Source organism: Herbaspirillum sp. C9C3, from assembly GCF_013359625.1.
Classification (GTDB): Bacteria; Pseudomonadota; Gammaproteobacteria; order Burkholderiales; family Burkholderiaceae_D; genus Herbaspirillum.
This window is the reverse complement of sequence record NZ_JABFMQ010000003.1, coordinates 237,328-294,998: the sequence shown is the minus strand read 5'-3', so window position 1 is coordinate 294,998 and position 57,671 is coordinate 237,328. Positions and strand designations below refer to the sequence as shown.

General features: G+C 62.9%; 47 protein-coding genes (2 of these 47 only partly in view). 25 read left to right on the top strand and 22 right to left on the bottom strand.

Going from position 1 to position 57,671, the window contains the following annotated elements:
- The 5 genes from HNO82_RS05300 to HNO82_RS05280 form a co-directional block, all read left to right on the top strand.
- Positions 1 to 95 carry the end of a LysR substrate-binding domain-containing protein gene (locus HNO82_RS05300; RefSeq protein WP_008334333.1) on the top strand. It extends 811 nt beyond the left edge of the window, so the window shows 95 of its 906 coding nt (coding positions 812-906); its start codon lies off the left edge, out of view; its stop codon occupies positions 93 to 95.
- A 48-nt stretch (positions 96 to 143) separates the two neighbouring features.
- Entirely contained in the window at positions 144 to 647 is a 504-nt protein-coding gene (gene nudB / locus HNO82_RS05295; RefSeq protein ID WP_175342979.1) for a dihydroneopterin triphosphate diphosphatase, read from the top strand.
- Positions 648 to 700: 53 nt separating this feature from the next.
- Positions 701 to 1,498: an endonuclease/exonuclease/phosphatase family protein gene (locus tag HNO82_RS05290; protein WP_175342978.1), complete on the top strand. Its 798-nt coding sequence runs from the start codon at positions 701 to 703 to the stop codon at positions 1,496 to 1,498.
- A 2-nt stretch (positions 1,499 to 1,500) separates the two neighbouring features.
- Positions 1,501 to 2,664 carry a phospholipase D-like domain-containing protein gene (locus HNO82_RS05285; RefSeq protein ID WP_175342977.1) on the top strand — a complete coding sequence of 388 codons (1,164 nt, stop codon included), beginning with the start codon at positions 1,501 to 1,503 and terminating at the stop codon, positions 2,662 to 2,664.
- Between the two features lie 136 nt (positions 2,665 to 2,800).
- Positions 2,801 to 3,976 carry an acetyl-CoA C-acetyltransferase gene (locus HNO82_RS05280; RefSeq protein ID WP_008334339.1) on the top strand — a complete coding sequence of 392 codons (1,176 nt, stop codon included), beginning with the start codon at positions 2,801 to 2,803 and terminating at the stop codon, positions 3,974 to 3,976.
- Between the two features lie 91 nt (positions 3,977 to 4,067).
- Here HNO82_RS05280 and HNO82_RS05275 read toward each other — a convergent pair whose 3' ends face one another.
- The 3 genes from HNO82_RS05275 to HNO82_RS05265 form a co-directional block, all read right to left on the bottom strand.
- Positions 4,068 to 5,624, bottom strand: coding sequence for an SEL1-like repeat protein (locus tag HNO82_RS05275; RefSeq protein ID WP_249776936.1), 1,557 nt, complete (start codon positions 5,622 to 5,624; stop codon positions 4,068 to 4,070).
- 99 nt (positions 5,625 to 5,723) lie between these two features.
- Positions 5,724 to 7,643 (bottom strand): phospholipase D-like domain-containing protein, encoded by a 1,920-nt coding sequence (locus tag HNO82_RS05270; RefSeq protein ID WP_175342976.1) that lies wholly within the window; start codon positions 7,641 to 7,643, stop codon positions 5,724 to 5,726.
- Positions 7,644 to 7,669: 26 nt separating this feature from the next.
- Positions 7,670 to 10,564 (bottom strand): type VI secretion system Vgr family protein, encoded by a 2,895-nt coding sequence (locus HNO82_RS05265; protein ID WP_175342975.1) that lies wholly within the window; start codon positions 10,562 to 10,564, stop codon positions 7,670 to 7,672.
- A 173-nt stretch (positions 10,565 to 10,737) separates the two neighbouring features.
- Here HNO82_RS05265 and HNO82_RS05260 point away from each other — a divergent pair, with 173 nt between their 5' ends.
- The 7 genes from HNO82_RS05260 to HNO82_RS05230 all read left to right on the top strand — a co-directional run bounded on the left by HNO82_RS05260 (position 10,738) and on the right by HNO82_RS05230 (position 19,129).
- The gene (locus tag HNO82_RS05260; protein ID WP_008334342.1) at positions 10,738 to 11,112 is read left to right on the top strand and encodes an RNA-binding S4 domain-containing protein; all 375 of its coding nucleotides are present in this window, start codon (positions 10,738 to 10,740) and stop codon (positions 11,110 to 11,112) included.
- Positions 11,113 to 11,206: 94 nt separating this feature from the next.
- On the top strand, positions 11,207 to 11,668 hold the full coding sequence (locus tag HNO82_RS05255; RefSeq protein ID WP_034351592.1) for a hypothetical protein: 462 nt from the start codon (positions 11,207 to 11,209) through the stop codon (positions 11,666 to 11,668).
- 216 nt (positions 11,669 to 11,884) lie between these two features.
- Positions 11,885 to 12,592, top strand: a complete 708-nt coding sequence (locus HNO82_RS05250) for a TetR/AcrR family transcriptional regulator (protein ID WP_008334346.1) — start codon at positions 11,885 to 11,887, stop codon at positions 12,590 to 12,592.
- 17 nt (positions 12,593 to 12,609) lie between these two features.
- A complete protein-coding gene (locus HNO82_RS05245) occupies positions 12,610 to 14,400 on the top strand; it encodes an acyl-CoA dehydrogenase C-terminal domain-containing protein (RefSeq protein ID WP_175342974.1) in 1,791 nt (596 codons plus the stop codon).
- Positions 14,401 to 14,625: 225 nt separating this feature from the next.
- Positions 14,626 to 17,013 (top strand): 3-hydroxyacyl-CoA dehydrogenase/enoyl-CoA hydratase family protein, encoded by a 2,388-nt coding sequence (locus tag HNO82_RS05240; protein WP_175342973.1) that lies wholly within the window; start codon positions 14,626 to 14,628, stop codon positions 17,011 to 17,013.
- A 51-nt stretch (positions 17,014 to 17,064) separates the two neighbouring features.
- On the top strand, positions 17,065 to 18,261 hold the full coding sequence (locus tag HNO82_RS05235; RefSeq protein ID WP_008334355.1) for an acetyl-CoA C-acyltransferase: 1,197 nt from the start codon (positions 17,065 to 17,067) through the stop codon (positions 18,259 to 18,261).
- 103 nt (positions 18,262 to 18,364) lie between these two features.
- Entirely contained in the window at positions 18,365 to 19,129 is a 765-nt protein-coding gene (locus HNO82_RS05230; protein ID WP_175342972.1) for an enoyl-CoA hydratase, read from the top strand.
- A gap of 76 nt (positions 19,130 to 19,205) precedes the next feature.
- Here the strand turns inward: HNO82_RS05230 and HNO82_RS05225 are convergent, their stop codons facing one another.
- Both HNO82_RS05225 and HNO82_RS05220 read right to left on the bottom strand, forming a co-directional pair.
- A complete protein-coding gene (locus tag HNO82_RS05225) occupies positions 19,206 to 19,448 on the bottom strand; it encodes a hypothetical protein (RefSeq protein WP_175342971.1) in 243 nt (80 codons plus the stop codon).
- On the bottom strand, positions 19,445 to 20,110 hold the full coding sequence (locus HNO82_RS05220) for a hypothetical protein (RefSeq protein ID WP_175342970.1): 666 nt from the start codon (positions 20,108 to 20,110) through the stop codon (positions 19,445 to 19,447). Before HNO82_RS05220 ends, HNO82_RS05225 begins: the two co-directional genes overlap by 4 nt.
- Positions 20,111 to 20,476: 366 nt before the next feature.
- Between HNO82_RS05220 and HNO82_RS05215 the strand changes: the two genes are divergently transcribed.
- Positions 20,477 to 21,751, top strand: a complete 1,275-nt coding sequence (locus HNO82_RS05215) for an NAD(P)/FAD-dependent oxidoreductase (RefSeq protein WP_008334366.1) — start codon at positions 20,477 to 20,479, stop codon at positions 21,749 to 21,751.
- Here HNO82_RS05215 and HNO82_RS05210 read toward each other — a convergent pair.
- Together HNO82_RS05210 and HNO82_RS05205 are read right to left on the bottom strand one after the other, a co-directional pair.
- Positions 21,732 to 22,898: a GGDEF domain-containing protein gene (locus HNO82_RS05210; RefSeq protein ID WP_175342969.1), complete on the bottom strand. Its 1,167-nt coding sequence runs from the start codon at positions 22,896 to 22,898 to the stop codon at positions 21,732 to 21,734. The two genes, HNO82_RS05215 and HNO82_RS05210, sit on opposite strands and share 20 nt — an antisense overlap.
- Positions 22,899 to 23,004: 106 nt before the next feature.
- Complete coding sequence (locus HNO82_RS05205) at positions 23,005 to 23,196, bottom strand: hypothetical protein (protein ID WP_008334369.1); 192 nt, start codon at positions 23,194 to 23,196, stop codon at positions 23,005 to 23,007.
- Between the two features lie 224 nt (positions 23,197 to 23,420).
- On the opposite strand from HNO82_RS05205, the gene HNO82_RS05200 reads away from it, so the two are divergent.
- From HNO82_RS05200 to HNO82_RS05185, 4 genes are all read left to right on the top strand, one after another.
- Entirely contained in the window at positions 23,421 to 25,433 is a 2,013-nt protein-coding gene (locus HNO82_RS05200) for a putative bifunctional diguanylate cyclase/phosphodiesterase (protein ID WP_008334371.1), read from the top strand.
- Between the two features lie 176 nt (positions 25,434 to 25,609).
- Positions 25,610 to 26,569: a bifunctional enoyl-CoA hydratase/phosphate acetyltransferase gene (locus HNO82_RS05195; RefSeq protein ID WP_008334373.1), complete on the top strand. Its 960-nt coding sequence runs from the start codon at positions 25,610 to 25,612 to the stop codon at positions 26,567 to 26,569.
- Positions 26,566 to 27,747 (top strand): acetate/propionate family kinase, encoded by a 1,182-nt coding sequence (locus HNO82_RS05190; protein ID WP_008334374.1) that lies wholly within the window; start codon positions 26,566 to 26,568, stop codon positions 27,745 to 27,747. Before HNO82_RS05195 ends, HNO82_RS05190 begins: the two co-directional genes overlap by 4 nt.
- An 83-nt stretch (positions 27,748 to 27,830) precedes the next feature.
- On the top strand, positions 27,831 to 28,904 hold the full coding sequence (locus HNO82_RS05185) for an alpha/beta fold hydrolase (RefSeq protein ID WP_217509815.1): 1,074 nt from the start codon (positions 27,831 to 27,833) through the stop codon (positions 28,902 to 28,904).
- 6 nt (positions 28,905 to 28,910) lie between these two features.
- On the opposite strand, the gene HNO82_RS05180 is transcribed toward HNO82_RS05185, so the two are convergent.
- The gene (locus HNO82_RS05180) at positions 28,911 to 29,612 is read right to left on the bottom strand and encodes a TetR/AcrR family transcriptional regulator (protein WP_175342968.1); all 702 of its coding nucleotides are present in this window, start codon (positions 29,610 to 29,612) and stop codon (positions 28,911 to 28,913) included.
- Between the two features lie 227 nt (positions 29,613 to 29,839).
- Here HNO82_RS05180 and HNO82_RS05175 point away from each other — a divergent pair, with 227 nt between their 5' ends.
- From HNO82_RS05175 to HNO82_RS05165, 3 genes are read left to right on the top strand one after another with little or no spacing between them, the layout of a single operon-like run.
- Entirely contained in the window at positions 29,840 to 30,925 is a 1,086-nt protein-coding gene (locus tag HNO82_RS05175) for an efflux RND transporter periplasmic adaptor subunit (protein ID WP_175342967.1), read from the top strand.
- Positions 30,922 to 34,065, top strand: a complete 3,144-nt coding sequence (locus HNO82_RS05170) for an efflux RND transporter permease subunit (protein WP_175342966.1) — start codon at positions 30,922 to 30,924, stop codon at positions 34,063 to 34,065. The genes HNO82_RS05175 and HNO82_RS05170 overlap by 4 nt, the downstream gene beginning before the upstream one ends.
- A complete protein-coding gene (locus HNO82_RS05165; RefSeq protein ID WP_175342965.1) occupies positions 34,065 to 35,549 on the top strand; it encodes an efflux transporter outer membrane subunit in 1,485 nt (494 codons plus the stop codon). The genes HNO82_RS05170 and HNO82_RS05165 overlap by 1 nt, the downstream gene beginning before the upstream one ends.
- Before the next feature lie 15 nt (positions 35,550 to 35,564).
- Here HNO82_RS05165 and HNO82_RS05160 read toward each other — a convergent pair whose 3' ends face one another.
- From HNO82_RS05160 to HNO82_RS05140, 5 genes are all read right to left on the bottom strand, one after another.
- On the bottom strand, positions 35,565 to 36,416 hold the full coding sequence (locus tag HNO82_RS05160; RefSeq protein ID WP_175342964.1) for a carbohydrate ABC transporter permease: 852 nt from the start codon (positions 36,414 to 36,416) through the stop codon (positions 35,565 to 35,567).
- A 47-nt stretch (positions 36,417 to 36,463) separates the two neighbouring features.
- A complete protein-coding gene (locus HNO82_RS05155; protein WP_175342963.1) occupies positions 36,464 to 37,387 on the bottom strand; it encodes a carbohydrate ABC transporter permease in 924 nt (307 codons plus the stop codon).
- A 99-nt stretch (positions 37,388 to 37,486) separates the two neighbouring features.
- Positions 37,487 to 38,734, bottom strand: a complete 1,248-nt coding sequence (locus tag HNO82_RS05150; protein WP_008334388.1) for an ABC transporter substrate-binding protein — start codon at positions 38,732 to 38,734, stop codon at positions 37,487 to 37,489.
- A gap of 215 nt (positions 38,735 to 38,949) precedes the next feature.
- Positions 38,950 to 40,926, bottom strand: coding sequence for a beta-galactosidase (locus HNO82_RS05145; RefSeq protein WP_175342962.1), 1,977 nt, complete (start codon positions 40,924 to 40,926; stop codon positions 38,950 to 38,952).
- A 60-nt stretch (positions 40,927 to 40,986) separates the two neighbouring features.
- The gene (locus tag HNO82_RS05140) at positions 40,987 to 42,132 is read right to left on the bottom strand and encodes an ABC transporter ATP-binding protein (RefSeq protein WP_008334390.1); all 1,146 of its coding nucleotides are present in this window, start codon (positions 42,130 to 42,132) and stop codon (positions 40,987 to 40,989) included.
- Positions 42,133 to 42,548: 416 nt separating this feature from the next.
- Here HNO82_RS05140 and HNO82_RS05135 point away from each other — a divergent pair, with 416 nt between their 5' ends.
- Positions 42,549 to 43,583, top strand: a complete 1,035-nt coding sequence (locus tag HNO82_RS05135) for a LacI family DNA-binding transcriptional regulator (RefSeq protein WP_175342961.1) — start codon at positions 42,549 to 42,551, stop codon at positions 43,581 to 43,583.
- Positions 43,584 to 44,129: 546 nt separating this feature from the next.
- On the opposite strand, the gene HNO82_RS05130 is transcribed toward HNO82_RS05135, so the two are convergent.
- Positions 44,130 to 45,233 (bottom strand): GGDEF domain-containing protein, encoded by a 1,104-nt coding sequence (locus HNO82_RS05130; RefSeq protein ID WP_237713618.1) that lies wholly within the window; start codon positions 45,231 to 45,233, stop codon positions 44,130 to 44,132.
- A 535-nt stretch (positions 45,234 to 45,768) separates the two neighbouring features.
- Here HNO82_RS05130 and HNO82_RS05125 point away from each other — a divergent pair.
- Positions 45,769 to 46,179, top strand: coding sequence for a VOC family protein (locus HNO82_RS05125; protein WP_008334403.1), 411 nt, complete (start codon positions 45,769 to 45,771; stop codon positions 46,177 to 46,179).
- 152 nt (positions 46,180 to 46,331) lie between these two features.
- Here HNO82_RS05125 and HNO82_RS05120 read toward each other — a convergent pair whose 3' ends face one another.
- The 3 genes from HNO82_RS05120 to HNO82_RS05110 all read right to left on the bottom strand — a co-directional run bounded on the left by HNO82_RS05120 (position 46,332) and on the right by HNO82_RS05110 (position 48,517).
- Positions 46,332 to 46,691: a 5-carboxymethyl-2-hydroxymuconate Delta-isomerase gene (locus HNO82_RS05120; protein WP_008334406.1), complete on the bottom strand. Its 360-nt coding sequence runs from the start codon at positions 46,689 to 46,691 to the stop codon at positions 46,332 to 46,334.
- A 111-nt stretch (positions 46,692 to 46,802) separates the two neighbouring features.
- Positions 46,803 to 47,780 (bottom strand): threo-3-hydroxy-L-aspartate ammonia-lyase, encoded by a 978-nt coding sequence (locus HNO82_RS05115; RefSeq protein ID WP_175342960.1) that lies wholly within the window; start codon positions 47,778 to 47,780, stop codon positions 46,803 to 46,805.
- A 74-nt stretch (positions 47,781 to 47,854) separates the two neighbouring features.
- Entirely contained in the window at positions 47,855 to 48,517 is a 663-nt protein-coding gene (locus HNO82_RS05110; protein WP_175342959.1) for a helix-turn-helix transcriptional regulator, read from the bottom strand.
- A 154-nt stretch (positions 48,518 to 48,671) separates the two neighbouring features.
- Between HNO82_RS05110 and gcvA the strand changes: the two genes are divergently transcribed.
- The 3 genes from gcvA (at position 48,672) to HNO82_RS05095 (ending at position 51,333) form a co-directional block, all read left to right on the top strand.
- Complete coding sequence (gcvA, locus tag HNO82_RS05105) at positions 48,672 to 49,574, top strand: transcriptional regulator GcvA (protein WP_034351598.1); 903 nt, start codon at positions 48,672 to 48,674, stop codon at positions 49,572 to 49,574.
- Positions 49,575 to 49,674: 100 nt separating this feature from the next.
- Positions 49,675 to 50,511, top strand: coding sequence for an EamA family transporter (locus HNO82_RS05100; protein ID WP_175342958.1), 837 nt, complete (start codon positions 49,675 to 49,677; stop codon positions 50,509 to 50,511).
- A 60-nt stretch (positions 50,512 to 50,571) separates the two neighbouring features.
- Entirely contained in the window at positions 50,572 to 51,333 is a 762-nt protein-coding gene (locus HNO82_RS05095; RefSeq protein ID WP_008334416.1) for a glucose 1-dehydrogenase, read from the top strand.
- Between the two features lie 97 nt (positions 51,334 to 51,430).
- On the opposite strand, the gene HNO82_RS05090 is transcribed toward HNO82_RS05095, so the two are convergent.
- From HNO82_RS05090 to HNO82_RS05070, 5 genes are all read right to left on the bottom strand, one after another.
- A complete protein-coding gene (locus HNO82_RS05090; RefSeq protein ID WP_175342957.1) occupies positions 51,431 to 52,507 on the bottom strand; it encodes a saccharopine dehydrogenase family protein in 1,077 nt (358 codons plus the stop codon).
- A gap of 165 nt (positions 52,508 to 52,672) precedes the next feature.
- Entirely contained in the window at positions 52,673 to 53,137 is a 465-nt protein-coding gene (locus tag HNO82_RS05085; RefSeq protein WP_008334419.1) for an Lrp/AsnC family transcriptional regulator, read from the bottom strand.
- Positions 53,138 to 53,251: 114 nt separating this feature from the next.
- Entirely contained in the window at positions 53,252 to 54,502 is a 1,251-nt protein-coding gene (locus HNO82_RS05080; protein ID WP_175342956.1) for a phospholipase D-like domain-containing protein, read from the bottom strand.
- 31 nt (positions 54,503 to 54,533) lie between these two features.
- Positions 54,534 to 55,178, bottom strand: coding sequence for a MotA/TolQ/ExbB proton channel family protein (locus HNO82_RS05075; RefSeq protein WP_008334421.1), 645 nt, complete (start codon positions 55,176 to 55,178; stop codon positions 54,534 to 54,536).
- 66 nt (positions 55,179 to 55,244) lie between these two features.
- Positions 55,245 to 57,671 carry the 3' portion of a TonB-dependent receptor gene (locus HNO82_RS05070; protein WP_175342955.1) on the bottom strand. It continues 9 nt past the right edge of the window, so 2,427 of the gene's 2,436 nt are visible here — the last part of the coding sequence; the start codon falls outside the window, past its right edge — the gene reads right to left on this strand; its stop codon occupies positions 55,245 to 55,247.

Here is a 57,671-nt window from a genome sequence, read left to right as displayed (position 1 = left end):
ATTACGCCGTGTGGCCGCGCGACCGTATCGAACACGCGGCTGCACGGGCCTTTCGCAGCTGGCTGGTCGCCCAGAGCGAGGCTTCGCTGCTCTGAAACGGCCGTCCCGATAGAATGGAGCCTTTCCCGCATCACGGACAGGCCATGACGCAAGCCAAGCCCTACAAGATTCCCGAATCGGTGCTGGTGGTGATCCACAGCGCCGACCAGCATGTGCTGCTGATCGAACGCGCTGACCAGCCCGGCTTCTGGCAATCGGTTACCGGTTCCAAGGACAGCCTCGATGAGCCCTTGTCGGAGACCGCCCGACGCGAAGTCGAGGAAGAAACCGGCATCGTGGTCAGCGATGGCGGCGTAGACTCGATGCCGGGTGACGGAAACCGTGTGCCGCGCTCGCACCTGCGCGACTGGCAACTTTCCAACCTCTATGAAATCTATCCCGTCTGGCGGCATCGTTATGCGCCTGGCGTGACCAAGAATACCGAGCACGTCTTTGGCCTCCTGGTGCCGCGCGACATTCCCGTGACGCTGGCCCCGCGCGAGCACACCCGCCATGTGTGGCTGCCGTATCGCGAAGCGGCCGACCGCTGTTTCTCGCCTTCCAATGCCGAGGCGATCCTGCAGTTGCCGCGCTACCTCGCCCCATAGCACGGCCTTGCGCCAGAACGGCGCCGGACAAGAACAAGAGAAAGGCTGCATCGATGAAGCTGCGCGTTGCCACATACAACATCCACAAGGGCGTGACCTCCTTCGCTGGCCGCCCGCGCATCCTGGCGTTGAAGCAGGCGCTGGCACAACTGGATCCGGACATCCTGTTCCTGCAGGAAGTACAGGGCCGCCATGATCTCAACGCCTTGCGCCATGCCTCCAACTGGCCGCAGCAGGGACAGCACGAATACCTGGCTGGCGACACGCATCATGCCGCCTACGGCATGAACGCTGTCTATGACCATGGCCACCACGGCAATGCCCTGATCTCGCGCTTCGAAATCGCTTCCGTACGCAACCAGGATGTATCCGACCATGCCTACGAGTCACGCGGCATCCTGCATTGCGTGGTGCCGGTAGAAGGGGTGGAGGTGCATTGCTACGTGATCCACCTGGGCTTGTTCGCCGGGGGCAGGCGGCGCCAGATTGATGCGCTGATCCAGGCGGTGAGCACTTCCTCACCGCCCGATGCGCCCCTGCTGATTGCGGGAGATTTCAATGACTGGACCAACCAGTTGAGCCGGACCTTGTACCACAACCTGGGCGTGACCGAGGTATTCGATCAGCCGCAAGCGAAGTCACGCGGTGTCATGCAGGGCTTGCGCCGGCTCGGTGGCCTGTCGGCCACGATTCGTCCGGCGCGCACCTTTCCGGCCATGATGCCGTGGCTGCGACTGGACCGCATCTACGTGCGTGGTTTCCGGGTGGAGACGGCAGAGGTCTTGAAGGATGGCCCCTGGGCGCGCCTGTCGGATCATGCACCCATCGTCACCGAACTTCACCTGGCCTGATCTTGCGTCATCTCGCCTTCACCGACGGCAACCAGATTGCGCTGCTGCATAGTGGCGCGGGTTTCTATCCGGCCTTGATCAGCGCCATCGACGCTGCATGCGTCGAGATCTACCTGGAAACTTATATTTTTTCTCTTGACGATACCGGCGTACTGGTCTGCGATGCCCTGAAAAGGGCCGCCGGACGTGGTGTTGTGGTCTATGTCATCAACGATTGGCTAGGTACAGGACGGGAAAATACTAACAAATTGCGATTGGCGCTGACCTCCGCAGGGGTGCAGCATCGCTCCTTCAACCCGTGGTTCCGGCGTGGCGTAGCGCGCAGCCATCGCAAGTTGTGCGTGGTTGATCGGCAGGTGGCCTTCGTGGGTGGCCTCAACATCAATGACGACATGGTCTCTGACCGTGACCATGCCCGGCCCCTGCCGGCACCGCGCTGGGATTTTGCCGTGAGCGTGCTCGGCCCGCTGGTACAGGACATCTATCATGAAGTGCAGGCGCAATGGTTGCGTGTGGGGCGCATGAAGCTCAAGGCGCGCTGGCGCAACTTCAGGCGTCTGCGCCATGGTCATCCCGGGCCGGTGCATGACCAGACCCAGGCCGCGCTGGTGGTGCGCGACAACTTCCGCAACCGGCGCACCATCCAGCGTGCCTATCTGCAGGCTCTGGGTCGTGCACGCGAGACGGCGTTCCTGGCCAATCCTTATTTCGCCCCGGGACGCAAGATGCGTCGTGCGCTGGAAGAGGCCGCCATGCGCGGGGTGAAGGTGACCTTGCTGCTGGGTGTGGGACAGTTCGTGATGCAGGATGCGGTGGCGCATTCCTTCTATCCCAAGCTCTTGCGCGCGGGGGTGCGCATCGTCGAATACACCCATACCGAACTGCATGCCAAGGTTGCGGTGGTTGATGACCGGTGGGCCACGGTGGGCTCCAGCAACTATGATGGTCTGTCCCTCTTCGTGAACCAGGAAGCCAACGTGGTGGTGCAGGATCCGGCCTTTGCCGACTTTCTGCGCCAGGAGATCGAGACCGGGGTGGCGCAGGGGCGGGTGGTGCACCTGTCGGACTTCATGCACGTACCGTGGTACAAGCGCGCGGCCTATGGTGCCGCCTTCCTCCTTTATCGCACGGTAATTCACATCATTACGCTGGGGAAAGACGCTTAGGACTTTTTGCCGGGTGTTTGATTTACCGAAAATTCACCATATCGCCTTCGCAGCTGAAATGGAATAAGATGACCATCCCGGTTTTCGAAGGGCGGCCGCACGCGGCTTCCTGCACTTTCAATAAAAGGAGCGAGTTATGGATGATGTGGTCATTGTCGCAGCACAGAGAACGGCGATCGGCAAATTCGGCGGGTCCTTGTCGAAGATTGCGGCGGCCGATCTGGGTGCGCAAGTCATCAAGGCCCTGCTGGCCAAGACCGGCATCAAGCCCGAAGCCATCAGTGAAGTCATCCTCGGCCAGGTGCTGACGGCGGGTCTGGGCCAGAACCCGGCGCGCCAGTCGGTCATCAAGTCGGGTCTGCCCGACATGGTCCCGGCCTTCGTGGTCGGCAAGGTCTGCGGCAGCGGCCTGAAGGCCGTGCAACTGGCGGCCCAGGCCATCCGTTGCGGCGATGCGCAGATCGTCATCGCCGGCGGCCAGGAAAACATGAGTGCGTCCCCGCACGTGCTGAACAATTCCCGTGATGGCTTCCGCATGGGCGATGCCAAGCTGACCGATACCATGATCGTCGACGGTCTGTGGGACGTCTACAACCAGTACCACATGGGTATTACCGCCGAGAACGTCGCCAAGAAGTTCGAGATCAGCCGTGAAGAGCAGGACGCCTTCGCTGCCGCGTCGCAGAACAAGGCTGAAGCGGCGCAGAAGGCCGGCAAGTTCAAGGATGAGATCGTCCCCATCGAGATCAAGGGCAAGAAGGAAACCGTGGTCTTCGATACCGATGAATTCGTCAAGCATGGTGTGACCGCCGAAGCGCTGGCGGGTCTGCGTCCGGCCTTCGACAAGGCGGGTACGGTGACGGCCGGCAACGCTTCGGGCATCAATGATGGCGCCGCTGCGGTGGTGGTCACCTCGGCCAAGCTGGCCGCTGAACTGGGCCTGCCGGTGCTGGCCAGGATCAAGGCTTACTCTTCGGCCGGCCTGGACCCCAGCATCATGGGCATGGGCCCGGTGCCGGCTTCCCAGCTGACCCTGAAGAAGGCCGGCTGGAGCCCGCAGGATCTGGACCTGATGGAGATCAACGAAGCCTTTGCTGCGCAAGCCATTGCGGTGAACAAGCAGATGGGCTGGGACACCAGCAAGATCAACGTCAACGGTGGCGCCATTGCCCTGGGCCACCCCATCGGCGCCTCGGGTTGCCGCGTGCTGGTGACGCTGCTGCACGAGATGGTGCGCCGTGATGCCAAGAAGGGTCTGGCCAGCCTCTGTATCGGTGGTGGCATGGGTGTGGCGCTGGCGGTGGAGCGTTGAGTCGTCCACTCGGTTTGTTGTGATGAGGAAACGCCGGCTTGATCGCCGGCGTTTTTCTTTGGAGCAAGACAATGCTGACTTGCTCAACAGTTCAATGTCCGTGCTCTTCGGAATGCAGAGGATCGAAGTTGCGGATGGTGATGTCTTTACGCCCCGATGGCAGCGGTTGATTCGCCTGATCCAGCCATTGCCACTGAATATCTTTCGGGGAAATATCCAGACCGCGTTCACGCGGATCCGGGAAAGGCTGTCCTTCTTCGACATAGGCCTGGCGCGTCCATAGGTTGAAGACCTTTGCCAGGGGATGGGCAAGATCGATGTGGCCGTGCCAGATGCCAGTAGCAGGAGCCGGGAGCAAGCCGCTGGAGCGCAATTCGCGTGAGGGGACGGGGATCTCGCGCAGCACGCCTTGCGGGACCCGCCAGTCAGGGACATGCCGTGCAGCCAGTGGTTTTGGAACAGGCGTGCCGAGATAGTGGAAACGAAGAACGCCGGACTCTTTTGTAAAGTCTTCTGGGGGTGTGAAGGATTCGCCCTGTGCGTAGTACATGGGTATCTGTGCAGCATTCCACGCCACTTGCTTGGGTGTGTAAGGTTTGGCCAATTGCGCTAGCCAAAACCCGCTGATGATGGCATCGGTGTGCAGACGCTGGATCAGGTGGCCACCTTGCGGCTCGTCGGGGAGGACAAAGCCGTCGGGGATATGAGCGCGGCCCTGTCGCAGTGAAGCAGGGGCAGGTTTGATGTCCGCCAGTGAGCTTGTCTTGACGGGTTTGGCGCCATTGACCAGGGTTTCTTTTTCGCCATCCCAGTAGGGGAGGATGGCCGGAGGCAGAGGCAACACCTTGTCCAGGTTGGGAAGGCGGAGGTCGGGGTTGAGGCGGAGCAGGTCGGCGATGGCAGCGTATCTTTCCGCACGACTTTTATCCTGAAATTTATTGACCACCTTTCGTCCATCATCAAATTCGACGAACAGCTTGTTAGCACTGTCTTCGCTGCCAAACTTGACCCCATCGTGAAGAATATGTAACGCCCGCTCAAACCGCTCATGAAAGCTCAGCTCGTGACCTAACAAATACGCAGCGTTTCCATTTTCCTGTTGGTAACCACATTCCATCATCTTGATGGCCATCCCTCTGTTTCCCCAGAAGGCTCCTTTGGGATCATCGTAAGAGGCGTTGAGCTTGTCGCCAAGGTAAGCTAATGCATCAGAACTTCCCATGTTGGCGGCATGCGCCCAGAAAGCATATGCTCGGGTGGCATCTTGCTTAACACCAGTTCCATTCATGTGATAGGTTCCCATCAGGTCAAAGGCCTTTGGGACGCCCAGTGACATTGCCTTCTCCACCAGTTGAACAGCGCGCTCACTGTTGCGCTCAACCCCGGTTCCTTGCAAATGAAGAGTGGCAAGGTTCAGAATGGCGCGCCAGTGATTTTGTTCAGCCGCTTTCGTCCATAGAATGGCAGCTTTCCTGTAGTCTCGATCTTCGGGCCAGAGATCGTAACTGGTTGCAGCGAGGCCTTCTCTGTACCACTGCTCAGCCTCGTCGTTGACCCGTGGCTCCAGGCTTCTTTCATATTGGCAGTAAAATTCTGTTCGATGCGGATCAAAGGCGATCAATTTCATATTGCGCGGGAGAGTTTGCATGATGCATCCAGGGATAAACATCGCTGAGATAACGATGAAAAATGTGAGTAGAGAAAATGAGGTTCCGGACCTATTCAAGTGCATACGTATTCCCATGTTCTAAGCCAGCCTCAGATTGGACGTTCGGTCATCAAAAAATGGAATAAGAAACCCTTGCGGCCCTGACTGCGCGTTCTTCTCTCGACGATTGTCACGTAGCAGATTTCCCCATTTCCTAAACGTGCTGGAAATCTCAGCGGTACTGCCGCTCCCACCGTCACACCCTGCAGCGTTGGCTGAATGCATAGCAAACACCTCCCTACGGAGTTTCCCGCTCAACAACGGATCATCACACCCGATATTGATCTCAGCATCCACCGCCATGCTGCGCAGATTCATGTTCGCGCTACCTAAGGTAAAGAAGGCATCGTCGATGATCATCAACTTGCTGTGGATGTAGATCTCGCGATATTTTTCCCCCTTGCTGTCCCCGGCGTGATCGTAGGTCCAGAGACTTGCCACGAGGGTTTTGATGCCAAGGGAATCGAGCTCCTTTGCAATGTCTGCATTGCTCCGGGATTCACCGTCGGGAGTGGCCGGCTTGGGTCCCCGCACCAGCTCTGGAGGAGCGCCATTTTTCCTTTCCTTGAACTCGTATGTCGCCAGTTTTTTCTCCTGTTCCCGAACAGCCAGCTCTCGTTCCACCTCCTTGTCCTGATTGGGCATCGATGTGCCATGCCCGAGCGCCTTGACGGTCTCATGCGTGGCCGGAACCATCTGTGTGCGCTCTGGAGTGGGGATGACGATGAAGACATGCAGATCGGGAAGTTTATTTAACGGCTGCCTCGCCGCTTTCCATCCTGCGATGAAATCACGGCGCAGCTGCTTGAGATACTTCGCCCACTCTGCGTACTGGAAATACTGGTTCTCGATGTAGATGTAGTTGGAAGCGAAACTGGTCGCTTGTCGATAGAGGCGCTGGATGGTCTTGTCGCCTTCCTCGGCCTGTGTGCGCACGATCTGAGCTCGATGGGTGGATTTGCCGACGCTTTTCCTGAGCCCGGCTGGCGGTGACCGCAGGTCGTGCGTACGCTGGATTTTCTGGTCGGCAGTAGCCGCCCGATTCCAGGCATCCACAAAATTCTTGCTCACGCTGATCAAGGCTTCGCCGCAAATGCGGCAGGCATAGTCCTGCAGCGGTTTCAGGCCGGGAAATTCATCCCCACCACCTTCCCATGATTGGCCCCGGCGCGGATCGTGAAACAAGTGCTTTCTGGTATCCCAGTAGTCTGTGACGCTGTTCAATCCCATCACGTAACCGACGGCATGTTCTCCGTCTGCATGGTCGTAGTCGATGAGTATCGTTTTTTGATGCGCAGTCGATGCCTCCATGAGGGAGGTAAATTCCATCTGCGGCAGGATCTTCATCTTCTCCTGCGCAATACTCTGTCCGATCTTGTCGGAATTGGCCGCGCGAACCTTGAAGATGAGATGAGGATGCGTAGCATGGGTAGCTTCAAAGAACCACAACGCATTGAAGTAGCTGCGTCGCTCCTGCGGCGTGAGACCAGCTTCGTGCGGCTTGCCGGAGAGGCGCTCATGATGCCGGATGCGTTTGACCTGATCGGCGTCGAGCGTACCGTAGCCTGGCGTATTCTTTGCGATGGCAGAGAGCATCCCCTCGTGCCAGCACAGCACCCGTACCTCGACCGGCTTGCCGTTGTTGTACTTGCCGGCCGCAACATCTCTCAGCAAATCCCCCCAGGTCGGACCGCGAGGCCAGGTGTGGCCCTTGCGTTCCAGTTCCATGGCCGGGTCGAAGCCCCAGCAAATGATTTCCACACTGTGCTTGGCCTGTCGGATGTCGTGCAGGATACGGGAAAAACCTTCTTCACCGCAGATCAATACTTCAAGCTGGTTGGCGTGATAGATCGGAGAGTTGCTGTCTTCTTTGCACTCCAGCAGCCATTGTGCCGTTGCGGTAGCACTACGTTTGCGCAGGTCGATGGGAACGCTGCCTGGGTGGTAGGTCTGTGTCATGGAGATGATCCGGGAAGGGAAATGGTTCAGGCGCCTGCATGGCGCAGGCGGCTCTCTGTGTCCGCTTCTGTGCTGCGGTAGCCCGAGGCCGCCAGCTGTTGGTCCAGTGCACTGATCTGCTCGTGGACCGGTAAATCAAAGCGGTAGCCATTGGGGAGCTTGACCGAGTAGTTGTCGTCGCCCGGTTGATGGCCTTCGATCCGCAATCGCCCGGCCGCGTCAGTGACGCCCACGGCGATCTGCGCCCCCTGGTTGAAGAGCGTGTAGGGTTGCTGTGCCAGCGGCCTTCCATCGCGCGCATGACTGCGCAGGCGGACCATCAAACTGGCGCTGTGCTGCAGTTCTTCGTAAGTGGTCGGCGGCGGGATATCGGGCGGCGGGCAATTCGCCGGGCCCAGTACATGATGTGTGGCCGCCTGCTGGCGCCATTCTCCGGGAGTACCGTGCTCGATCATGTCGGCATTCCAGCGGCTGAAGCTGCCCCCGCCGCTGACCTCCGTGTTCTCGCGCGAACGGATACTGATCTTGGGCGCCTGCAGGATGATCTCTTCGCTGGCCTCCAGCAGAATGCGCCGCGCGGCAGAGAGGTCGATATGTTCTTCGTGGGCCTGTACCTTGATGCTGCCTTTGCCGCTGATCAGCTTCATGTGCTTGGCCGCAAAAGCCGCCAACATCTCGCCGGCCCGCATCAGGAGGCTGCGCCCTGTGCTGACCTGGGTATTGGCCTGGCTGACCATGTCGATGTGTTGCGCTGCGCCCAACACCATGGTGTCCTGGCTCGTGATGCTCACGCCCGCCGGTGCGTCCACGGCGACCATGGGCGTCTCGGTGCGCACTGCTTCGCTGCTGGGATCGCCCGCATCCCAGGCCTGCAGTTGGCTGCTGATGCGCTCCAGCTGGGCCAGATCGGTTGCCTCGGCGTGATGCCTGGCGGCATCCTGGCTCAGGCGCTGCGCCAGCTCTTGCAGATCGCGCAGTGTCTCCAGCAGGACGGCACGCTCCAGGATGCGACCGCGTCCTCGGTCCTGGCGTTGCGCGGTGATCAGGACGCCCTTGCCGGCACGCAGCACGCCGTGTCCGTCAGTTCTGGTTTCCACGCCCTCGCCACGATCATTGCCTTGGCCGTCGTGGCGTGGTTCGGTCAGATAGCCCAGGTTGATCTGGCTGTGCTGGTGTTCGCTGGCCAATTGCGTGCTGATCTGGCCGGGGGTGTCATCCAGGCGCAACTGGTTGTAGCGCGGGCCGTCTATCTCCTTGGACTTGATGCCGGACAGGAAGCGGTTGCCCGGCAAACCGCCTGCGTGGCTGAAGCGCGCCGGCAGGTTGAGGCCGTTGTGCAGGACCCCGGCGACGAACATCTTGTCCGGATCGCCACCGAGAAAATCGATCAGTACTTCCATGCCGACCCGGGGCACGGCGTCGTGTCCATAGCCTGCCCCGGCCCAGGCGCTCGATACGCGCACGAAGGCGCTGTCCTGGTCATGGCCGCTGGTGCCCGCACCTTGGGCATGGGCGTGGTCTTCCGCTTGCAGGCCCTGCAACTGCACCTTGATGCGTCCCAAGGCGTCGCAGTACACCTCTTCCTGTGCCGGCCCCACCACCAGCGCCGTGATCGGATGCACGGCAGGCAGATGCCGGCGCGGATCGTAATGCGGGGTCAGCGAGGCAGTACGCCGCACGCAGGTGAGGCGATTGTGATAGCGCAGATCGCTTGTACCTTGCGGTGCTCCGGCTTGCCACTGGAGTTCCGGCAAGAGTCGGTGGATGGAAGCCTGCAAGACCTTGGGGAAATTGTTTTCGGCGCGCTGCTGCAGCGAGGTGACGATGAATTCGCGCTGCGAGGCATTCCGGTAGCGCATATCGGGGTGCCGTTCCAGAACGAACCAGTGCCCTACCGCCAGGTCGCGCACACTGCCACTGGCCTGGAAGGATTCGCAACGGCCTTCGTGCGCCAACATGCGTGCATCGGCCAGGCGTACCTGGTCCAGCAGGTTCTCTGCCACATGGGGTGCCTCGATGAAGCGATCGGTGATGGCCAGGCCGAGTTCGGTGCCGGCCCTTCCCTGGTCCACGATGCCATGGCTGACCACGTCATCGATGCGTACCGATTTATAGTCCCAGCTGGCGCGTTGCACGCTGGCCGGTGAGAGGCTGCGTTCGCAACTCCATGCGCTGATGGTGTCGCGTTCTTCGGTGGCGCCGTCGCGGTGATAACGCACGTTGGCCGCGCTGGCTTGCGGCAGCAGCGCCACCTGGTCGCAGAACACCAGGGTGTGAGCTGGCGTGGTTGAGGTGTCGATACCGTCCGACGCCTGGGGTGTGGCGATGTACCAGGTGATACCCTCGCGCCGGCAAAGCCGTTCGATGAAGTGCGCATCTGACTCGTTGAATTGATGGCTGATCTCGCGGATCGGATAGCGCGCATCGTCGAGCCGATCGAGGTCGAACGAAAAGGCACTGGCCAGCACAGGACTTCGCTGGCGCCATTCGCGCAGCATGATCTCAAGGATGCTCGGTACGTTCTTGCCGCGGAAGACGCGCGTGTTGACCCGTTCCCTCATCACCGAGAGCGCATCACGCAGCGTCAACTGATAGACCCGCAGCGCCCCATCGGCATGGCCGGCCCGCGCATCGGTGATCAAGCCATTGATATGGTGCAGGCCGCCGCGGTCGGTCACCATCTCTACGCCGATCGGCTGCCCCAGCAGTTCTTGCAGGGGCAGATCGGGATCGATGGACAGGCAAGTCAGCTGTCCTTCCAGTCCCTCCAGCAGCGCTTCGCGCAGCTCTACCCGTTGCACCAGCAGTTGTTGGGAGAAATGGGTTTCACGCTGGCTCCAGCGCAATCGGAGGGGACGATATTGCTGGGTCAGGATGGCCTGGGTGAAGGCCGTCGTGACTGTCGAGAGGTCGTCGGTCATGGCGGGTACCGGAACAATGAAGGCGGGTTGAGCAAGCCGCAAAGCATAAGTACGCCGATCCACAGGGAAAGCGATGAGCCCGATAAAGACCAGGTTTCCCGATTTTCTTGTGTATATTTTTAGAAAAATATCGATAATTACCGCAAGACCATTTTTCTCCCATCCCCAACAGCATGGACACAACGCGCATCGACAAATGGTGCTGGGCTGCACGCTTCTTCAAGACGCGTTCGCAGGCCACCGAAGCCGTGGAGCGCGGCCGCATCAAGCTCAACGGCGAACGCACCAAGCCCGCCCACAACGTCAGGAATGGCGACCGGCTGGACATCGACAACGGTTCCACCGAGTGGGAGGTGCTGGTTACCGGCATCGCCGACAAGCGCGGCTCGGCCGCCATTGCCGCGACCCTCTATCAGGAAAGTGAAAAGAGCATCGCGCGCCGTGCCGCCCAGGCCGAGCGTCATCGTCTCTTCCGCGAACCCTCGGCCGAGATCAAGGGGCGACCGACCAAGCGCGACCGTCGTCTGCTGGATCGATCCTCCTCCTGAGCAGGTGACAGCGCCACCGCAGCGCAGGCTCGTTGTAAGATGAGGACCGGTTTTTGTGGCCCGTCTTTTCTCCAACCCAGGTGCAAAGGTGCAGATGTCTCAGGTGGTTTCTTCCGAATCGACGCAGCCCGTTCCGGTGACGCGGCCGCTCCGCAAGGAGTGCCCGCCCGGCGCCTGCGACTGCCAGCGCGAAGCCCTGCTGGAATGCCTGCACGCCCCCGAGGCTCGCGTGCTGTGGCTGACCCGCGAAGAAGAAAAGCGCCTGATCGAACGCATCACCCGCATCGCCACCTATGACGAGCTGCTGCACGTGCGCAGCCTCATGCGCAAGAACCTCGGCATCCACCTGCACATCAGCCCCGGTCCCAACGAAGTGCGCACCGTGCGCGGCCTGCAGATCCACCTGGCCGAGCAGCCCGGCCTGTGCCGCAAGACCCGCGACACCATCCCGGCGGCCATTCGCAAGTGCCTGGAAAACAACCCCACCATCGTCTACGCCCTGCTCGATGCCCATGACCTGCTGGGCAGCGCCAGTCCCCCTGCCGAGTCCGCCTGAAGGCTTGCCGCCAGGAAAAATCCCTGCGGCAAGCCGGCCCGATTTTTTGTTTGACATTTGCGGCGCGATGAATAATAGTACGATCGTTCGAATAAATTCTGCATGAAGAATAATTCATGTCGAATCCATCAGGGCACAAGACAGCGGACCCCGAGCCGCGCCCGTCGAACCGGTTCCTTCCCGCCGCCGCCTGCGGCGGATATCAAAGAGACAACGATGACTGAGACAAGCAAGGTGACCACCGCGCCCGCCCGGCCCAAGTTCCTGCGCAAGGGCGAGCAGACCCGCGCCGCCATCCTCGATGTGGCGCTGGAGCTGGCCAGCCGCGATGGCCTGGAAGGGCTCACCATCGGCCTGCTGGCCGAGAAGATGAAGATGAGCAAGTCCGGCGTCTTTGCTCATTTCGGCTCGCGCGAGGATTTGCAGATCGAGGTCGTGCGCCTGTACCACAACCGTTTCGAGCAGGATGTGTTCTATCCCTCCATCAAGGAGCCGCGCGGCCTGCCGCGCCTGGAAGGCATGTTCGCGCGCTGGATCAAGCAGGTCACGGTGGAAATCGCTCTGGGCTGCATCTACATCAGCGGCGCGGTCGAGTACGACGACCGCCCCGGCGCCATCCGCGATCACCTCGTGGCCATGGTCCAGGCCTGGCGCGATGCGCTGGAACGCTGCATCAAGCAGGCCATGGAAGCCGGCCACCTGCGCACCGACATCGAGGTCAGCCAGATGGTCTATGAAATGTATGGCCTGATCCTGGCCCTGCATCACGATGCGCGCTTCCTGCATATCCCAGGCAGTGTCGAACGTGCCGAGGCCAGCTTCCGTCGCCTCATCGACAGCTATCGTCCGCAGGGCAGCCACAGCAAGAGCGGCAGCGCGACCACGTCCAAGAATTCCAAATCGGCTGCCAGGAAGGCAGCGTAACCCGTCCGGAGACATTCATGCCCCAATACAACGCCCCCTTGCGCGACATGCAGTTCGTGCTGCACGAGCTGCTCAATGTCGAGGAAGTGTTCAAGGAACTGCCGCCCCACGCCGACACCAACCGTGAACTGGTGGATCAGGTGCTGGAAGAGGGCGGCAAGTTTGCCTCGCAGGTCCTGTTCCCGCTGAACCATTCGGGTGACCGCGAGGGCTGTCACTACGATCGCGAGAGCAAGGCCGTGACCACGCCCAAGGGTTTCAAGCAAGCCTACCAGCAATACGTGCAAGCCGGCTGGGCGGCGCTGTCCTGCGATCCGGAATTCGGCGGCCAGGGCCTGCCGCTGACGATCAACAACTCCTTCTACGAGATGCTGAACTCGTCCAACCAGGCCTGGACCATGTATCCCGGCCTGTCGCATGGCGCCTACGAGTGCCTGCATGCGCACGGTTCGGACGAACAGAAGCAGCTCTACCTGCCCAAGCTGGTCTCGGGCGAATGGACCGGCACCATGTGCCTGACCGAAGCGCACTGCGGCACCGACCTGGGCCTCTTGCGCAGCAAGGCCGAGCCGCAGGCTGACGGTTCCTACAAGATCACCGGCAACAAGATTTTCATCTCCGCCGGAGAAAACGACGTTTCCGACAATATCGTTCACCTGGTGTTGGCGCGATTGCCCGATGCACCGGAAGGTTCGAAAGGAATTTCACTTTTCCTGGTTCCCAAGTTTTTGCCCAATGCCGACGGCTCGCTGGGCGCGCGCAACCCGATCTTCTGCGGCGCCATCGAAGAGAAGATGGGCATCCACGGCAATGCCACCTGCCAGATGAACCTGGACGGCGCTACCGGCTGGCTGATCGGCCAGCCGCACAAGGGCCTGCAGGCCATGTTCGTCTTCATGAATGCAGCCCGCCTGGGCGTGGGCATGCAGGGACTGGGCCTGACCGAAGTGGCTTACCAGAACGCCCTGGTCTACGCCAAGGACCGCCTGCAGATGCGTAGCCTGTCCGGCATCAAGGCGGCCGACAAGCCGGCTGACCCGATCATCGTGCATCCCGATGTGCGCCGCATGCTGCTGACCGCCAAGGCGTTTGCCGAAGGTGGCCGTGCCTTTACCTCCTATGTCGCCCTGGAGCTGGACAAGGAACTGACCCATCCGGACGAGCAGGTGCGCAAGGACGCCGCCGACATCGTGGCCCTGCTGACCCCGGTGGTGAAAGCCTTCCTGACCGACAACGCCTGGATGGCCACCTCCGAGTGCCTGCAGGTCTATGGCGGCCACGGCTACATCGCCGAATGGGGCATGGAGCAATACGTGCGCGATGCCCGCATCAACATGATTTATGAAGGGACCAACACCATCCAGTCGCTGGACCTGCTGGGTCGCAAGATCCTGATGGACAACGGCGCCAAGCTGAAGAAATTCGGCGCGCAGATCCAGGCCTTCGTGGAAGAGCACGGCACAGATGAATCCATGTCTGAATTCATCACCCCGCTGGCCGACATCGGCGACAAGGTCACCAAGTTGACCATGGAAATCGGCATGAAGTCCTTCGCCAACCAGGATGAAGCCGGTGCGGCTGCCGTACCTTACCTGCGCGTGGTGGGCCACCTGGTGTTCTCCTACCTGTTCGCCCGCATGGCCAAGATCGCGCTGGAAAAGCAGGACAGTGGCGACAGCTTCTATACCGCCAAGCTGGCCACGGCGCGCTTCTACTTCGCGCGCCTGCTGCCGGAAACCGCGATGCTGATCCGCCAGGCCCGTTCGGGCGCCGGCAACCTGATGGCGCTGGACGCAGCGTTGTTCTGACCGCAACACCATGCCGTGTGCGGGCTGCCGGCCTGCACGCGGCGTTAATCCACCGCAATATGGGCCGCCATGGCGTCACGTGGACGTCACTGCGGCAGGGCATGCTGAGAGCCGCCGCCTTGCAAGGGACAAAGAGCGTACAGTAGTTGCTCGTCCCAGCGGCGCAGCACCTTGCCAGGCCCGAATTCATGTTTCATGTTTGCAGCACCAGCAAAGGAGATTTGCGTGTCCAATTTCATCGTCAAAAAAGTGGCCGTGCTCGGCGCGGGCGTCATGGGGGCGCAGATTGCCGCCCACTGCATCAATGCCCGCGTGCCGGTCGTGCTGTTCGACCTGCCGGCCAAGGAAGGCCCGAAGAACGGCATCGTGCAACGCGCCATCGAGAACCTCAAGAAGCTCAGCCCCGCACCGCTGGGCAACAAGGATGACGCGGCCCTGATCCAGGTCGCCAACTACGAGGATGACCTGGCCGTGCTGGAAGGCTGCGACCTCATCATCGAAGCCATCGCCGAGCGCATGGACTGGAAGCATGACCTCTACAAGAAGGTCGCCCCGCACATCGGCCCCAAGGCCATCTTCGCCTCCAATACCTCGGGCCTGTCGATCAATGCCCTCTCCGAAGGTTTCGATGCCGGCCTGAAGGCGCGCTTCTGCGGCGTGCACTTCTTCAACCCGCCGCGCTACATGCACCTGGTCGAACTGATCCCGACCCAATCGACCGAACCGCACATCCTCGACCAGCTCGAAGCCTTCCTCACCACGACGCTGGGCAAGGGCGTGGTGCGAGCCTTCGACACCCCCAACTTCGTGGCCAACCGCGTGGGCGTGTTCGGCATCCTGGCCACCATCATCGAAGCCGAGAAGTATGGTCTCTCGGTTGATGTGGTCGATGACCTGACCGGTGCCAAGCTGGGCCGTGCCAAGTCCGGTACCTTCCGCACCGCCGACGTGGTGGGCCTGGATACCATGGGCCACGTCATCAGGACCATGCAGGACAACCTGAAGGATGATCCCTTCTTCTCCTCCTATGCCACCCCGCCGCTGCTGGCCAAGCTGGTCGAGCAGGGCGCACTGGGCCAGAAGAGCGGTGCCGGTTTCTACAAGAAGGTGGGCAAGGATATTCTGCGCATCGATCCGGCCAAGGGCGATTACGTCCCGGGCGGTGCCAAGGCCGATGACATCATCGCCCGCATCCTCAAGGAAAAGGATCCGGTCAAGCGCATGAAGGCGCTGCATGATTCGACCAATCCGCAAGGCCAGTTCCTGTGGGCCATCTTCCGCGATGCCTTCCACTACATCGCCGTGCACCTGGAATCGGTGGCCGACAACGCACGCGACCTCGACTTCGCCATGCGCTGGGGCTTCGGCTGGAGCGTCGGTCCCTTCGAGACCTGGCAAGCCGCCGGCTGGAAGCAGATCGCGCAATGGGTCAAGGAAGACATCGATGCAGGCAAGGCACTGTCGAGCGCACCGCTGCCCGACTGGGTCTTCGATGGCCGTGACGGCGTGCATTCGGAGAAGGGTTCCTGGTCGCCCTCCAAGAAGGCTGACGTGGCCCGTTCCGAACTGCCGGTTTATCAGCGCCAAGCCTTCCGTGCCCCGCTGGTGGGCGAGGGTGCAGCCGATGGCAAGAGCGCCGGCACCACCTTCTTCGAAGACGAATCGGTACGCATCTGGCACCAGAATGACGATGTGCTGATCCTGTCCTTCAAGACCAAGATGCACGTGATCGGCCAGGGCGTGATCGATGGCATGAACAAGGCCGTCACCGAAGCCGAACAGAACTTCAAGGGCCTGGTGATCTGGCATCCGGATTCAGCCGAAGGCGGCGCCTTCTCGGCCGGCGCCGACCTGCAATCGATGCTGCCGCTGTTCATGTCCGGTGGCGTCAAGGCCATCGAGCCGGTGGTGCACCAGCTGCAGCAGGCGCACCAGCGCCTGAAGTACGCCAGCGTGCCGGTGATCGCCGCGGTGGCCGGCCTGGCCCTGGGCGGTGGCTGCGAATTGCTGCTGCATACCGCCAAGCGCGTGGTCTCCATCGAGTCCTATATCGGCCTGGTGGAAGTGGGCGTGGGCCTGATCCCTGCCGGGGGCGGCCTCAAGGAAGCCGCCGTGCGCGCTGCCCGCGAAGCCAAGGGCAACGACATCCTGCAGTTCCTGAAGGAATACATGCTGGCGGCAGCCACTGCCAACGTCTCCAAGTCCGCACTGGAAGCGCGCAAGCTGGGCTACCTGCGCGAGGACGACGTGATCGTCTTCAACCCCTATGAATTGCTGCACGTGGCCAAGGTCGAGGCGCGTGCGCTGTTCGACGCCGGCTACCGTCCGCAGCTGCCGCCGCAGGTGCCGGTGATCGGCCGCAACGGTCTGGCCACCATCATGGCGCAGCTGGTCAACATGCGTGATGGCGGTTTCATCTCGGCCCACGACTTCAAGCTGGGCAAGATGATCGCCGAGACCGTCGCCGGTGGCGAGGTGGAAGAAGGCAGCATCGTCAATGAACAATGGCTGCTCGACATCGAGCGCAAGTTCTTCATGGAGCTGCTCAACCACCCCAAGACCCAGGAACGCATCATGGGCATGATGCAAACCGGCAAGCCTGTGCGCAATTAATGAAACCTCTCTCCCCCCTGAAGGGGAGGGAGAGTCCAAGGAGATTTGGTAATGAGCAAACAACTGCAAGACGCCTACATCGTCGCCGCCACCCGCACCCCCATCGGCAAGGCGCCGCGTGGCATGTTCAAGAACACCCGCCCGGATGACCTGCTGGTGCGTGCCATCCAGTCCGCCGTCGCACAAGTGCCGGGCCTGGACCCCAAGCTGATCGAGGACGCCATCGTTGGCTGCTCCTTCCCCGAAGGTGCACAGGGCCTCAACATGGCGCGCAATGCCGTGCTGCTGGCCGGCCTGCCCAATACCATCGGCGGTGTCACCATCAACCGCTACTGCGCCTCCGGCATCACCGCCATCGCCATGGCCGCCGACCGCATCCGCGTCGGCGAGGCCGATGTGATGATCGCGGCCGGTGCTGAATCGATGTCGATGGTGCCGATGATGGGCTTCCATCCTTCCATCAACATCAATGCCTTCAAGGATGAGAACGTTGGCATGGCCTATGGCATGGGCCTGACCGCCGAGAAGGTGGCGCAGCAGTGGAAGGTCTCGCGTGAAGCCCAGGACGAGTTCTCGCTGGCCTCGCACCAGAAGGCCATCGCCGCCCAGCAGGCCGGTGAATTTGCTGACGAGATGACCTCGGTCGAGATCGTCGAGCGCTTCCCTAATCTCGCCACCGGCGAGATCGACATCAAGACCCGGACCGTCGCCCTGGACGAAGGTCCGCGTGCCGATTCCAACCTGGCCGCGCTGGCCAAGCTCAAGCCCGTCTTCGCCGCCAAGGGCAGCGTCACTGCGGGCAACAGCTCGCAGACCTCCGATGGCGCAGGTGCGCTGATCATCGTCTCGGAAAAGATCTTGAAGCAATTCAACCTGACCCCGCTGGCGCGCTTCGTCTCCTTCGCCGTGCGCGGCGTGCCTCCGGAAATCATGGGCATCGGTCCGAAGGAAGCGATTCCTGCGGCTCTCAAGGCCGGTGGCCTGACCCAGGACCAGATCGACTGGATCGAACTGAACGAAGCCTTCGCTGCGCAAGCATTGGCCGTCATCGGCGACCTGGGCCTCGACCCGAGCAAGGTCAACCCCATGGGTGGCGCGATTGCTTTGGGCCACCCGCTGGGCGCCACCGGTGCCATCCGTGCTGCCACCACCATCCATGCACTGCGCCGCAAGAACCTGAAGTACGGCATGGTGACCATGTGCGTGGGTACCGGCATGGGTGCCGCGGGCATTTTCGAACGCGTCTGATCCGCGCCCGCAAGGCCTGATGCAAAAGCCGCACTGCGCATGCCGTGCGGCTTTTTTCATGAACCTTATAAATCATTTATAACATTCAAGGAGACCTGTGCAGATGGATATCCAGCTCACCAAGGCCGATGGCATCCTGACCATCCACTTCGACCGCGAAGACAAGAAGAACGCCATCACCGCCGCCATGTACCAGCAACTGGCCGATGCCCTGAAGGAAGCCGAGACCGACAACGCGGTGCGGGTCATCCTCTTCACCGGCAAGCCCAAATCCTTTTCGGCCGGCAATGACCTGGAAGACTTCCTGAAGAATCCGCCCAAGACCCAGGATGCACCGGTATTCCAGTTCCTGTGGCAGATCAGCCATGCCAGCAAGCCTATCGTGGCTGCCGTCTCGGGCGTGGCCGTGGGTATCGGTACCACGCTGCTGCTGCATTGCGATCTGGTGTATGCCGCCGACAATGCCAAATTCTCGATGCCCTTCACGCAACTGGGTTTGTGCCCGGAGGCCGCTTCCTCTCTGCTGTTGCCGCATATCGCCGGTTACCAGCGCGCCGCCGAAAAACTCTTGCTGGGCGAAGCCTTCGGCGCAGACGAAGCCTGCCAGATGGGCATGGTCAATCGCGTACTGCCGCTGGAAGAGTTGCTGCCCTATGCGCAGCAGCAAGTGGACAAGCTGGCGGCGCTGCCGGCAGCGTCGATCCGGGTAACCAAGCAGTTGATGAAAAAAAACCGGGTGATAGCGACCGAACAGCAGATGGTGGCCGAGATCGAGCACTTCTCGCGCATGCTCACGGCACCGGAGGCCAAGGAAGCCTTCACCGCTTTCTTCGAGAAGCGCAAGCCGGATTTCAGGCAATTTGGCTGAAGCCAATGCCGTTTCCTGCGAATGTTGCCGTGCAGCCGCCATCAAGATGGGCGCTACCACGGCACCGCCAGGAAGATCAGTCGAAGAATACCTGCACCTTCATCAGGCTATCGGCACCGGAGGTCACCGAACACATGCGACCGACCTCGTCGATGGGCATGATGGACCCTTGCATCAATTCCACCGTCTTGTTCACCTTGGCTTCCGAGTAGGCGGGAACGATCTTGCCTACCTCATCGGCGGTTGTCTCTCCCCGGATGTTCTGGGGAGCGCATTTTTGGGGGGCGCGGTGGGTGCCGGGAATTCTTTGTCCGGTCACGAATCCGGCAATTCAGTCGGGCTGAGGTCGGGGCGTTCTTTCTGCAGAACCGTGGCAGTAACCGAGCCTTGCAGCGAGCATGAAACGCGCGTGGCAAGTTTGTTGTTTTCCATGCTTTCGACGATGAAGGCGCGCTCGATCGTGTTTTTCCGAGGGACGCTGCTGGCAGCAGTATTGATGGCACGCCAATCGCCGCTTCCCGTTTTCAATTCCGTGCGGGCGTAGTCCGTTTCGACGCGCTGCAGACGACCGGCGTCTTTGATCATCGGACGCAATTTGGTCATGACCTCTTCAACCGTGCCGTCGACGATGAATCCCCAGTAGTAATAGCGTCCCATTTCCTTGAGATCGGTGATCTCGTCGAAATACCCCAGCAGCTTCATGCTGCCTACGGTGACGGGGACCGTGAAATCGATCTGGTTGGCAGGCGCCGTTTTGCGGTCCTGCACCTTTATCCAGGCGATCTCACCTTGTCGTTGCAGTGTCGAAAATGCCTGACTTGCAGCAGCATCCTGCGCCAGGACGCTGAAGAAGCGGCTATCGCAGCCTGTGAATTCCCGCATCGTCTGCTCGGCGATCTGCGCCGAGGCTGGCAAGGCCGTCAGGACGATACTGGCGAGCAGGACTGTACGCACCCATGGGGCGCAGCGTTCAGGTTTCATCTTGGTTTTCCCCTGTCTGGATTGGACCGTTGTGTGGCGTCTTCGCTATCAGTCGGCAAGGCATCTTGAGACCCCTTCATCCCCAGTGGCAGCTCCGTCGGAATGCCTGCATTGCCGAATGGCAATATGTTAGTTGATGTTAAGTATTTTTTGTTGATTTTCTTAATTTGCAGGAGGCATCATCCTGTCCGTCGCGCCGTTGCTGCGCAGACCGCAAGGCCATCGCGAGCATTAATCCAGGCTTAATGCTGCGTTCAATGAGCATTAATCCCCTTGCAGGTCAGCAGCGCCATAATCGGTCCCTCCTGTTGTGGTCTGGCCATGGTTCATCCCCGCTCAGGCTACCCACCTCCGATGGAGCCCCCGATGCAACTGACGTCGTACTGGCTGGACACCTCCCCTCCCTTCATTACCACCCACACCACCTTGCCCGACGATGGCTGCGACGTGCTGGTCGTCGGTGGCGGCATCACCGGTTCGGCTGCGGCGCTGGCACTGGCGCGCAAGGGCGCCAGGGTGGTGGTGTGTGAAGCCGGTATCGTCGGCGGCGCCGCTTCCGGACGCAACGGTGGCATGTGCAACAACGGCTTCGCGCAGGACTACGCCGCGCTGTCACAGCGTCTGGGAACGGAATGGGCCAACCGGCTCTATCGAGCCTTCGATGCCGGTGTCGATACCGTGGAACGGCTGGTGCGCGAGGAATCCATCGACTGCAGTTTTGCCCGTTACGGCAAGCTCAAGCTGGCGGCCAAGCCCGAGCACGTCGACAAGCTGGCGCGCAGCCAGGCCCTGCTGGCAGCCAACGTGGATCCCGACACGCGTCTGCTCAGCCGGTCCGAGCTGAGCAAGGAGCTGGGCAGCGATCGCTACTACGGCGGCCTGCTGATGGAAAAAAGCGCCGGCATGCACGTGGGCCGCTATGTGCGCGGCCTGGCCCATGCCGCCCAGCGGCGCGGTGCGATCTACCTCGAACATACGCCCGTGCTCGGCCTGAAGGCGCAAGGTGGCCATTATCAGGTACGGACGCCGACGGGCAGTCTGCGCGCCGGCCAGGTGCTGCTGGCCAGCGGCATTTCCCAGGTCGGACCGTTCGGCTGGATACGCCGCCGCATTGTCCCCGTCGGCGCTTTCCTGATCGTCACGGAACCCTTGCCGACTGCATTGCTGGACCAATTGCTGCCGACACGGCGCATGTACACGGATACCAGGAATTTCGTCAATTATTTCCGGGTGACACCGGACAATCGCCTGCTCTTCGGCGGACGCGCGCGCTTCGCGGTTTCCAATCCGCAGTCCGATGCCAGGAGCGGCGAGATCCTCCGAACCCAGATGCTGAACGTCTTTCCGCAACTGGGGTCGGTACGCATCGATTACTGCTGGGGCGGCATGGTCGACATGACGGTCGACCGCCTGCCGCGTGCCGGCCAGCGCGATGGGTTGTTCTACGCAATGGGCTACAGCGGGCATGGCACCCACATGGCCAGCCTCATGGGGACCTTGATGGCCGAGGTCATGGAAGGCAGGGCAGACCTCAATCCGTGGAAAGATCTGGACTGGCCTGCCATTCCCGGTCACCTGGGCAAGCCCTGGTTCCTGCCCCTGGTCGGTGCCTGGTATCGACTCAAGGACTGGCTGCAGTGAAGTTTGCCGGGTTCACGACGAGTCGATTGCGGCCCGCGCGCTTGGCGTCATACAGCGCCGCATCGGCCATTGCCAGCAAGCTTTCCAACGCCAGTGCCGGCGTCGAGTAGAGACTGACGCCCACGCTCAGGCTCACCGCATCAGGCGTGGGCACCCCCTTGCGCGCCACGTGGGCGAAGGCTTCCCGCAGTTGTTCTCCCAGATGCGCCACTTGCTCCGGGCGAACATCCCGCAACACGATCACGAACTCATCCCCACCCAGCCGAGCGGCCAGCGCATCCTCGGGCAGCACCTCGCGCAGCAGGGTGCTCAGGGCTTCCAGCAGCTTGTCACCGGCGGCATGACCGTGCAGGTCGTTGACCTGCTTGAAGTTGTCGATGTCGATGAGCAGCAGCGCGCCCGGATGCGCCTGGCTGGCTTGCGCCAGCAGCGCCGGAGCCCGTGCCAGCAGCGCCCGCCGGTTCAGCAGTCCGGTCAGGGGATCGCGCGCGGCCAGTTGGCCCATGTGCTCTTCGCGGCGATGACGCTCGGTGCCGGTCATCGACAATGCGATCAGCATCACCGCCATCGAGCCCTCCACCAGCGAGACCTGGATCAGCACGCCGCCAAAGGCCGCCAGATCCACAAAAGCACCCAATGCCAGCGCCCAGACCGCCTTGGCCACGTAGAACAAGCCGTGGATCAGCAGGACGAAGCGCAGCTGCACCGCACCTACGCTGAGCGAGGCACCATGGGGCCGGAGCAGCAAGCTGGCGCGCAAGGTGAGGGCGGCGATCATCAGCGATTGCAGGCCCAGCATCACGCGTGACCACCAGGCATGCGCAGGCAGCAACAGCATCAGCACCCACAGCAGCGCGATGAGCCACCAGCCGCGTGAAACGCGGGATCGCGTGAACCAGGCCACGCCCGCCAGGAAGCAGGCGTGCGCGGCGATCAGCAAGCCGTTGGCGAACCAGATACCGACCAGCAGATAGCCCCGCGAGCGCAACAGCGCCAGGAAGGAGCCGATGGTGATGATGGCAAAACCGCTGCTCCATAGCAGCAGCGAGCGTTCTCTGACGCTGTTCCATTCGATGGCCAGATAGAGCGAAGCCGACGCCGCCAGCGCGATGGTGAGGATGAGCAGAGTGGAGGGATCGAGAGCCATGACAGAAGCAGCGCCAGTTTGCCGCGCAATAGATACGGCTCCATTTTAGCCTTCCGGCGGGCTGCCTCCTCAGATGCTTCCGAAGGATTTGTTGCTGTTGTGAAACTCAGGGCGTCGCAGCGCCTCCCGCCGAGCTTTGCGGCGCTGCGTCGGGCGCAGCCGTGGCGGCTCCCTCGGTACCTTGTTGCGGCGAGAGTTGCGGCAGTTTTTTGTGAATCAGGGGTAAGTCCTGACGTTCGCTGCCATCGGGCATGACGGCCTGTTCGGCCGATAACCAGTTGCCGTTGTCTTGGGCCATGCAGTTTCTCCAGGTTGTGAAAGGGGATCAGCAAGGTCGCAGCTTGTCTCTTTCGCGCCAACAACTCGTTGATACATCTCAATGGCCCCATTGTTTTGACAAGAATTCTTCTTATTCATTGGATAATACCCCGCAGCCGCTGCGGGCTCCCTCGGGACAGGGACGCCTCCGATCCTGCCACGCCTTTCGGCGGGCAGCGCAGCCGGGCATGACGGGATGGAGATGTGAGCGAACTGAAGACAGAAACCGGCGTCGGCGACCAAGCGTCCCGGCCTGCATTGCGAGAACTGATTCGCGCGGACCAACTGACGGCGGCCCGCCACACGGTCATGCTGTCGATCCCGGTGGCTTTCGTGCTGAGCGCCATCTCGACTTTCGTCGCCTGGCATTCCGGCAAGCTCTGGATCGCCCTGGCGTGGCTGGCCTGCGCCACGCTGGTCAACCTGGTGCGTATCCCGCTGTGCCGCCTCTCACCGCAGCGCGTGGCGCAACTGGTGCCGTGGATGCAGCCGCGCGGCGCGATCCTCGGCCAAGGCGACGTGGTGGAATTGAACCTGCGCCTGCACTGGATCCTGGCGCTGGTCTCCGGCTTCGCCTGGGCCGGCATGCCCTGGCTGAGCGAGGGCTACACCACGCCCGAAACGCTTTTCTATCTCACCTGCGTGTGCGGCATCACGGCCGGTGCCGTCACCCACGGCTTCGCCTTTGCCCGCATCCCCATCAGCTTCATCACGCCGCCGCTGTTGTCGGTGATCTTCTGCCTGTCCGTCTTCAATCGCAATCCGACCCGGCTGGCGCTGGCCGCGACGGCCGTGATCTACCTGGCCGGCCTGATTCGCGGCGCCCGCGTGGGCGAGCGCATGTTTGCGCGCGCCTGCGCCCTCAAGAATGAGGCCACCACCGCCAACCAGGCCCTGGCCGTGGCCCATGAAGACCTGCGCCAGTTTGCCGCGCGCATGCAGTACCAGGCCGAACACGATCTGCTGACCGGCCTGCTGGACCGCGCCGGCTTCATGCGGGTCGCCGCGCAGGTGCTGGCGCGTCAGCCGCACCGACAGTGCCTGATGTTCCTTGACCTGGATGGTTTCAAGGTCATCAACGACGCCTATGGCCATGAGGCGGGGGACCAGGTGCTCATCGAAGTGGCACGGCGCCTGCAGTCCTGTCTGCCCGAGAGCGCGACGCTGGCGCGCCTGGCGGGTGACGAATTCGTGATTCTCTACCCGCTGACCGCCCGGGCAGAGTCGCCGGAGCAGCTGGCGCAGCGCCTCATCACGGCGATCCGCCAGCCGTTCGCACGACTGGCCCATCGCCACATCGGCCTGAGCGTGGGGATCTACCTCTCGCGCGGCGATGATATCAACGAGATGCTGGTCTGTTCGGATGCCGCCATGTATGAGGCCAAGCGCCGTGGCCGCAATCAGTATCAGGTCTTCAACGCGGCGCTGGATGCGCATCTGCAGATGAAGCGCGATGTCGAGCGCGATCTGGCCCAGGCGCTGGCCGATGGCGAACTGCAGGTGTGGTTCCAGCCCATCGTTTGCGAGGACGGGCGTGCCCTGGACGGTTTCGAGGCCCTGGTGCGCTGGACCCATCGCCGCCATGGCCCGATCGCACCGCCTGACCTGATCGAGATTGCAGCGCTGGCGGGGCTGTCGGAGGAACTGCTGCGCTTCATCATGAACGAAGTGGCGCGCATGATTGCGTTCATGCAGGACACTGGTCGCAGTGACTTGCGCGTGTCGATGAATATCTCGCCGCGTGAAATGGAGCGCATCGTCATCGAGGACCTGGTGGCGGCCACCCTGAAACAGCAGAACCTGCCAGCGCACATGCTGGAAATCGAGATCACCGAAGAGACCGCGCTCGACCTTCAGGCGGCCACACAGACCCTGACGGCGCTGGCGCTGCAGGGCGTGAGCATCGCCATCGACGACTTCGGCGTGGGCTATTCCTCGCTGGGCTTCCTGCGTCAGATGCACGTCTCGCGCGTGAAGATCGACCGCAGCTTCGTCACCGGCCTGGCCGACCAGACCGAGAACCAGGCCCTGGTTTCTGCGGTGCTGCAACTGGCGGCATCGTTCGGTTTCCAGGTGGTGGCCGAAGGCGTGGAGAGCGAGCAAGACATGCAGGTCCTGCAATCCATGCACTGTCACGCGATGCAGGGACATTACTTTGCCGAACCGATGCCGGCCGAGATGGCGCGCCGACACGTGCTGGCACTGGCCCAGGTCTGAACGCGCCAGCATGGCTGCATGCGGTCTGACAAAGTTGAAGCAGATCAAGCTTTGTGCTCTCTGACCCCCTTGCGGGCAGTGCCGCAATTGAACTCACCTCCGCCTGGGGATATGCTGCGACACAGCAAGCCCGCATGAGCGCGTCCTGCCTCATGCCACCCCTTCAGGAGGACGCCATGTTTCCACCGACGCAGGCCACGCCTGCCGAGCGCTACGGTCAACTCATCCGCGATGCCCTGGGCGCGCAGCCGATGCGGGTGGCCGTGGTCCACCCCTGTTCTGCCGAGGCCTTGCAGGGCGCGCTGGAGGCGCACCAGGAAGGTCTGCTGGAACCGTTGCTGGTCGGGCCCGAAGTCAGAATACGACGTATCGCCGAGCAGGCCGGGCTGTCGCTGACGGGCTTGCAGATCGAGTGCACCGAACACAGTCATGCGGCCGCAGCCCGCGCCGTCGAGCTGGCCGTACAAGGGCGCGTGGCTGCACTCATGAAGGGCAGCCTGCACAGCGACGAACTGCTCGCAGCGGTGGTGGCGCCGGGCGCTGGTCTGCGCACCGAACGTCGCATCAGCCATGTCTATGCCATGGCCATTCCCACCTACGCCAAGCCCCTCATCATCACCGATGCCGCCATCAACATCACCCCCACGCTGGCCCACAAGCGCGACATCTGCCAGAACGCCATCGATCTGCTGCACGTGATGGGTGTGCCGCGTCCGCACGTAGCGGTGCTGGCAGCCGTGGAGACGGTCAATCCGGCCATGCCTTCCACCCTGGATGCGGCCGCCCTGACCGTGATGGCCACGCGCCACCAGATCACCGGCGCGGTGGTCGATGGCCCGCTGGCCTTTGACAACGCCATCAGTCTGCAATCGGCCAGCATCAAGCAGATCGCCTCGCCGGTGGCGGGTAGCGCCGATATCCTGCTGGTGCCCGATCTCGAAGCGGGCAACATGCTGGCCAAGCAGTTGATCTATTTGTCCCAGGCCGAGGCTGCCGGACTGGTGCTGGGCGCGCGCGTGCCGGTGATCCTGACCAGCCGTGCTGACAGCTTGCGAGTGCGCCTGGCCTCCTCGGCGCTGGCCCGTCTGTTCGCCTCGCGCAGCAAGCTGTGCGCGGTCGGCAAGGAACGCTCATGAATCGCTGGTTGCTGACCTTCAATGCCGGCTCGTCCACGATCAAGCTGGGCGTGTTCCGCCTCGATGGTCCGCGCGCCGGCAAGATCGGCCACGGACAGCTGGATCTGCATCTCTCGCCCTTGCGGCTGCGTCTGGAGATCGAAGGCGCCACATCGACCGTAGCCATCGATGCCGATCCCGTGGCATCCATGGACAAGGTACTGGAGCAGGTGCTGCACCAGCTCGAAGTCGGTCACGATCAGGGAGCATTGTGCGCGGTCGGTCATCGGGTGGTGCATGGCGGCCTGCACCTGGCGCAATCGGTGCTGCTCGATGAACGCATCGAAGCGGAGCTGCAAGCCCTGGCGCCCCTGGCACCGCTGCACCAACCGCAGAATCTGCGCCTGATCCGCGCCGTCGCGCGACTGCGGCCGGGACTGCCGCAGAGCGCGTCCTTCGATACGGCCTTCCATGCCGACCAGGATGCGCTGGCGCGCCGCTTTGCACTGCCGCGCGAGCTGCACGAGCAAGGCGTGCTGCGTTATGGCTTCCACGGCCTCTCCTACAGCTACATTGCGGCCGAACTGCGGCGCCGCCAACTGCCCGAGGCCCACGGCAATGTGGTGGTCGCGCACCTCGGCAACGGCGCCAGTCTGTGCGGTATCCAGAACGGCCGCAGCGTTGATGCCAGTACCGGCTTCTCGACCCTGGACGGCGTGCCGATGGGCACGCGTTGCGGTGCGCTCGATGCTGGCGTGCTGCTGTATCTGCTGCAGCAGGGGATGACACCGGCGGCGCTGGAAGACTTGCTGTATCACCGCTCCGGCCTGCTGGGGGTATCCGGTGTGAGCGCCGATGTACGCACCCTCCAGCAGAGTCAGGCGGCGCCTGCGCGCGAGGCGCTGGAACTGTTCGCCCTGCGCTGCGCCGGCGAGGCCGCCCGCCTGGCTGCTACCCTGCGCGGCATGGATGCCCTGGTCTTTACCGCCGGTATCGGCGAACACGACGCGCGCATGCGCGCGGCCATCTGTGCGCGTCTGGACTGGCTGGGCGTGCAGCTCGACGAGAGCGCCAATGAAAAGCACCAGGAATGTATCAGCCACCCGGCCAGCCGCGTGCGCGTGCTGGTCATTCCGACCGATGAAGAACAGGTCATTGCCGACGATGCGGCAAGACTCATACACGGGAGTACATCATGACGACCTCACACACCGGCCATGCGCCGCTCGTTGCCGAGACTGCAGAGGGCTGCGGCCCTGGCTGCGTTCCGCTGTTCTGGCCGATGATGCTGGCCAGCGCAGTGTTTCGCCAGGGTCAGGATGTGGTGGACAAGCAGCTGCGCTTTCTGGAAGAAGAAGCCAAGCTGCACGCCATCCACCATCCGCAGATGGCCACCGCTCATCAGGTGCGCCTGAAGCTGCGTACCCTGACCCTGCGCGAATATGGCAAGGCCAGTGGCGCCCACGCCGTCCCCACGCTGGTGGTGGCGCCGTATGCCGGCCATACCTCGGTGATTGCCGATTATTATCCGGGCCAGAGCCTGGTCGAAACCCTGCTCGACCATGGTGTGCCGCATGTCTTTCTGACCGACTGGCATAGTGCCAGCGAGGACATGAAGGACCTGGAGATCGACAACTATCTGGCTGACCTCTGTGTGCTCATCGATGAACTGGGCGGGCGCGCCAATCTGGTCGGACTGTGCCAGGGCGGCTGGATCTCGGCCATGATAGCCGCGCGGTTCCCGCACAAGGTGCAACGTCTGGTGCTGGCCGGCTCACCCATTGATGCCGGTGCCGGCGAGGGGCCGTTGAAGCAGATGGTGGAGCGCACGCCGATCCGCTTCTACGAGGACCTGGTACGTACCGGCGGTGGGCTCATGCGCGGCAGCTTCATGCTGCAGGGCTGGAAGAACATGCACCCCGACGAGCACTACTTCACCGAACACGTGGACCTGTTCCAGCATATCGATGATCCGGTCTACCTGGCCAAGCGCGAGACCTTCGCCGCCTGGTACGAAACCCCGATCGATCTGCCGGGACGCTGGTATCTCCAGGCCATTCGCCAGATCTTCAAGGACAACCTGCTGGCGCGCGGGCAGTTCGTTGCGCTGGGCAAGATGCTGGACCTGCGCGACATTACCTGTCCGCTCTACCTGCTGGCGGGCGAGCGGGATGACATCACCACGCCCGAGCAGGTGCTCAATGCGGCGCAACTGGTCGGTACATCCTCTGCGCACATCACGCAGCGGGTGGTGCCGGGCGGGCACATCGGTCTGTTCATGGGGGGGCGTACACTGGCCGAGGCCTGGCCGCAGATTGCACAGTGGTTGGCCGCCCCGCTGAAAACCGGTGGATAGCCACTCTCAGGCAGCAGGCAGGGTTCTCTTGCGGGCGGCGGCGGGTTTGCGCGCCGCCTTTTTGATTTCCGCGGCGGGCGGCTGATCTGCGGGAGCGGCCACTGCAATGGACGCCTTCAGAAACCACGCCAGCACCGACTCGGCCGTCTTGCCGTCAACGATGTGCGGCACGCAGCGGTAGGAAAAACTGACGCCCTCGCACAAGGCCATCAGGCCGATGGCGATCTCGCGCGGCGGTGCGGCCGGGGCGGTACCGGTCAGGTGGCAATAGGCTTCGACAAAGCGGGTGATCTGAACGTAGCGCTGCTCCAGGAAGCTGTCCAATTGGGCACGGAATTTCTCGTCGCGCAGCGCGATGATGCGCGCCTCCATCCACAGCAGGCTGCACTTGTCATCGCGGTACAGTGCCGAGTACTGCACGGCCAGAGCGTCGCGCAGGGCATGCGGATCGGTCAGACCGCCGCCGAGGATGCGCTCGAAACCCCGGTCGATGCTTTCCCCTTCGCGGCGCAACAGCTCGAAGAAGAGCTGCTCCTTGTCATCGAAGTTGGAATAGAAGGCACCGCGCGAATAGCCCGCTGCGGTGCTGATATCTTCCACGCTGGCCTGCGCATATCCCTTCTGCATGAACATCGCGTGCGCCGCCTCCAGCAGACGTTCCCGGGTCTGCTCACGGCTTTGCTCGCGGCTGAGTCGTTGGCGTGTCATGGGGCTGGATTCTAACACTGTTGTATTCGGATACAGTGTTGCATTTGAATTCATATCTGCATTAGAATCGCTGAACTTTTGTAAAGACGCCCACGAGGCGGAGCGCGCCGCGGTCCGACCCTCCCGACACTCCCTTTCCCGAAAGGAATGCTGTGAAGCCTGTCTCACGTTCGTGTCCCGGTCCTGCTTCCCTGGCTTTTTCCGTACGCCGCGTCCGGCTGGCGCGCATGGCCCTGCTGGCCGTTCCCTTTACGCTCTGGCTGGCCGGATGCAGCAAGCCGGCCCCCGTGGCCGAGGTGCCGCGCGAAGTGGTGGTGTTGCAGGCGCAGGAGCGCGCCGGCACCCAGCCCCTGCACCTGCCGGCCGAAGTGCAGTCGCGCTATGTGACCTCGCTCTCCTTCCGGGTGGCCGGACAACTGGTGGAACGTCGCGTACATCTGGGCGATGTGGTGCGCAAGGGCCAGATCCTGGCCCGTCTCGACCCCGCCGATGCCGACCAGAACGCCGCGTCGGCGCGCGCCGAACTGGCGGCCGCCCGCCAGCATCTCGACGCAGCCGAGAAGCAGCTGCAGCGCGATACGGCGCAGGCCGCAGAACAGCTCATCAGCGCCCAGCAGCTGGAACAAAGCCAGGATGCCCATGCCGCCGCGCTCTCGCAATGGAAGGCCGCGCAGGCCCGTGCCGCGGTGGCCGGCAACCAGCGTGACTACACCACGCTGGTGGCTCAGCATGACGGCGTCATCAGTGCCGAGCAGGCCAATACCGGCGATGTACTGAGCCCCGGTCAGCCGGTCTATTCGCTGGCCTGGTCGGGGGCGGTGGATGTCGTCACCGACGTGGCCGACCGCCAGCTGGCCGGCCTGCAACCCGGGGTCGCTGCCGATGTCACGCTGGCCGCCCTGCCCGGCAAGACCTGGAAGGGGCGTGTGCGTGAAGTCAGTCCGGCCGCTGATCCGCAGAGTCGTACCTATCGCGTCAAGGTCACGCTGGAACAGCCTGACGCCAGCGTGCGCCTGGGCATGACCGGCGAAGTGACGATCACGCCGTCCAACACGACGCAGACGCAGGTTCTGTTGCTGCCGGCCACGGCCTTGTTCCATCAGGGTGACAAACCGGCAGTGTGGGTCGTCGGTGCCGACGGCAAGCTGGTACTGCGTCCGGTGACGGTGGCCGCGTATGGAGAGCGCAGCATTTCGCTCTCGCAAGGCGTGGCTGCCAGTGACAAGGTGGTGGTGCAGGGCGTACATACCCTGACCGTGGGAGAAAAGGTCAAGCCGGTGGCGCCGTTGCACGCCGAGGACTTCGCCCTATGAGCGCGCCCGGCCGATTCAATCTGTCCGCCTGGACCTTGCAGCACCAGGCGCTGGTGACCTTCATCCTGGCGCTGGTGACCTTGCTGGGCATGGGTTCCTATTCGCGGCTGTCGCAATCCGAAGACCCGCCCTTCACCTTCAAGGTGATGGTGATCCAGACCGACTGGCCCGGCGCCACCGCGCGCCAGGTGCAAGAGCAGATCACCGACCGCATCGCCCGCAAGCTGCAGGAGACACCGGACGTCGATTTTCTGCGCAGTTATTCGCGCGCGGGGCAGTCGCAGCTCTTCTTCACCATCAAGGATACGGCCCCGGCCTCGCAGGTGCCGCAGACCTGGTACCAGGTGCGCAAGAAGGTCGGTGACATGGCCGCCACCTTGCCGCAGGGGGTCAAGGGACCATACTTCAATGACGAGTTCGGTGATGTCTACACCAACATCTACGCACTGGCCGGTGACGGTTTCACGCCAGCGCAGTTGCGCGACTATGCTGACCAGTTGCGCGGTGAACTGCTGCACGTGCCGGGCGTGGCCAAGATCGATTACTTCGGGGATCGTCAGGAACACATCTACATCGACATCGGCAACACCCGCATGACGCGCCTTGGCATCAGCCCGCAGCAGCTGGCCGATGCCATCGGTGCACAGAATGCGGTGGTGCCGGGTGGTCTCATCACCACCGACAATGACCGCGTCTACGTGCGTCCTACCGGCCAGTTCGACAACCTGCGCGCGCTGGAAGACAAGATCATCCATGTCAACAACCGCAATTTCCGGCTGGGTGACATCGCCACCATCACGCGCGGTTACGATGAACCGCAGGAACAGGAGATGCGCGCCAACGGCCAGCCCGTGCTGGGCATCGGCGTGACCATGCAGCCTGGCGGCGACGTGATCCGCCTGGGCCGCGCGCTGGACGAGCGCACTGAACAATTGCGCAAGCGCCTGCCCGCCGGGCTCACGCTGACGGCGGTTTCCAGCATGCCGCATGCAGTGGAAAAATCGGTAGATGACTTTTTGGAAGCGGTGGCCGAGGCGGTCGCCATCGTGCTGGTGGTGAGCCTGGTCTCGCTGGGCATTCGCACCGGCATGGTGGTGGTGATTTCGATTCCCATCGTGCTGGCGGTGACCTCGCTGTTCATGTACCTCTTCGACATCGGCCTGCACAAGGTCTCGCTGGGCACTTTGGTGCTGGCACTGGGGCTGCTGGTTGATGATGCCATCATCGCCGTGGAAATGATGGCGGTAAAACTGGAGCAGGGCTGGAACCGCCGCCGCGCCGCCGCCTTCGCCTACACCAGCACGGCCTTCCCGATGCTGACCGGCACGCTGGTGACCGTCGCGGGCTTCCTGCCGATTGCACTGGCCAAGTCGGGGACCGGTGAATACACCCGTTCCATCTTCGAGGTCTCGGCCATTGCATTGCTGCTGTCGTGGCTGGCGGCGGTGGTGCTCATTCCGCTGCTGGGCTATCACCTGCTCAAGGAAAAACCGGGTGCGCTCACGGATGAACAGATCGCCGCCAACCCGCATGCCGGCCATGATGAGGAGGACCACGACCATCCCATCTACCAGACCCGCATCTACACCTGGCTGCGTCGTTCGGTGGCCTGGTGCGTGGCCTTCCGTGGGCGTGTGGTGATCGCCACCACGGTGCTGTTCATCGGCTCGCTGGCCGCCTTCGCACTGGTGCCGCAGCAGTTCTTCCCCAGCTCCGACCGCCCCGAACTGCTGATTGACCTGCACCTGCCGGAGCGTGCCTCCTTTGACGCCACGCAGCGCGAGGCGATCCGCATGGAAGCCCTGCTCAAGGGCCGTCCACAGATCGATCATGTGGTCAGTTTCGTGGGCGTCGGCGCGCCGCGTTTCTACCTGCCGCTGGACCAGCAACTGGCCAGCCCCAACTTCGCGCAGTTCGTCGTGACGGCCAAGTCGGTGGAAGACCGCGAAGCCCTGGCGCGGGCACTGGAGGAGCCGCTGCGCCAGCAGTTCAGCGGTGCGCGCACGCGCATGACGAGGCTGGAGAATGGCCCGCCGGTCGGTTTCCCGGTGCAGTTCCGCATCAGCGGCGAACAGATCCCCAAGGTACGCGCCATTGCCGAACAGGTAGCCGCCGAGTTGCGCAAGGAAAGTCGTGCCACCAACATCCAGTTCGACTGGGATGAGCCGGCCCAGCGTTCGGTGTCCTTCGAGATCGACCAGAAACGTGCCGCCGAGCTGGGCTTGAGCAGCCAGCAGATTGCCAACTTCCTGGCCATGCAGTTGTCGGGCGTGACCGTGACGCAATATCGCGAGCGCGACAAACTCGTCAGCGTCGACCTGCGCACCCCGCGCAGCGAGCGCGTCGATCCCTCGCGCCTGGCCAGCTTGTCCATGCCCACCGCCAATGGTCCGGTGCCGCTGGCCACACTGGGCCAGTTCCGCAATACGCTGGAATACGGCGTGATCTGGGAGCGCGACCGCCAGCCCACCATCACCGTGCTGGCCGACGTGCGCCCGGGCGTGCAGGGCATCGATGTCACCAATGACGTCAACCGCAAGCTCGATGCCCTGCGCGGCGAGCTGCCGGTGGGTTATCGCATCGATGTGGGCGGTCCGGTGGAAGAGAACGCCAAGGCCCAGTCCTCCATCTCGGCGCAGATGCCCTTGATGGTCATCGCCGTGCTGCTGTTGCTGATGGTGCAGTTGCAGAGCTTCGGCCGCACCCTGATGGTGGTGATGACTGCACCGCTGGGCCTGATCGGCGTGGTCGGCGCGCTGCTGCTGTTTGGTCAGCCCTTCGGCTTCGTGGCCATGCTGGGCACCATTGCCATGCTGGGCATCATCATGCGCAACTCGGTGATCCTGGTGGACCAGATCGAGCAGGACATCGCCGCCGGTCGTGGCCGCTTCGATGCCATCGTCGGCGCCACCGTGCGCCGCTTCCGTCCGATCACGCTCACTGCTGCCGCGGCCGTGCTGGCATTGATTCCGCTGTTGCGCAGCAACTTCTTCGGACCGATGGCCACCGCGCTCATGGGCGGCATCACCATCGCCACCATCCTGACCCTGTTCTACCTGCCGGCGCTGTACGCGCTGTGCTACCGGGTCAAGCCGGATGAAACCCATCACCGCGACCATGCCGCGCAAGGGAGTCACTGATGAGCGCCGTTCGTTTGATCTTCGCCCCGCAGCTGCGCCCCGTGGCGCTGGCCGCCGCGCTGCTGCTGTCCGGTTGCGCCCTGGGACCGACCGGCGAAGCGCCGGCCATGCCGCAGCCGGCCCACTATGCCGCCCAGGCCACGCCTGCCACGCTGGGACCTTCGGAGGCGCGCCAGACCTTCGTGCTGGGTCAGCGCACGGTGCCGCACTGGTGGCGTGCCTATGGCTCGCCGGAACTGTCGGCCTGGGTCGAGGAGGCCTTGCGCAACAATCATTCGCTGGCCGAGGCCGATCGCAATCTGGCCAGTGCACGCCTGCAATTGCGCGCGCAGATCGATGAGTCGCTCTGGCCCACCATCGATGCGGTCGGACAGGCCCAGCGTCAGCGCGCTCTGGGCCTGCCCAACATCGGCCCGACCACCAATCTGTACAACGTCTTCGCCGGCCAGATCCGGGCCAGCTATACCTTCGACCTGTTCGGGGTGGAACGCTTCGCCAATTCGGCCCTGGCCGCGCAGGTCGATGCCCAGTCCTATCAGTTCGATGCGGCACGGCGGGCAGTGGCAGCCAACGTGGTCATCACGGCCATCAATGCCGCTTCATTGCGCGCACAGGTGAGCGACACCGAGCGCCTGGTGGCGCTGGCCGATGCCGATGTGGAGGAATTGCAGCGCCGTCTGGCGCTGGGGGCGGTGTCCGCTGACGAGCTCTTGTCCGCGCGCGCCAGTGCGCAATCGCTGCGCGCCAGCCTGCCCGGTCTGAAGGCGCAATGGCAGGGTGCGCGTCATGCGCTGGCGGTCTTGATGGGCCGCACCCCGGATGCCGCACCATCCGATCTGGAGATGGCCAGCCTGAAGTTGCCGCAGCAGGTTCCGATGACGGTTCCCTCCGAACTGCTCAGGCAACGGCCCGACATCCTCGCGGCCGATGCGGCCTTGAAAGTGGCTGCGGCCCAGCAGGCGGTGGCCACGGCCGAGATGTTTCCCAGCCTGTCCATCAGCGCTTCCTTCGGCCAGTCCGGCTTCTCGTGGGCCAAGGCCACCGGTGGTGCCGGTGCGGTGTGGGGCCTGGGGGCGTCGCTGACACAGCCGCTGTTTCATGGCGGGGCCTTGCGCGCCAAGCGGGACGCCAGCAAGCAAGCCTATTTCGCGGCCGAGGCCCATTATCGCCAGACCGTGTTGAATGCTTTCCAGAACGTGGCCGATAGCCTGGTGGCACTGACCGAGGATGCCGATGCTCTGCAGGCGTCGTCGGCGGCGCGCATCGCTTCCGAGCAAGGCTGGCGCAATGCGCAGCGGCGCGCGCAACTCGGGGCCTATCCGGCCAGTGCCGCGCGCACCGGCGAGCGCCAGTATCTCAATGCCAGGCTGGGCGAGATCCGCGCCACGGCCAGCCGCATGAACGATACGGCCACCCTGTTCCAGGCCATGGGCGTGGGGCTGGAGGAAGCGCCCGTGGCGGCACCGCCACCGACGCAGCCCTGAGTCGGCAGAGCTTGCTCAGCCCTTGCTGGCGCCGAAGGTCAGTCCGGCCACGAACTGCTTCTGCATCACGAAGAACAGGATCACCGAAGGCAGCGCCGCCAGGATGGAGCCGGCCGAGACCAGGTTCCAGGAGGTCGTCCACTGGCCGCGCAGCGCCGCCACGCCGACGGTGATGGGCGCCACATCATCGCCCTGGGTCAGCACCAGCGCCCAGAAGTAATCATTCCAGACGAAGGTGAAGACCAGCACCGCCAGCGCGGCCAGGGCCGGCCGGATCAGCGGCAGCACGATGCGATAGAACACGGTCCACTCGCTGGCCCCTTCGATGCGCGCGGCTTCGATCATCTCGAAGGGCAACTGCTTGATGAAATTGCGCAGGAACAAGGTACAGAATCCGGTCTGCATGGCGATGTGGAACAGCATCATCCCGGTGATGGTATTGAACAGCCCCAGGGACAGGGTGAGGTCCCGTACCGGAATCATCAGGATCTGTTGCGGCACGAAGTTGCAGGCCACGAAGGTGGCGAAGAGTACGGTGTTGCCGCGAAACTGATAGGTCGACAGCGCAAAGCCGGCCATGGCCGCCAGCGAGATGGCACCGATCACCGACGGGACGGTGATGAGGCAGCTGTTCCAGAAATAATGCAGCATGGGCGAGGCGGTCAGCGCCTCGCGATAATTGTCCAGCATGGCGAAGTCCTGCGGCCAGCCCCAGTAGTTGCCGGCCATCAGTTCGTCGTTGGAGCGTATCGAGGTCACCAGCGCGGTCAGCATCGGCAACAACCAGATCAGCAGCGCCACCGGCAGCGAGGCGCGGTAGAGCGCGCGGTTGATCGGCTTCCATTTTTCTATCGGCATGGGAAACATGGCGATCTCTCTTTTCTCGTTAAGCGGTTGACGATGGGCGTTTGCGTTCAGCGTTCAGCGCGCAGCATGCGGCGCAGCTGGAAGACGATGTAGACCAGCATGATGGCAAAGAGCGTCACCGCCACCGCCGCCGAATACCCCTGGCGGTAATACTTGATGGCCTGGTCATAGGCGTAATACGCCAGCACGGTGGAACTCTCGTAAGGGCCGCCGCTGGTCATCACCGAGATCAGGTCGAAGCTGCGCAGGGCCCCGATGATGCTGACCACGAAGGCCATGAAGGTGGTCGAGCGCAATTGCGGCAGGATCACGTAGCGCAGCATGGTCCAGCCCTTGGCGCCTTCCATGCGGGCAGCCTCTACCTGGTCATGGTTCAAGGCGGTCAGACCGGTCAGGAAGAGGATCATGCAGTAGGCGGTCTGCGGCCACAGGGCGGCGAAGATGATGCCGAAGGTGGCATAGCGCGCATCGCCCAGCACCGGCACACCATGGCCGAGGATCAGCGACAGCAGGCCGAAGCTGGGGTCGTAGAACCAGCTGTAGATCAGCCCCACCACCACGCCCGAGAGCACGAAGGGCGCGAAAAACAATGACTTCACCACGCGCATGCCGCGCACCTTCTGGTTCAGGTAGAGCGCGATGGCCAGGCCCATGGGCGGGGCCAGCAGGAACATGAGCAGCCACAGCACGTTGTTTTTCAGGGCCGTGTAGAAGGTCGGCGCATGGAACAGTTCGATGTAGTTGGCCATACCCACGTACTTGGGCGCAGTCATGCCATCCCAGCTGAAGAAGCTGAGATAGATCGTATAGAGAATCGGGTACAGCACATAGACCAGCGTCATGACGCAGGCCGGCGCCAGGAACCAGAAGGCGGCACGGTTGCGGCGGGCGGCACTGCGCTGCGGGCCGGTCACCGGCGTGGCAGAGGCTTGGGTCGCAGACGGCTGCGCGGCGGATGTGGGCGCTAGCATGGCGGGGTCTCCTTCTTTTTCTGCGGGCCATTCCGCTGCCGCACGCGGCAGGGGAATGACCCGGATGGACTACCTGGACCAGCCAGGCATCAAGGACGATCAGGACTTCTTGTAGATACGCTTGCGGCTTTGTTCCAGCTCATTGAGCACGTCATCGATCTTGGTCGGGTCGCTGACGAACTTCTGCATGCCCTTCATGCCTTCATCGGCCATTTCCTTGGTCATGTCGCGATCATAGAACTGCGAGATACCGCCCTTGGCGTTGGAGAGGATCTCGAAACCGATGCGCGAGATCGGATCGGTGGGCGCCGGTGACTTGCTGTTGGCCGGCAGCGAACCCAGGCCCTCGGCCAGCTTGGCGCTGATGGCCGGGGTACCGACGAAGGCGATGAAGCGGTGCGCATCGGCCTTGTTGCGGGCCTTGGCCGGGATGTGAATGGATTCGGTCGGGCCTTCTTCAGCCGTCGGCACGTTGGCATCGATGATGGGGAACTGGAAGTAACCCATCTCCGGCGCCAGTTTGGCCGGGAAGCCCTTGGCAATGAAGGTACCCATCAACATCATGGCGGCCTTGCCCTGGAACAGGAAGGGTTGTGCGCCATCGAGGTCATAGGACAGGGCGTTGTCGATGAAATACTTGTCGTCGATCAGGCTCTTCCAGGCGGTGTAGACCTTCTTGACGCGCGCATCGGTGTAGGCGACATCGCCCGCCATCAACTGCTGGTGGAAGGCGTTGCCGTTGATGCGCAGGTCCAGATAATCGAACCAGCCGGCCAGGGTCCAGGCGTCACGGCCACCCACGGCGATGGGGGCGATGCCGGCGGCCTTCAACTTCTTGCAGGCATCCAGGAATTCATCCCAGGTCTTGGGTTCGGCGCTGATGCCGACCTTCTTGAACAGGTCCTTGCGATAGAACATGCCCCAGGAGTAATACACGGTCGGCGCCGAATACTGTTTGCCGTGCCAGGAAGAGGCTTCCTTGGTGGAGGCGTAGGTCGTATCCCAGCCGTTCTTCTTCCAGTCGTCACTCAGGTCTTCCAGCAAGCCTCGGCTGGCGTAGAAGGCCATGCGCTCGCCGTTGTGCCAGTTGATGATGTCCGGAGCCTGGGTCGAGAGCCAGCCCGGCAGTTGGACCTTGTAGGCTTCTTCCTCGATGAAGGACACCTTGACGTCCACATCCGGGTTGGCCTTCTTGAATTCATCGACCGTGGATTGCCAGACGTTGCGCTGTACTGCGCCCTTGTAGGCGATGTTGACGGCCAGGGTACCGGCCATGGCAGCGGCGCCCCAGGCGGCGGATGCAGCCAGGCAGCCGGCGATCACGGTCATGCGAATCATCTTCTTCATTGTTGTCTCCGAATGTTTGGTTCAAGCGGTTCAGGCAGTTCAAACAGCTAAACGGTTTATAAGGTCAAAACGGTTTAAAAAGCAAAACGGCTGTGTCATGGATCTCGCAGCTTCTTGTACGTTCACGGTACAGCGATCTTGCGCAGGTCTGTGGCCTGCTTGTGCAGGCGGCCGCAGCCGCCGTGCTGTCTTCCAGAGTGAGGCCGGCGTATTGCTCATGCTTGCGTGTGCGGACGGTAAATGGCCACGCCCTGCGGCTCCAGCGCTGCCTGTCCGACCAGGAACTGCGCACCCTCTGCATGCGGCAGCGTGATTGGTGCGTCACTGTAGTTGAAGGCGAACTGCAGGCCGCCCCGCTGCTGCAGGCGCAGGCCTTCCGGCAGGCGTTGCGGAGCCAGTCCGGCGGCGCGCGCCACGTGCTCGAAATAGCGCGTGGTCAGCTCGGTATCGAAGATGCCGGCCAGGTAGTGCGCGCGCTCCTTCTGCACGATGGCTGGATGGCCGTCACCGAAGCTGGCAATGGTCTGCAGGCCCTCGCCATCGGCTTCGATCAGGTCGCGCCAGTAGCGGGCCTGGCCTTGTGTCGTACCGAACTGTACTGTTTCGCTGACGTTGGGGCGCATCGATTCCACCCGCCATACGCGCATCGGCAGCAACTGTTGCAGCGGGCCCGGCGGCAGGGTCGAAGGAATCTGCAGCGACTGGGTCTTGGAGCCGCTGCGCGGACCGAATACCACCTGCGCACCGCTCTCTGCGATGCGGGCCGGCAGATCGTCCGGCACGATGGGCAGCGGCGGCACCACGATCATGGCGTAGCCTTGCAGATCGGCGTTGAGCGGGACGATGTCCACATCCAGGCCGAGCGAACGCAGGGTCGAGTAATAGTCGAAGGCGAAATGCGCATATTCGAAATCGATGCCCTGGAAGTGGATCTCGAAGAGCCACTTGGCATCGTAATCGAACAGCAGCGCCACCTTGCCGCGCGGCTGGGCCAGCGCGCCGTTGGCGTTTTCCACCGCGAGGATTTCCCGGGCCACGCGTTCGGCTTCGCTGCCGCCCACGTCCAGGCGATTGTCGGGACGGTTCAGGCCGGCGTGCAGTTGTTCCTGCGCGAACGGGCACTGACGCCAGCGGAAGTAGGACACGCAGCCCGCACCGTGGGCAAAGGCTTCCCAGCTCCACAGGCGCACCATGCCGGGCAGTGGGGCCGGGTTCCAGTGCGCCCAGTTCACCGGGCCGGGCTGTTGTTCCATCACCCAGAACGGCTGGGCCGACATGCCGCGATAGAGGTCGTGGTTGAAGCTGGCGAAATCGGGATGGCCGGTGCGCAGCCAGCGCGCCTTGGTTTCCGGGTCGTACCACATCACTTCCAGCGCGCCCAGCGGATAGCTGTCCCAGGTGGCGACATCGAGGTCGGCGGCGACCGGATAGTGATCGAACTCCAGGAACATCTGCATGAAGTTGTGCACCATCAGACGGCCCGGCGAGAGCGGACGCAGGATCTCGACCTGCATGCGGTTGTAGCGCACCACTTCATCCGACGCAAAGCGGCGATAGTCCAGGCGATGCGAGGGATGGGCTTCGGTGACGGTGCCCACGGGCGCATCGATCTCCTCGAAGCTGCGGTATTCCATGCTCCAGAACACCGTGCCCCAGGCGGTATTGAGGGCATCGATGCTGCCATAGCGCTGGCGCAGCCACTGTCGGAAGCGGCGCTGGGCCGAGGGCGAATAGCTGACCACGGTCTGGTGGCAGCCGTATTCATTGTCCAGCTGCCAGGCGGTGACCGCCGGATGCTGGCCGTAACGTTCGCCCAGCAGGCGCACGATGCGCTGTGATTCCTCGTAATACGAGTCCGAGGAAAAATCATAATGACGGCGCGAACCGAAGGCGCGCTCGCGACCGTTGGCATCGACTGCCAGCACGTCGTCATGACGGTCGATGAGCCACTTCGGAGGCGTTGCGGTCGGGGTGCACATCACCACTTCCAGGTCATGTTTGGCCAACACCTCGATGGCGCGGTCGAGCCAGTCCCAGCGCAGGTCTCCGGGCGAAGGTTCGATGCGGCTCCAGGCGAATTCGCCGATGCGCACCTGCTTGATGCCCAGCGCCTTCATGCGCCGGGCATCGCTTTCCCACATGGCCTCGGGCCAATGTTCAGGGTAGTAACAGACTCCCAATCGTAACGACATGGTCGTGGTTCCTTAGCGGTAGTGAAGCGTGGAGTGAAGAAGGGCGCGTACGCGGCCTGTTCAGGCTGCGGCGGCCAGGCCCGGATGAACTTCTGTGCGCGCCAGCGCGACCCCGTCCTCATCGAAGAGGTAGGCACAGCTCGGCGTCACCGTTACGCGCAGGCGTTCGCCGCGGGCAATGCGGGCATCGCCCGGCGCCTTGGCCACCAGCGGCTGACCGGCCGGTTCGTCCAGGTGCACGTAGGTCTGCTCGCCCAGGCGCTCCACCAGCATCACTTCGCGGGTGATGCCGTACTGGCCCTGGGTGCCGATCTCCATGTGTTCGGGACGCACGCCCACGGTCACCTGCTGGCCCGCTTGCACCGGACCTTTGGCGGCGACCAGCAGGGTTTCTTCGCTGTGCTGCAAGCGGATCTGGATGCCATTGTCCTGGGCGCTCACCACCTGTGCCGGCAGGAAGTTCATGCGTGGAGAACCGATGAAGCCGGCCACGAAGCGATTGCGCGGATGGTGATACAGCTCCATGGGCGCGCCCACCTGGGCGATGCTGCCAAAGCGCTGGGTATCGGCGCCGGCATGCAGCAGCACGATGCGATCGGCCAGGGTCATCGCCTCGACCTGGTCGTGCGTGACGTAGACCACGCTGGCCTGCTCGAACTGGCGATGCAGGCGCGCGATCTCGATGCGGGTCTGGCTGCGCAGGGTGGCATCGAGATTGGAGAGCGGTTCGTCGAAGAGGAACACCCCGGGGCGCCGCACGATGGCGCGGCCAATCGCCACGCGCTGACGTTGGCCGCCGGAGAGTTCCTTGGGCTTGCGCTGCAACAGTTCTTCCAGCTGCAGGATGCGCGCAGCTTCGCGCACCTTCTGTTCGATCTCGGCCTTGGGCAGCTTGGCCAGGGTCAGACCGAAGCTCATGTTTTCATACACCGTCATGTGCGGAAACAGTGCATAGCTCTGGAACACCATCGCCACCGAACGCTGCGCCGAGGGCACATCATTGACGCGCTTGCCACCGATGAAGAGGTCACCGCTGGTCAGATCTTCCAGCCCCGCGATGCTGCGCAGGAGCGTGGATTTGCCGCAGCCGGACGGGCCCAGGAAGACACAGAATTCATGTTCGCCAATGTCGAGGTCGACATTGCGGATCACCGGCGGTGCATCGCCGTAGGCTTTTTGTGCTGCACGCAAGCTGATGCTGGCCATCACGTTTTCCTAACAGAAATGGATTGCAGGGCAGGGCGCCACGAGGCAGGTGCGGCGTCAGGTTAAGCGCTTAATCAAGCGAGCCAAAAAAAAGATCGCTTGAGTTTCCTGTGTGCAATCGGGGGTTGTCTCCACGTCGTTGTTCTGAGCGTGTTGCCGTGTTGGGTTGGCAAATATTTTGGTTGATCATACCCATCTTGCATGCCCTCCGCAACAACAATCCTGTAACCACCAGCTGCCAGCGATTTGTCAGGAAACGCTCATGCGCATGTGCGAGGGGCCGGCGAACTTTGCGTAAATCGTTTCCGTATTTCCTGCGGGCTGCGCATTCATGGCGTGCATCGTGGCTGACGCGTGCGCGTTGACAAGGCCGTCATAAGCGGTTTGAATGCGAGGGCTTCCAACTCCATGCACCCATGACCACCTTATCCGAAGTTGCCCGTCTGGCCGGTGTTACCTCGGCCACTGTGTCCAACGTCTTGCGCCAGCGCGGCAAGGTTGGCGAGCAGACGCGCCAGCGCGTGCTGGAGGCGGTTGCCCAGCTCGGCTATCGGCCGCATCTGACGGCCCGTGCGCTGGCCGAAGGTCGCGCGCCGACACTGGCGCTGGTGGTCTCCAGCATCGCCAATCCCTTCTATCCGGAATTCGCCCTGGCCGCCGAACGCGCGGCGCGCGAGCGCGGTCGTTTCCTGATCGTCTGCAATACCAACGACGACCCCGATACCGGCCGTGCCTATCTGGACCAGATCGCCGGCACGCTGTCGGACGGCGTACTCATCATGAATGCCAACCTGCCCATGGATGAGTTGAAGAAGACCGAACAGCGCGGCGCACCGGTCGTACTTTGCATGTGGGAAAAACCCGATGCACCGCCCGAGCTGCCCTGCATCGCGGTGGATTTCTTTGCGGCCGGCGCCATCGCTGCGCAGCACCTGGTGGGGCTGGGCCATCGCCACATCGGTGCGCTGGTGGGCAGCAAGAAGAGCGGCATCCATGCCGAGCGCTATCGCGGCTTCGTGGAAGCCTGTGCCGCCGCAGGCATCAAGCACACCCTGCAGCGCACCCGCTATATCGGCGACACGGTCGAATCCGGCTACCAGGCCACCATGACGCTGCTGCGCGAGGAGCCGCAACTGACCGCCATCTTCGCCAGCAATGACCTGCCCGCGCTGGGCGCGATGAATGCCATTGCCGACCTTGGTCTGAACGTGCCACGCGATATCTCCGTGACCGGCATCACCGACATCCAGTGGGCGCGGGTCTCGCGTCCTGCGCTGACCACCGTGGCGGTGCCGACCGAAGAGGCGGCCCGCATGTCCATCGACCTGCTGCTGGCCCTCATCGAGCGCCGCAGCGCCTCGCCCGTGATGCGCGTGACGGCCACGCCACAACTGGTGGAACGCGCCTCCACGGCGGCGCCGCGCAAGGACTTCCCGTCGGCTTTTTCGTGAGGGATGCCGAAGGGAGCCCGGCATTGGTATGCGGCCTGACCAGCGCCAGACCTGGCGCGTCTTTTGTGACCGTTCGGTCCTGGACATCAGCGAGCAGATCCTCACTGAGCATCGCCAGGACAATAGCGTTCTGGCGGCCGCCTTGCACTCTACGCGCGCAATGGCCTGGTCCTTGATGCGCCATGGATGGCCGCGCTGATGCAGGAGTGGTTGCCCGCGCGCCCATCTGGGTGATCAGACTGCGCTGGACGTACCGATTTACTGCAATGCGTTTGAATGCGTCCGGAGCGACACCGCCATCGTGCCGTCGTATGACCCGGACCAGCTGCTCAAGCTGGGGATGATGAGTGCGCTCGTCGTCGGGGATGGAGACAAGGAGGTCCATGTCGATGAGATGGGGGCATCGCCGTGCTGATCTCATCGCTGTCCAATAGCGGCGCTGCCTGAGGGCACATCAAGCAAAAACGCCGCTGCATGTGCAGCGGCGCTTGTCTCCATGCAGCAAGGGAAGCGCCCTGGGCTTACCCCTCCCCGCAAGGCCATCGATCACGCATTGCGCGGATTACGCCCATGCTTGCGCTGATACATCGCCTGGTCAGCCGCATGCAGCAAGGCGCTGAAGTCGCACATCTCCGACGGCGTCACCGTGGCTGCGCCGAGGCTGATTTCGATATCCGTATGCGGCCACCTCACGCGTGCCACCGCCTGCCTGATGCGTTCGGATACCTGCAATGCGCCGGTCTCGTCGGTATCCGGCAGGATCAGCGAGAACTCATCGCCACCGTAGCGCGCCAGGAAATCGCTGGCACGCAGCGGCGAGCGCAACACACGAGCAAGCTGCACCAACAGCGCATCACCGGCGGGGTGACCATAGGTATCGTTGTATTGCTTGAAGTAATCCACGTCCACCATCAGCATGGTCAAGGGGCGGGCGTTGCGCAGATGGCGCGTCCACTCCTCGCGCAGGCGTGAATCAAAACTGCGGCGATTGCCGATGCCGGTCAGGGCGTCGGTCAGCGTCTGCTGCTCCAGCTTCTGCATGGCGCGATGGCTGTCGATCTGCGCTTCGAGCTGGCGTGCCAGCTTCTGGAAAGCTTCGCGTTGCGCCGGAGTCAGCGTGCGCGGTGCGCGGTCCATCACGCACAGCGTACCCAGGAGATCGCCATTGCCCGATACCAGCGGCACGCCCGCATAAAATCGCACCGCCGGATTGCCGCGGGCCAATGCACTGGTGGCAAAGCGCAGATCGCCGGCCAGGTCACTGACCTCGGTAACCTGGCCCGGCGTACGCGCGGCCAGTTCACACAGCGAGAAGTCGACGGCATGACGCAGTACACCGGTCTGACCGGGGAAGCGCCACCATTGGTTGCGAGCATCACCGCGGCCATTGTTGACCGAGAGGTAAGGATGCTGCAGACCGATATCGGCGTGCAGCTGGCTGAACATGCCCATGGGGGTGCCGCAGACGCTGGAGGCCAGCGAGATGAAGTCGGACAGGGCCGGTTCCAGCCAGGCATCGGCATCGCTGTCGGTATGCGCCAGCTCGATGCGCTGGGCAGGGTCTTGCGGGTTCGCGTGATGCGTAGCCTGGGACCGCTTGAAAATGGAGCGTTCGGGAGTGTACTGAGCGTGCAAGTCTCGAATGTTCATGGCGCGATACTCGTGAGGGTTGTGGTGCGTTATGTTCGGTCACCGTCTGCGCAGCGCTATGCAGTGGGGGACGGTGCGGCAAGTCAGTGTGCAAGTGGAAATATTTTTCTTTTTTCTTCACCGCACACCATGTTGCCCTGCGACATCAAGGTAGCAGATCAAGTTCGGAAGTAAACCGCTTGGGAACATCCGCTTACAATTTATACGCGTTCCTAGTGCAAACGATGCTATTCCGATCACATACAGACAGCTTGGCTGATCATGCTGACAATTGACGTTTTATTAGTCTCTTGCCGACGGTAAGTCAGGATAGTTTCTTCGCAGGCAAATGAACATCGGACAGCACCACTTTCGCGTGTCAGCGGATTCTTATATTGCTCTGCAATATTTCATGCAAAGGACGACAGAAAGGCGTCGCCGGACAGCGACACAACAGCGTCGCCACAGGGAGACGATTAATGCTTGCCAAGTGCCATGGTCGTAAATAAACTCTGCCGTTCCTTGTTTGATCCGATCAACGTTTTTGAAAGCAGAGATGTCGACCCAGCCCAAAGCAGGCGCAGTCCTGTTCGCCAAAGATGTAGCCCGCCTCGCCGCGTTTTATGCGCAGGTGCTGGCGGTGGTTCCCAAGCAGGCCCAGGCCGAGAAGGTAGTGATCGAGGCCGAGGATTTCCTGTTGGTGATTCATGCGATTCCACAAGCCACGGCAGCCAAGGTGGAGATTTGTTCACCACCGGTGCTGCGCGAGAACGTGCCGGTGAAGCTCTTCCTTCCCGTGCGTTCACTTGCCCACACGCGCCTGTCTGCCGAGCAGCTCGGCGGTGGCATGAAGCCCGCCGCGGCTGAATGGAACGGACCGGATTTCCGGGCCTGCGATGGCTTCGATCCGGAAGGCAACGTAGTGCAGTTCCGCGAGGTCCTGCGCGAAACGGCGCTGGCGTCCTGAACGCCTGATGCACCGGGGGAGAAGGCTGCGCGGCATCACAAGAACAGCATCGCGCAGCGTCCTTCACCCGAAAAAAAGCCGCCCGGTTTTGCACCGCGCGGCTTTTCGTTTTGGGGTGTCCGCTGCCAGGGCAGCAGGGTCACGCCATCGGCTTATTGCAGGGCGACCTTGAAATAGGTCTCGCGCTGCATGTCGACCACTTCCACGGTGATCTGCACCTGGAGATCCTTGGGCCAGCTCTGGTCCTTCTGGATCGCCGCACCCAGCAGGTCCGACACCGTCTTCTTTTCTTCCAGCGTGCGGCCGGTCAGGATGGCCAGGCGCAGTGCGACGAAGGCACGCTTGGCCTCGGCAGCGGTACCGACCAGGTAATTGTCCAGGCGCACGGCACGCGCCTTGATGGCGTTCTCTTCAAAGTGGCCGCTGGCCACCAGTGCCTGGTTGAGCTTGAGCAGGGTGGGCTGCACATCGAGCGCGAGATTGCCGGTGTATTCCAGAACGAGATGGGGCATGGTGTTTCCAGTCCTTGTGATTGAATGGTGGGAGCAAAGTCAATGATGAGGCTCAACACTGTAAGTCAAAATGACCCCGCGCGAGATTGGGGTCACTGATGCGGCCAATCATCAGGACAAATACCCCGACAACTTGCCCAGGTCGATGTTGCCCCCGCTGATGATCACGCCCACGCGCTTGCCCCGCAGCTGGTCCTTCAGCTTGCGGGCCGCGGCAAAGCCCAGGCAGCCGGTCGGTTCCACCACCATCTTCATGCGTTCGGCAAAGAAGCGCAGGCCCGACACCAGCTCGGCGTCGCTGACCGTATGGATGTCGTCCACCAGCTCGCGGATGACCTCGAAGGTGTACTTGCCCAGGTGCTGCGTCTGGGCGCCATCGGCAATGGTCTTGGGGGTATCGATGTGCACGATCTGGCCTGCGCGCAGCGATTGCTGGCCATCGTTGCCCGCTTCCGGCTCGACGCCATAAATCTTGCAGTCGGGCGACAGCGCCCGCGCCGCCAGTGCAGCGCCCGAGAGCAGGCCGCCGCCGCCCAGGCAGACGAAGAGCGCATCCAGCGGGCCGGTTTCCTGCAGCAGTTCCAGCGTGGCCGTTCCCTGACCGGCCATCACGTGCGGATGGTCGTAGGGCGGGATCAGCGTCATCTTGCGTTCGGCCGCCAGGCGCGCACCGATGGCTTCGCGGTCCTCGGTATAGCGGTCATACATCACGACCTCCGCGCCGTAACCGCGCGTGGCGGCCACCTTCGCCGCAGGCGCGTCCTGGGGCATGACGATCACTGCCGGAATACCCAGCAGCTGCGCCGCCAGCGCCGTCCCCTGGGCATGGTTGCCGGAAGAGAAGGTGATCACGCCATGCTTGCGCTGCTCGCTGTCGAATTGTGAAAGCGCATTCATGGCGCCACGGAACTTGAAGGCGCCCATGCGCTGGAAGTTCTCGCACTTGAAGAACAGTTGTGCGCCTACCTCCGCATCGGCCGTGCGCGAGCGCAGCACGGGCGTCTTGTGGGCCCAGGGCTTGATGCGTTCGGCAGCCAGCAGGACGTCGGCAAAGCTGGGCAATTCGGTGGAACTGGAGAGGGGAATCATGAGGTTTCCTTCAAGTGGGATGGAAAGATGAGGACCTTGAGCATGGCAAGCGATGAAGGCGCGGATCGCAGCCCTCACTCCTTCTCGTCGTTGTAGACCGTCGCGCGCGACACCCCCAGGTGCGCGGCCACGATCTCGGCCGAGCGCCGCACATCCATGCAGCCGGACTGCCGCAACTCACGCATGAGCTGGCGGCGGTCCTCGGCCTTGAGACTACGCGGGGTGGTCGACATTCGGGCGGCAAAGGCATCAATGCGACTGCGCAGGGCATCGGCACCTGCCGGCTCCAGCGTCTCGGCCACGCGGACCGCGTTGTCGATACCGCCGAACTGGCGCAGCATGCCTTGCAGTGCGCCGAACAGGGTCAGATCAATGTTCATGCAGAGGGCCGCGACGTATTTGCCGTCCGCATCCTTGATGCCGATCGAGGTGCTCTTGGCCTGGCGTCCGTCGGGCAGGGTGTTGGCGTAATTGGTCAGGACCTGCGGATAACTCTCGTCGGCGATGCGTGCCAGTCCCAGTTCGGTGGTGGCATCTCCTACCTCGCGGCCGGACAGGTTGTTGTGCAGGGCGACGATGGAGTGATCCGCGTCACGCAGGTCGTGCAGCACCACTTCGCAGAACGGTGCGAAGGTCTCACCCAGGCCCTTGGCCACCTGCTGCAATTGCGAAAGCAGCAGGGCATGGTCGGGACGGTCAGGTTTCTTTTTGCGGGAGCGGGAGGTCATGCGATACATATTATCTAAAATTAGACGGTATGTATAGCCGCGATGTTGCGCTGCATTCTCGTCCGCTTGCGAGGGGCTTTCCGGACTGCAAGACGGTGCCTGTTGCTATCATGAGCTCTTGTTCATGACTGTTGTTTCCAGCCGTCCATCCCTGAGCGCACCCATGAGAGACCTTCCCCCCACGGCCACCCTGCGGGCCTTTGAAGTCGCCACCCGCCATCCCAGTTTCACCTCCGCCTCGGAAGAGCTGCATGTCACGCAGAGTGCGGTCAGCCACCAGCTGCGCCACCTCGAAGCGCTGTGGGGCATGCCGCTGTTCCAGCGCGGCAAGTCCAACACGCTGACCCCGGCCGGGGCCGCGCTGGCGCCGGTGGTGCGCGAGTTCTTCGCCCGCCTTGAAGCCACCCTGGCCGAGCTGCGCGCACAGGAAGGGCGGCAGCCGCTGAAGGTCAGTACCACCTATTCCTTTGCGCTCAAATGGTTGCTGCCCCGGCTGCCCGCGCTGGCACAGGCCCATCCCGAGCTGCTGGTGACGTTGGAGACCACGGATACGGCCATCCACTTCACGCCGTCCGAACCGGATGTGGCGATCCGCTTCGGTCCCGGCCACTATCCCAGCCTGTTTTCCGAATTCCTGTTCCGTGAGCAGGTGTTCCCGGTGGCCAGCCCGGCCCTGCTGGCGCGCCTGGGCATGCCGCGCAAGCCGGCCGACCTGCGCCGCTATCCCTTGCTCACGCGCGCCGGGGCCGACATGGTGCCGAAATGGGACCTGTGGTTCCAGCAAGCCGGGGTAAGCGTTTCGGCCTTGCGGGAAAGCGTGCGCCTGGCCGATACCAACATGACGCTCGAGGCGGCGCTGCTGGGCCAGGGCGTGGCCCTGGCCCGCAGCGGCCATGTCGAGCAGGAACTGGCCAATGGCAGCCTGGTGCGGCTGTTCGAGCTGGCCTTGCCTTCCCCGCTGGCCTATTACTTTGTCTGCCCCAAGGGCGTGGAGACGCAGCCGCACGTGGCCAGTTTCCGTGCCTGGCTGCTGGCGCAGTCACAGGTCGCCGGTGCGCGCTACTGAGATGCGGGGTCACCGCATCGTCACCAGGCATGAGGATTTGCTCATGACGGGATGAGGAGACTTCGCTTCTGTCCGGCGGCGCTCCTGCTTACCATGGCGCATGCCCTTGCCTGTCGTCCTGCTCATCCTCCTTGCCGCCGTCCTGCATGCCAGCTGGAATGCGCTGCTGCGCAACGGCACCGATCGCCTCTGGTCGATGACCGTGATGTGCCTGGCCGTAGCCGTGGCCAGCCTGGCCACCGCGCCGTGGCTGCCCGTACCGTTGCCGGCCAGCTGGCCGTATGGAGTGCTCTCGGCCCTGCTGCACGTGGGCTACAACCTGTTCCTGGTGCGTAGTTACCGCAGCGGTGAGCTGGGCCAGACCTATCCGATCGCGCGTGGAAGCTCGCCCCTGCTGGTCACGCTGGGCGCGGCCCTGCTCGCCGGCGAGACGCCGGGACCGCAGGCGCTGCTGGGCATCGGGCTGGTATCGGGCGGCATCATCGCCCTGGCATTCCGGGGCCGCAGGGTGGCACTGCCCGGCCTGCGCTATGCCCTGGGGACCGGCTGCTTCATCGCGGCCTACAGCGTGGTGGATGGCCTGGGTGTGCGGCTCGCGGGCAACCCCATGGCCTATACCGCATGGATGTGCGCGGGATGGGGCTTGCTGATGCCCGCCGTCTTCATGGCCTGGCGCGGCCCCCGTGCATTGTGGCAGCCACCTGCATCGGCGGCGACCTTTGCCACCGCCTTCGCAGGCGGTCTGGTGTCGCTGCTGGCCTATGGCATCGTCATCCAGGCCATGGCGCTGGCGCCCATGGGCGCAGTCTCGGCGCTGCGCGAAACCAGCGTCTTGTTTGCCGCCATCATCGGCCGGCTGTTCCTGGGCGAGACGCTGAGCTGGCCACGGGTACTGGCCTGTGCCGCCATTGCAGCAGGGACGGTACTGATCGGTTAACCCGGTGGCTGTTCCCGCCGCTGCTCCCCTGCCGTTTTGCTCACTCCAAGGAGATCCGTCATGACTCATGCGTCATCGAAGCCCGTCATCCTCATCACCGGCGGCAGCCGCGGCATGGGAGCCGCCACCGCGCGGCTGGCCGCCGAACGCGGCTACGACGTGGCCTTCAGCTATCTGCGCGATGCGCCAGCGGCCGATTCGGTGGCGGCCGATATCGCGCAGCGCGGCGCGCGGGCGCTGGCGCTGCGGGCCGACAGTGCCGACCCGGACCAGGTGGCGCAGCTCTTTGCTGCCATCGATGCGCGCTTCGGCCGCATCGATGTGCTGGTCAACAATGCAGCCATGCTGGAGCGCCAGTCACGCATGGAAGACCTGGGTTTCGCGCGCATGCAGCGCATCTTCGCGGTCAATGCCATCGGTCCCATGCTGTGCGCGCAGCAGGCGGTCAGGCGCATGGCCTATCGGCACCAGGGCAGGGGCGGGGTGGTGATCAACGTGTCGTCGGCCTCGGCCCGCCTGGGCAGTCCCAACGAGTATGTCGACTACGCCGCCTCGAAGGGCGCACTGGAAACCTTCACCACGGGACTGGCCAAGGAAGTCGCCCGCGAAGGGATCCGCGTCAACTGCGTGCGGCCCGGCCACATCTACACCGACATGCACGCCAGCGGTGGCGAACCGGACCGGGTCAACCGGGTCAGGGAATCCATCCCCATGGGGCGGGGCGGACAGCCCGAGGAAGTGGCGCGCGCCATTCTCTGGCTGGCCAGCGAGGAAGCTTCCTTCAGTACGGGGACTTTTCTGGACGTGACCGGAGGCAAGTGAGGCCGGCCTCAGGCTTCAGCATCAACAAGCGCAGGGCCACGGCCCTGGTCCCTGTGCGGCAATTCATCCTGTCCGCAGGCTGGCGTGCAGCGTCCGTTCAGGCATACACCGCGCCGAAGCGGTTGCCGAGCAGCTCCGGCAAGCTGATCTGTTCCTGGCGGATGAAACCGCGCGCTGGCAGTCGACCTGTACGGAACAGGTCCAGCGCCGCGCAGACACCGGCAGCCGTGCTGGACTGGATGGCGCTCTCGCGCCGGCCCTCGCGCTCCTGCGCGAAGATCTTGCGGGTGAAGACTTCCTGCATCAGCTTGCCTTCCCGCAAGCCGCTGACGGTAATGAACACCAGCACCACATCCTGCAAGGTCGCCGGCACGCTCTTGCGCAGGATGTCCTTGAGCAAGCCCGGATCATGCCGCAGCCCGAGATCGCCCAGCAGGAATTTCATGCGCTGCTGATGGCCGGGGTAGCGCACCGACTTGTAGTCGAGATTGCGCACCTTGCCGGCTAGCGTCTCACACAGGCTGCCCAGGCCGCCCGAGGTATTGAAGGCTTCGTACTCCACCCCTTCCAGCGAAAAGTGTTCGAGGTCGGCCAGGGGATCGACCATGACCCGCTCGCCGTCGCGCAAGGCTTCGCAGGGATGGCAGTACTCGTTGATGAGACCGTCCACGCTCCAGGTCAGGTTGTATTTCAATTCATTGGTCGGATACTGCGGCAGCGCACCGACGCGCATCTTGATTTCGTCCACCTCATCGAAACCTGCCGCGAGATGATGCGCGGCAATCCCGATGAAGCCCGGTGCCAGACCACATTGCGGCATGAAGGCGCAGGGCGCATCGGCGGCCAGGGCGGCGATGGCACGCGTGGCCTGTACGTCTTCAGTCAGATCAAAGTAGTGGGTGCCGGTCTGGCGCGCGACCGTGGCCACGCTCGTGGCCATGTGATAGGGCAGGGCATTGATGACCACGTCGGCGCGTTGCAGCAGTGCCGCCAAGGCCAGCGGGTCGGACGAGTCGAGCACGGCCTTTTCGGCATGCACGCCCGCGATGGCCTGCATGGCCGCCGCATCGCGGTCAGCGATGGTGACCTGGTAGTCGCGGCCTTCGCCGCACTCAGCCAGCAGGCGGGCGATGGTCTGGCCGATGTGGCCGCAGCCGAGGAGGACGGTACGCATGAGGGACTCCCGAATGAAGATGGATACGATGATTCATTCTAGGTAGCCGCCGTGACGGAAACCATTGCCAGATCGTCAGAAAGTAGCGCAGATTTCGTCACTTTGCAGTGCAGTTTCGTCATTATGTAGCGACGCCAATGCAATCCGGCGAAATCGACGTGCTTTTCAGCGCGTCCTGGCCGCGTCCCCCCGATCAATCTTGCGGGCCAGCACCACCGAGGTAGTGGTCTTGAGCACGCCTTCCATCTCGCCGATCTGGTCCAGGATCTTGTCCAGCTGTTCGGGCGTATTGACGCGCAGCCAGGCCACGTAATCATATTCGCCGCTGACCGCGCAGAGCTGGTGGACTTCCGGGATGCGGCCGAAGCGGCGAATCACGTCGCGTCCGGCGCGCGGCTGCACGGTTACGCCCACGTAGGCTTGCAGGCTGGCATCGACGACCTCGCGTCCGAGCTTGAGGGTATAGCCGCCGATGATGCCGGTCTGCTCCAGCCGCTCGATACGGGCTACTACGGTAGTGCGCGCGACTCCCAGGCGCCGTGCAATCTCGGCCACCGGTTCACGGGCATTGAGCTGGAGGATGGAAAGGAGTTGACGGTCGATGTCGTCGAGTTGGTCCAGCCTGGTCATCCCGGTTCTCCTGGTCGATGCTACACAATGACGAAACAACGCTACATTTCGTCAGTGTAGACCAGCAGGCAGGGGGCCACAGGCATCAGCCTCAAATGCCGGTTCCGGATCGAATCATTGCGAGGCGGGTTTGCCCTTGGCCGGCCTGGGATAGACCTTCAGCACATCGATGGCTTGTGCATAGGACGAACTCCAGGTCTGCTCGTGCAGGGCCGCCACGCGCTGCGCCATGGCGGCATCGTGCAGCACCACTTCGAGATTGCGCGAGTTGTCCAGGTAGCCACCGGCCCAGTTGCTGGTGCCGATCCAGGCGATCTTGCCATCGATGCTCATGGCCTTGGTATGGATCACCCGTGCGAAGGGAATGAAACCGCTCTTGGCCTGTGGCAGCGTGACGATGCGGATTTCCACGTTGGGCAGCAGCGCCAGGCTCTGCAGATAGCGGATGGCCGGTGCCTCGGTGTTCCAGTTGGAGACCATCAGCTTGATCTTTACGCCTCGGGTGGCCGCGGCGCGCAGGGCATCATCGATCACGGCGTAATAGGGCCGGGTGTGATTGGGTCCGTAGGACAGCGGGGCGTAGTCCAGCAACTGCACGCGTATCTCCTGTTGTGCCTGACCGATCAGACGCACCAGTTCACTTTGCGAATCCCCCACGCCGGGCGGATTGTAGGCGTTCGGACTGGCCACCAGATAGTTTCCGCGTGCCACATCGGCCGCGACTACGCTGTGGTTGGTCATCACCGGGGTCTGCCCGGCGGCGATGGCGGCCTGTGCCGCCCAGTCGATCTCGAAGATCGCCTGTACCTGCGCCGCCACGGTCGGGTCGGTGATCTTCAGTCCGGTCTCGTGGATGTGCGAGAACGAACGCCAGTCGAAGTTCTGGCTACCCACGTAAGCAGTGCGACCATCAACCACGAAATACTTGGCGTGGATGATGCCGTTGCCGGTCATGCGGGAATAGTCGAGCTGGCGCAATTCCAGGTTCGGGATGCGCTTGAGCTTCTCGATGGTGGCCGGGACCGAGGCGAACTCGCCCTTCTTTTCCATCAGGAAGCGGATCTTCACGCCGCGCCGCCCGGCCGCCTCCAGGTGCGCCATGATGTCGTCGAGCGCTTCCCCATCCTGCCCCGCCACGTAGAACTGGCCAAAGACGATCTCGCGCTGTGCGCTATCGAACATTTCCTTCCACACCAGCGCTGCATCGCGCAGGTCCGGCGTGGCCAGCGTGGTCTCGCGAGGGACCGTGTGCACCAGTTCGAAGCCGGGGATGGCGAATTCGGCGTGGACCGGGCAGACGAGCGAGAGGGCCAGCCCGAAGGCGGCTGCGAAGCGAAGCAGTAGACGGCGTGGCGCGAGTTTCATGGTGTCGGAGAAGGTGATGTCAGCGTTGCGCTCAGGCGATATGCAGCTTGCCCTGCGGTTGCGGGCTGTGCTGGGGTTGCGGGTCCAGACGGCCGACGCAGGCGCGCAGCATCAGCACCTTGAGATGATCGTTGATGCGCTCGATGCGTTCCTGGAACAGATTGAAGAAGAACATGCCGACCACGGCGATGCCGATGCCCAGGGCCGTCGCATAGAGCGCAGTACCGATGCCCTGCGACACCTGGCCAGGATCGGAGACGCCCGACACGGCCAGCGCCTTGAAGGTATCGATGATGCCCAGGATGGTGCCCAGGAGGCCCAGCAGGGGCGCAGCAGTCACGATGGTATCGAGGATCCACAGGCGCTGCTGCACTTCGCCGCGCTTGGCGATATAGACCGACTCGCTGAAATCTTCCAGGTCTTTCTCGGTGTGCAGATGGTGCTTTTCGGCCAGGATGTCCGAGACCAGCGCCAGCGGCAGGCTGGGACGGGTGGTCAGTTCGGGCGGCAGCTCTTGCAGGTGCTGCACCGCATGGGTCATGGCGCGTTCCAGTCCGGTGGCCTGGCGCATGGTGTAAGCGAAGAACAGACCGCGTTCGACGATGACGAAGATGGCCAGTGCCGCGCAGGCATACATCAGATAGAAAGCCAGTTCGTGGAGTAGTTGCATGTTCATGCTTGCCTCTCTTGCGTTGATGGGCGGCCCGTGCTGCTGGTGCGGGCCGCCCGGTTCAGACCGCGATCAGAAATCCGCAGTCAGGGTGATGGTGAAGGTGCGCGGGGCACCGATGTAGAGCGAAGGGGCGGTGCCGGCAATGCCGTTGACCGCCACGGCATTGGTGGTGAACTGGCTGCCGCTGCCGCCATTGAGGTTGAGGTACTGCTTGTCGAAGAGGTTGTAGAGGTTCAGCCGCACGGTCGGCTTCTTCAACCAGGTGGTGGATGCGAAGGTCATGCCGGCACCGGCGTTGAACAGGGTGTAGCCCCCCAGGGTGTCGTCGTTGACCAGCGTGGTGTAGCGGCGGCCGGTGTACTTGGCCTGACCGAACACATACCAGCCATCCTGCTGGTATTGCAGCGACAGGCCCGAGAGCCAGTTCGGCGTATCCGGGAATTGCTTGCCCGAGGTCGGCAGGTACTGGGTCGCGCTGTTGCGCAGGTCCTGCTTCATCTTGCTCTTGATGTAGGACAGCGAGCCGTACATCGACAGGTTGCGCGTGAAGGCATAGCCGCTTTCCAGTTCCAGACCGTGCGAGCTGGCGTCGCCCACGTTGTAGTCGGTCTTGTTGGCGGTGTCCGGGTTGTAGGCGCTGGCGATGCGGTTGTGATAATCGATGTAGAACAGCGAGCCCGAGGCCATCCACTTCTCGGTGTTGTAGCGATAGCCGAGGTCGTAGTTCCAGGAGGTTTCCTTGTCCACCGGCACCTCGCGCTGGGTGGCGCCGACCAGTTGACCGTTGACGATGGTGCCGCCCGAGAGCAGGCCGAAGTAGGAGAAGTTGCCCGGGGCCTTGAAGTTCTTGGCGGCGTTGAAGAACACCGACTGCTTCTCATCGAGCTGGAAGCGTACGCCCAGGCTGGGCAGGAAGTCGGCGTAGTTCTTCTTGACCTTGTAGAAGGCGGCGCTGGAATAGCTGTTGGTCCCGCTGGTGGAGCCGGTGCTGGGGTAGTTGGTGAAGTCCCGGTCGATGGAGGAATAGCGGCCACCGACTTGCACGTTGAGCTTGTCGTTCATCATGCTGATGCTGTCCTGCAGGAAGATCGACTGGGCCGTGCTGACGGTCATGGTGTCGCGGTACTGGAGCAGGGAGCCATCGGCATTGCGCAGCCACAGGTCGGAGCTGTCCTGCCACAGATCGGCGATGTTGCCGTTGTTGTCCACGCGGCTGAAGGGGCCGGTCTGCTGGTGGCGCGCGCGTTCGACCCAATAGCCGGCCAGGATGTGATGGTTGTCCAGCTGCTGGTTGAACTTGAAGGTCACGCCCGGACGGTAGGTACGGGTGCGGCTGCCTTCGTAGGCATAGACGGTATCGAGACGGTCGCCATCGCCGTTGACGTCGGCGACGCCACCACCGAGCTGGCTGGCACCGGCCACGCCGCCTTCACGCACGGTCTGCAACTGGTTGCCACCGGTGCCGAAGCCGTACCAGAAGTAGGGATCGATATCGAGGCTGGCGGTCGGGCTCAGCTGGAAGTGCGCATTGACGGTGCCCAGCCAGTTCTCGAAGGGATTGAGGTTGTAGGCGTAGTAGCCATTGCCGGCGATGTTGGCGGCCACGTTGGGCGCATAGGTCGTATCGTTCTGCGCGGTACCGGCCACGGCCGGCTGGTGCTGCGGCACGGTGCTGCCGTAATCGGCATTGCTGCCGAACTGGGCGATCTGGGCCTTGGTCAGCGAGCGGTAGTTGTTGTTGAGCTGGCGGTTGTAGAGCAGGTTGGCATTGATGAAGCTGCCCTGGCCCAGATTGAAGCTGGTGCCAATGTCGACGTGATCCTTGATGGCACCGCCCGGTCCCTTGAACTTGTCGGCCGTGGTCTTGGAGTACGAGATGAAGAACTTGAACTTGTCATCGAACAGCTTGCCCGAATCGAAGCGCACATAGCGCTTCCAGAGGCTGTTGGAACCGAAGGCATTGGTCACGCGGATGCGCTGCTGGTCTTCCGGCGCGCAGAAGGTCATGCCGATGTTGCCGCCGGTGGCGCCCACGTGGGGGGCTTCGGTATCGGTCGACCCCTGGGTCACGAAGACGTTGCACAGGTTGTCAGGCTCCGTGTACTCCTGCGGATAGACTGCGAAGTTGCCGGAGTCGTTGACCGGCGCGCCGTTGATGGTGAAGCCCAACTGGTCGCTGTTGAAGCCGCGCACGCGGATGTTGCCGCCGAACAGGCCCGTGCCGTCGTTGTCATAGGTGTTCACACCCGGCAGCAGGTTGATCATCTGGTAGGGCGTACCGGTGGGCGATTGCTTCTCGATGTAATCACGGTTGACCGAGCTGCGCGCCTTGGGCGAATCCTCGGCCTGGATCAGGCCGGTCGCAGCAGCGGTGCCGGCACTGGCGCTGCCGCCTCCCTGTACGGTCACGGTCCCTACATCGGTCGTGGTCTGGGCGCAGGCCGGTGCGCCCGCCATGAAGATCCCGGATATCAGCAAGGACAGCCGGGTAAGTTT

Coding starts and splice junctions, on each gene's coding strand:
- nudB (WP_175342979.1), top strand. CDS start 144: ATGACGCAAGCCAAGCCCTACAAGATTCCCGAATCGGTGCTGGTGGTG.
- HNO82_RS05290 (WP_175342978.1), top strand. CDS start 701: ATGAAGCTGCGCGTTGCCACATACAACATCCACAAGGGCGTGACCTCC.
- HNO82_RS05280 (WP_008334339.1), top strand. CDS start 2,801: ATGGATGATGTGGTCATTGTCGCAGCACAGAGAACGGCGATCGGCAAA.
- HNO82_RS05275 (WP_249776936.1), bottom strand. CDS start 5,624: ATGCAAACTCTCCCGCGCAATATGAAATTGATCGCCTTTGATCCGCAT.
- HNO82_RS05270 (WP_175342976.1), bottom strand. CDS start 7,643: ATGACACAGACCTACCACCCAGGCAGCGTTCCCATCGACCTGCGCAAA.
- HNO82_RS05265 (WP_175342975.1), bottom strand. CDS start 10,564: ATGACCGACGACCTCTCGACAGTCACGACGGCCTTCACCCAGGCCATC.
- HNO82_RS05260 (WP_008334342.1), top strand. CDS start 10,738: ATGGACACAACGCGCATCGACAAATGGTGCTGGGCTGCACGCTTCTTC.
- HNO82_RS05255 (WP_034351592.1), top strand. CDS start 11,207: ATGTCTCAGGTGGTTTCTTCCGAATCGACGCAGCCCGTTCCGGTGACG.
- HNO82_RS05250 (WP_008334346.1), top strand. CDS start 11,885: ATGACTGAGACAAGCAAGGTGACCACCGCGCCCGCCCGGCCCAAGTTC.
- HNO82_RS05245 (WP_175342974.1), top strand. CDS start 12,610: ATGCCCCAATACAACGCCCCCTTGCGCGACATGCAGTTCGTGCTGCAC.
- HNO82_RS05235 (WP_008334355.1), top strand. CDS start 17,065: ATGAGCAAACAACTGCAAGACGCCTACATCGTCGCCGCCACCCGCACC.
- HNO82_RS05230 (WP_175342972.1), top strand. CDS start 18,365: ATGGATATCCAGCTCACCAAGGCCGATGGCATCCTGACCATCCACTTC.
- HNO82_RS05220 (WP_175342970.1), bottom strand. CDS start 20,110: ATGAAACCTGAACGCTGCGCCCCATGGGTGCGTACAGTCCTGCTCGCC.
- HNO82_RS05215 (WP_008334366.1), top strand. CDS start 20,477: ATGCAACTGACGTCGTACTGGCTGGACACCTCCCCTCCCTTCATTACC.
- HNO82_RS05210 (WP_175342969.1), bottom strand. CDS start 22,898: ATGGCTCTCGATCCCTCCACTCTGCTCATCCTCACCATCGCGCTGGCG.
- HNO82_RS05205 (WP_008334369.1), bottom strand. CDS start 23,196: ATGGCCCAAGACAACGGCAACTGGTTATCGGCCGAACAGGCCGTCATG.
- HNO82_RS05195 (WP_008334373.1), top strand. CDS start 25,610: ATGTTTCCACCGACGCAGGCCACGCCTGCCGAGCGCTACGGTCAACTC.
- HNO82_RS05190 (WP_008334374.1), top strand. CDS start 26,566: ATGAATCGCTGGTTGCTGACCTTCAATGCCGGCTCGTCCACGATCAAG.
- HNO82_RS05185 (WP_217509815.1), top strand. CDS start 27,831: ATGATGCTGGCCAGCGCAGTGTTTCGCCAGGGTCAGGATGTGGTGGAC.
- HNO82_RS05180 (WP_175342968.1), bottom strand. CDS start 29,612: ATGACACGCCAACGACTCAGCCGCGAGCAAAGCCGTGAGCAGACCCGG.
- HNO82_RS05175 (WP_175342967.1), top strand. CDS start 29,840: ATGGCCCTGCTGGCCGTTCCCTTTACGCTCTGGCTGGCCGGATGCAGC.
- HNO82_RS05170 (WP_175342966.1), top strand. CDS start 30,922: ATGAGCGCGCCCGGCCGATTCAATCTGTCCGCCTGGACCTTGCAGCAC.
- HNO82_RS05165 (WP_175342965.1), top strand. CDS start 34,065: ATGAGCGCCGTTCGTTTGATCTTCGCCCCGCAGCTGCGCCCCGTGGCG.
- HNO82_RS05160 (WP_175342964.1), bottom strand. CDS start 36,416: ATGTTTCCCATGCCGATAGAAAAATGGAAGCCGATCAACCGCGCGCTC.
- HNO82_RS05155 (WP_175342963.1), bottom strand. CDS start 37,387: ATGCTAGCGCCCACATCCGCCGCGCAGCCGTCTGCGACCCAAGCCTCT.
- HNO82_RS05150 (WP_008334388.1), bottom strand. CDS start 38,734: ATGAAGAAGATGATTCGCATGACCGTGATCGCCGGCTGCCTGGCTGCA.
- HNO82_RS05145 (WP_175342962.1), bottom strand. CDS start 40,926: ATGTCGTTACGATTGGGAGTCTGTTACTACCCTGAACATTGGCCCGAG.
- HNO82_RS05140 (WP_008334390.1), bottom strand. CDS start 42,132: ATGGCCAGCATCAGCTTGCGTGCAGCACAAAAAGCCTACGGCGATGCA.
- HNO82_RS05135 (WP_175342961.1), top strand. CDS start 42,549: ATGACCACCTTATCCGAAGTTGCCCGTCTGGCCGGTGTTACCTCGGCC.
- HNO82_RS05130 (WP_237713618.1), bottom strand. CDS start 45,233: ATGAACATTCGAGACTTGCACGCTCAGTACACTCCCGAACGCTCCATT.
- HNO82_RS05125 (WP_008334403.1), top strand. CDS start 45,769: ATGTCGACCCAGCCCAAAGCAGGCGCAGTCCTGTTCGCCAAAGATGTA.
- HNO82_RS05120 (WP_008334406.1), bottom strand. CDS start 46,691: ATGCCCCATCTCGTTCTGGAATACACCGGCAATCTCGCGCTCGATGTG.
- HNO82_RS05115 (WP_175342960.1), bottom strand. CDS start 47,780: ATGATTCCCCTCTCCAGTTCCACCGAATTGCCCAGCTTTGCCGACGTC.
- HNO82_RS05110 (WP_175342959.1), bottom strand. CDS start 48,517: ATGTATCGCATGACCTCCCGCTCCCGCAAAAAGAAACCTGACCGTCCC.
- gcvA (WP_034351598.1), top strand. CDS start 48,672: ATGAGAGACCTTCCCCCCACGGCCACCCTGCGGGCCTTTGAAGTCGCC.
- HNO82_RS05100 (WP_175342958.1), top strand. CDS start 49,675: ATGCCCTTGCCTGTCGTCCTGCTCATCCTCCTTGCCGCCGTCCTGCAT.
- HNO82_RS05095 (WP_008334416.1), top strand. CDS start 50,572: ATGACTCATGCGTCATCGAAGCCCGTCATCCTCATCACCGGCGGCAGC.
- HNO82_RS05090 (WP_175342957.1), bottom strand. CDS start 52,507: ATGCGTACCGTCCTCCTCGGCTGCGGCCACATCGGCCAGACCATCGCC.
- HNO82_RS05085 (WP_008334419.1), bottom strand. CDS start 53,137: ATGACCAGGCTGGACCAACTCGACGACATCGACCGTCAACTCCTTTCC.
- HNO82_RS05080 (WP_175342956.1), bottom strand. CDS start 54,502: ATGAAACTCGCGCCACGCCGTCTACTGCTTCGCTTCGCAGCCGCCTTC.
- HNO82_RS05075 (WP_008334421.1), bottom strand. CDS start 55,178: ATGAACATGCAACTACTCCACGAACTGGCTTTCTATCTGATGTATGCC.